The organism is Streptomyces sp. NPDC093018, assembly GCF_040684035.1.
In the GTDB taxonomy this organism is placed as follows: domain Bacteria; phylum Actinomycetota; class Actinomycetes; order Streptomycetales; family Streptomycetaceae; genus Streptomyces; species Streptomyces murinus.
On the sequence record NZ_JBFBFF010000025.1, the window covers coordinates 56,199 to 109,793 of the forward strand.

Here is a 53,595-nt window from a genome sequence, read left to right on the forward strand (position 1 = left end):
CAACTGCTCGATGAAGGGCAGCGAGATCGCGCACGCCGCCCGCAACTTCAAGGACAAGGGCGTCGCCCGGCACTCGCTCGCCCCCACCGGCTGGGGCGACGGGGGCGGCGGCACCACCCGCGAGATGGTCGCCAAGGCCGCCCGGCTGCGTGATCTGGAGGGTTCGGCGCGGGTGGTGTGGGAGACGCCGCGGGCCTTCTTCGACAAGGCGGAGGCCGAGTACCCCGAGCCGCCCGTGTGGGTCGGCGAGCTGTACCTGGAGCTGCACCGCGCCACCCTCACCAGCCAGGCAGGGACCAAGCAGGGCAACCGGCGCAGCGAACACCTGTTGCGCGAGGCCGAGTTGTGGGCGGCGACGGCGGCCGTACGGAACGGACTCCCCTATCCGTACGAGGAGTTCGACCGGATCTGGAAGACGGTGCTGCTCCACCAGTTCCATGACATCCTGCCCGGCTCCTCCATCGCCTGGGTGCACCGCGAGGCACGGGCGACCTACCGGCGCATCGCCGGGGAACTGAACGGGATCATCGAGACCGCCCAGCGCGCGCTGGCCGGCGAGGGCGGCACGCCGCTGGTCTTCAACGCGGCCCCGCACGCCCGCGCGGGCGTACCGGCCGGCGCCGCCGCAACCCCTGCCACCGAAGGCCGTACCCGCGTGGCGCCCCGCGAGGGCGGCGGGCACATCCTGGACAACGGTCTGCTGCGCATCGAGATCGACGGCCGCGGCCTGGTCGTCTCGGCGTACGACATCGAGGCCGACCGGGAGACGATCGCACCCGGCCGGGTCGCGAACCTCCTCCAACTGCACCCCGATTTCCCGAACATGTGGGACGCCTGGGACGTGGACGAGTTCTACCGCAACACCGTCACCGATCTCACCGACGCCGAGTCCGTCGCGCCCGGCGAGGACGGCGAGGACGGCGCATCGGTGCGGATCGTCCGGGCCTTCGGTTCCTCCCGGGTCACCCAGGTGCTGTCGCTGGCGGCGGGTGAGCGGCGGCTGGTGCTGGACACCGAGGTGGACTGGCACGAGACCGAGAAGTTCCTGAAGCTCGCCTTCCCGCTGGACGTGCACGCCGAACGGTACGCGTCCGAGACCCAGTTCGGGCACTTCCACCGGCCCACCCACACCAACACCTCCTGGGAGGCGGCCCGGTTCGAGGCGTGCAACCACCGCTTCGTCCATCTGGAGGAGCCGGGCTGGGGCGTGGCGATCGTCAACGACTCGACGTACGGCCATGATGTGACCCGGGCCGTCCGGGGCGACGGCGACCGGGGCACCACCACGACGGTCCGGGTGTCGCTGCTGCGCGCCCCGCGCTTCCCCGACCCGGAGACGGACCAGGGCGTGCACCGCTTCCGGCACGCGCTGGTGCCGGGCGCGGACATCGGCGACGCGGTGCGCGAGGGCTGGCGGATCAATGTGCCCGAGCGGCGGGTGACCGGCGCCGGGGAGGTCGCGCCGCTGGTGTCGGTGGACGAGGACGCGGTGGTCCTGACGGCGGTGAAGCTGGCCGACGACGGCAGCGGCGATGTGGTGGTGCGCTTCCACGAGGCTCATGGCGGCCGGGCCCGGGCCACGCTGACCGCCGGGTTCGAGGTCGCCGGGGTCACGGTGACCGATCTGCTGGAGCGGCCCCTGCCCGAGGCGGCGGCACCGCGGCGGGACGGCGACCGGATCGCGGTGCGGCTGCGGCCCTTCGAGCTGATGACGTTGCGGCTGCGGCGCCGTCCCAGGTGAACCACCCGCCCCGGATCCTCGTCTTCCTCTGCGACCTTCACCAGCCGCGAACCGGAGAACCACGGTGCCAGACAGAGACGTTGAGCGGAGCGACGACCAGGGTCACGGCCCGGTGCCCTGGTGGGCGGACCTCGGGGTGTGGGGGGCCGTCGCGCTGATCGCCTTCGGCGGTCTCGCGGCGGTATGGGTCTCGTTTCGTCTCCCCGGCACCCCGGAGGCGCCCGCGGCCGGCTACTACGGGGCGGCCCGGGTCGTCGCCATCGGTCTGGTGATCGTGGGCAGCGGCCTGCTGAATCGCCGACGCGCCCGGTCCACGGCTGCCGGGGAGACGACCGGGGCGGACTGAGGTCCGTGTTCGAGTCGGGCGGGCCGGGCGGGTCGCATACGGACGCCGTGGTTCAGGTTCAGCGTTTCCATTGAGCGCTCAACTCCCTTGATCTAGCCTCTTGTTCATCGAACGGCTGCTCTAGCCGGGAGTGCACCATCGGAGCCCGGTCGCCCTTCCAGCGGCCTGAAAAAAGGGAGATCCATCATGGTCAAGCACTACATCAAGTACGCCTTCAGCACGCTCACCGCGGCGATGTTCGCCAGCATGGCCTGACGAACGGTCCCGGCCTGGACCGGGAGTCGGATTCCCGGTCCAGGAACCAGGAGGCGTACTTGTTCGGCACGGCTTTCAGACAGCTGCGTTACAGCACGGCGATCCTGCGCAACCGGCGGATCCGTCCGGGGGACCTCGAACGGATCGCCCGCGATCTGATCGAGACCCTGGCCGAGTTCGGCGAGCCGGGAGAGGACTCGGTCCTGCTGCCCGGGCAGTCCGGGGCCGTCGATCCCGACGTACGCCGCACCGTCACCGCACGCAGTCTGCGGGCCACCGCCCGCGCCGCCGTCCGGCACACCCCCTACTATCGCCGGGCCTTCGAGGAACTGTCCCTCGACCCGGACACGCTCACGCCGGAGACCTGGGAACAGGTGCCGGTCACACCCAAGTCCGCCCTGCGCGGACTGCCCGCAGCCTTCGTCTCCGCCGCGTCGGTCCCCTCGCTGATGGCGCTCACCACGGGGACCAGCGGGACCCCGACCAGCGTCTGGTTCTCGCGGGCCGAGGTGGAGATCATGGTCGCGATGAGCACCGTGTCCGCCGTGCTCGGCATGGGGCTCCGGCCCCGGCACAGCATGGCCTACGCGGGCTGCTCCCGAGCGACGCTGCCGCTGCTCAATGTGGAGGAGTCGGTCACCCGGATCGGCGCGGCGTTCGTGCCGATCGGCACCGTGGAGCCGGCGGTGACGCTCGACCGGCTCGCGGCGCCGCTCGGGCTGCGCGGCAAGGCCCCGCAGATCACCCACCTCACGGTCGCGGCGTCCTATCTGGCCGCCCTGGTCGAGGAGGCGGAGCGGCACGACTGGCAGGCGCCCGACTTCGGTCTGGAGTCGGTGGGCGTCGGCGGCGAGGTGCTCTCCGAACCGCTGCGCAAACGGGCGGAGGCGGTCTTCGGCGCCCGGATCACCAGCTCGTACATGATGACGGAGACGGTGCCGTCCGGCGGCACCGTCTGCGGCGCGGGACATCTGCACCACACCACCGAGTTCGGGCATCTGGAGGTGCTCGACCCCGAGACGTGGGAGCCGACACCGCCGGGCGGGGTGGGCGTCATCGTCCAGACGCCGTACGTCCCGTACCGGGAGTGCACTCTGCTGCTGCGCTACGACACGGGCGACCTGGTCCGGCGGCCCGAGGCCGCGCCGGAGTGCGAACTGGCCCATATGCCGGCGACCTCGCTCATTCTCGGCCGCTGGTCGGGGCCGTCCAGCCGGGCGGTGACCACCCGGTCGCTGCTGGAACTGCTGGAGGCGGAGCCCGACATCCCGCTGCCCGCCCGCTACGCCCTGACGGAGGCGTCCGGGGGCCCGCTGCTCCACGTCCGCACCCGCCGCCGGACCGGTACCGGGCTGCTCGGGAGGCTGGAGGACCGGGCCACCGCCGCGGGCCTCGCGCTGGGCGGCATCGTGCTCCATGACGACCCGGCCGGAATGCCGGCCACCGGCCCGGTCCGCGCCGATCTGCGCGAGCACACCTTCGAATCGGTCCGTCCGGCCGCCGCGACGCTCGGGAGCCCGGCATGAGCACCCCCGCTTTGCTCGGCCTCAACGGCTGTGTCCTGGTGGCCATGGTGGCGAGCGCCGCCTACTTCCACCGGGTGCGGATGCCCCGGCCCCCGGTGGGGCGGTACGAGCTGCCCGACATCGCCGTGATGTGCCTCGTGGTGGCGGCGGCTCCGCTGCTCTATCTGTACCTGCCGCGCGCCGCGGTGGCCACCGTCTTCGGCCTGGTGCTCTGTACGGCGCTGCAGTTCACCCTCGCGCCGCTGACCGGCGCGGGGCGGGCCTGGCTGATCGCGGTGGCCGCGGTCGCCGCCAACGGCGTACTGGCCCTGCTCGGCCGCCCGCTCGCCGTGATGGTGCTCACCGATGTGCTGCTCGTCGTGGCGGTGGCGGGGGTCGCCACCATGTGGGCGCAGAGCGGGATGCGGTCCGCGCAGGCGGCGTGGTTCGCGGGCGCGCTCGCCTGCTACGACCTGGTGGCCACCGGGCTCACCTCGGTCATGGACCGGTTCGCGGCCCAGGTCATGGGACTGCCGTTCGCCCCGCTGCTCGCGGTGACGCGTGGGGAGCCGCCGGTGGCGCTGGGCCTGGGCGACCTGCTGCTCCTGGTGCTCTTCCCGCTGACCGCGGTCAAGGCGTTCGGACGGGCCGCCGGAATCCTCGCGGCCGCAGTCGGACTCGCGGTGTCCTCCGCGGTCAGCGTGCTGTTCGCGCGGGGCGTGCTGACCGACGCCTTCCCGCTCCTGACGGTGCTGGGACCGCTGATCGTGGTGCAGCACCTGGTGTGGCGGCGGGTCCGGGGCGGCGAGCGCACCACCGCCGAATGGCGGGCGGGCCGGCCCCGGCCGACACCGTCCGCGACGGCCGCGGAACCCGACCCCGCGATCCTCAGGGCGCTCCGGCCCTCCGGTGCGACGGAGCCCGCCCAGGGCGAGTGGCTGGCCGTCGCCGACGGCCGGGTGGTGGGCGCCGGAGCGTCCCCGGGCCGGGCCCGCAGGGACGCCCGGCTCCGCGGCTGCGACGCCGTGCCCGTGGTCCGGCGGGCGTGAGGCCCGGCACGGATCCCGTCGGACCGGTCCCGTGACCGGAGGCTCGGGACCGGCTCACCCGGCCGGCTCTCAGACGACCATGACCCGGCGTCCGCGGGTGTGGCCCGCTCGGCTGTCGATGTGCGCCGCCGCGGCCTCGGCGAGCGGGTACGACTTCTCGACCGGGATGTGGAGCTTCCCCCGGGAGATGAGGTCGGCGGCCGCGGCGAGCGCGTCCGGCACGCTCCCGGCCACGCCGGAGAACCGGACGCCGAACTCCGGCGCGCCGAGATCGGCGATGGAGACGACCTTGTGCGGGTCGCCGACCAGTTGGACGAGTTCGCGGAGCACGCCCGAGCCGGCCAGGTCAAGGGCCGCGTGGACGGGGCCGAGCCGCCGTACCCGCTCGACCCAGCCCTCGCCGTACGTCGTGGCGAGGGCGCCCAGGCCGCGCAGATAGTCCTGGTTCGCGGCCCCGGCGGTGCCGATCACCGTGATGCCGCGGTCGCGGGCGATCTGCAGCACCGCCGAGCCGACTCCCCCGGACGCGCCGCTGACCAGCAGCGTCTGTCCGGGCTGTACACCGACCTCGCGGACGATGCGCAGCGCGGTCTCCACCACGGAGGGGTAGCCGGCCGCCTCCTCGAATGTCAGGCCCTCGGGCATCCGGGCCCAGGCCGACAGCACCGCGAACTCGGCGTAGGTACTGGAGCCTTCGCCGAACACACGGTCGCCGATCTCGATCCCCTCGACGCCCTCGCCGATCTCGTCCACCACCCCGGCGGCGTCCAGCCCGACCCCCGAGGGCAACTCGGTGGGGTGGGCCCCCAGTTTCTGGCCCTCGCGGATCCTCCAGTCGACGGGGTTCACACCCGCCGCCCGTACCGCGATACGTATCCGGCCGGGGCCCGCGTGGGGCTCCTCGGCATCCGTGAGGCGCAGGACGTCTGGACCGCCGAACTCGGCGAAGCTCACTTTCTTCATGGATGGACCGTAACACTAACGGTTAGCGTTTTGGCATTGGTTGTGTTTTGGAGTTGATTCGGATTCGCACCTGGTAGTGTCACGGCATGACCGTGCCGCTCGGACGCCGTGAACGCAAGAAGGCCGCGACCCGCCAGAAGATCGCCGACACCGCTCTCCGGCTCTTCCTGGAGCACGGGTACGAGGCGGTGGGCATCCGAGATGTGGCCGCCGAGGCCGATGTGGCCGTCACCACGCTCTTCTCCCACTTCGCCTCGAAAGAGGCCCTGGTGTTCGAGCGGGACGACGACTTCGAGCAGCGCCTCACGCGCGCGGTCACCGACCGGGCGCCGGGCGAGCCGCTCGTCCCCGCGCTGCGCCGCGAGGTCCGGTCGATGGTCCGGCATTGCACGGCGGACGGCGCCGCCCCGATCTGGCACATGATCGACGGCTCCCCCGCCCTGCGGGAGTACGAGGAGTCGATGCGGCTGCGGCACGCGGAGTCGCTGGCGACGGCCATCGGCGCCGATCCCGGCGTCTCCCGGGGAACGACCGCGGACCGGGCGATCGCGAGGTTCGTGATCGACGCCTACGCACTGGCCCGCGCGGCGTCCGAGCCGGACGCCGCGCTGGACGAGATCTTCCGGATGATCGAAGCGGCCTGGGCCGTCACCCGCCCCTCCGGCGGCGCCACGGGCGAGGCGGGACTCTAAGTCAGGGCTCGGCCCTGCCCGACGCTCAACCGTCCGGGAGGCCGGTGCCAGGGGTGTGGCTCGCCCGTCCGGGAGGTCGTCGCCGGGGGCCGTACGGCTTCAGCGCAGTCGTCGCACGCGCAGCACCAGGTCGTCGGTGTGGTGGGCGCCGGCGCCGCCGTCGGGTGCCACGCGGGGGCGCTGCTCGTCCACCTCCACCTCCCAGTCGTCGTCGAGCAGTTCGGTGACCGTCGAGGGCCAGACGTAGTCGGCCGGGTCGAAGCCGCTCTCGTGCGCCTGCTTGGCGTCCACCCCCGCGTGGTGCACGAACAGCAGCACACCTCCGGGCGCGACGGCCGCGAGCAGTGCCCGCTCGGCCGCGGCGTCGGGGGTGCGCAGCAGGGCCGGGTACTGCGCGGAGACCAGGTCGAAGGAGGCCGGCGGGAGCGCGGCCTCGGTGAGTGCGGCGTGCACCCAGCGGACGGTGAGGCCCGCGTCGCGTGCGTGCCCGGCCGCTCGTTCCAGCGCCACGCCGGAGACCTCCAGCGCGGTCACGTCCCAGCCGGTGCGCGCGAGCCAGACGGCGTCGGCGCCCTCGCCGCACCCGACGTCGAGCGCCCGCCCCGGGGTGAGCCCGGCGGCCTCGGCCACGAGCGCGCCATTGGGCCGGCCGCTCCACAGCCGGGGCCGGTCGGCGTACCGCTGGTCCCACTCCGCCCGCAGCGCGGGGTCTCCGAGGTACTCACCGGCGGGCGAGGGAGCGTCGGACATGGGCGAGTCTGCTGCGATGTCATTGGTCACGGGCCCACCGTCGCCCACGCCGTGGCGGTCACACCACTTCTGTTGCCGGTCCGGCAAAACGGCGTCCCGAGACCTTCCCAATGGAAGGGCCCCCGCGAGCGATGTGCTCGCGAGGGCCCTTCGTTGTGCGCCTGCCCGGTGAAGGGTGAGAAGACGATCACGAGCAGGACATCCGTGTGACTACGGCGTCACGGGTTGAGCAGCAGGCTGTCGCCGCGCTCCTTGGCGGCGGCGTAACGCTTGGCCACGTCCTGCCAGTTGACGACGGCCCACATGGCGTCGATGAAGTCGACCTTCTGGTTCTTGTACTGGAGGTAGAAGGCGTGCTCCCAGGCGTCGAAGACCAGGATCGGGGTGGCGCCCTGGCCGACGTTGCCCTGGTGGTCGTAGACCTGCTCCACGATCAGGCGGCCACTCAGCGGCTCGTACGCCAACACGCCCCAGCCCGAACCCTGGGTGGTGGCCGCGGCCTTGGTCAGCTGGGCCTTGAAACCGGCGAAGGAACCGAAGGACTCGGTGATCGCGTCGGCCAGGTCACCGACACCGTCCTGGGCGAGGGGCTCGCCGCCGCCGTCCTTCGGGCCGGTCATGTTCTGCCAGTAGATGCTGTGCAGGATGTGCCCGGAGAGGTGGAAGGCCAGGTTCTTCTCCAGGCCGTTGATCGACCCCCACGTCTCCTTGTCCCGCGCCTCGGCCAGCTGCTCCAGCGTGTCGTTCGCACCCTTCACGTACGCCGCGTGGTGCTTGTCGTGGTGCAGCTCGATGATCTCCGGGCTGATGACCGGGGCCAGCGCCGAGTAGTCGTACGGAAGTTCCGGAAGCGTGTAAAGCGCCATGTCCAACGTCCTCCGACGTTATTGCGAATCGTATGCAGGTGCACGCTAACAGCAAGAACGGTACCTTGCGATCAGGCGTTGGACCTAGGACCCTCTCCCCATGTCGCGCCGCGAGAAAGGCAGGCACGTGACCATGACCCCGCCGTCGGCACACCATGGCGCGGCGGCGGCCCCGGACGAATCGGTGCTGCTGCGACGCCATGGCCTGCGCTGCACGGCCAGCAGACTGTGCACTTTGAGGCTGCTGGCCGGATCCGGGCAGCATCTCTCCTCCGCCGAAGTCTGCGCCGCGCTTCAGGAACGCGGTCTGCCGTTCGATCAGGCGACCGTCTACCGGACTCTGGAGACCTTCACGGACGTGGGCCTGGCGCACGCCGTGCACGGCCCCGGCCCCAAGCGCTACGGCGTCAGTTCCGAACCGCACCACCATGCCGTGTGCGAGGGGTGCGGTCGGGTGGAGGACCTGGCGATCGCCGACATGAGGGAGGCCGTGGAACGGATCACCCGCCTGACGGGGCTGCGCGCCGGCGCGAGAGGCTCACTGCTGCTTTACGGCCGATGTGCCCGGTGCAGCGCGTAGGCGAGTGCCAGGGAATGCTGGTGCCCCGCACGCGCCCGGGCGGACGCGTCACTCATCGCCCTCCAGGTTGCCCTCGGTCTCCAGGTACACCTGCCGCAGCTCCGCCAGCAGCGCCGGATCCGGCTTCACCCACATTCCCCGCGACTCCGCCTCCAGCAGCCGCTCGGCGATGCCGTGCAGCGCCCAGGGATTGGCCTGCTGGAGAAACGCGCGATTCGTGGGGTCCAGGACGTACGTCTCCGTGAGCTTGTCGTACATCCAGTCGGCGACCACGCCGGTCGTGGCGTCGTAGCCGAACAAGTAGTCCACGGTGGCGGCGAGTTCGAAGGCCCCCTTGTAGCCGTGGCGGCGCATCGCCTCGATCCACTTGGGATTGACCACACGCGCCCGGAAGACACGGGAGGTCTCCTCGACGAGGGTGCGGGTGCGGACGGTCTCCGGGCGGGTGGAGTCGCCGATGTAGGCCTCGGGCGCGGTGCCGCGCAGCGCGCGGACGGTCGCGACCATGCCGCCGTGGTACTGGAAGTAGTCGTCGGAGTCGGCGATGTCGTGCTCTCGGGTGTCGGTGTTCTTCGCCGCGACCGCGATCCGCTGGTACGCCGTCTCCATCTCCTCGCGGGCCGGGCGGCCGTCGAGTTCGCGACCGTAGGCATAGCCGCCCCACACCGTGTAGACCTCGGCGAGGTCGGCGTCGGTGCGCCAGTCGCGGGAGTCGATGAGCTGGAGCAGCCCGGCGCCGTACGTTCCGGGGCGGGAGCCGAAGATGCGGGTGGTGGCGCGGCGTTCGTCGCCGTGCGCCGCTACGTCCGCCTGCACGTGGGCGCGTACGTGATTGCTCCCGACCGGTTCGTCCAGGGAGGCGGCCAGGCGTACGGCGTCGTCGAGCAGGCCGATGGTGTGCGGGAAGGCATCGCGGAAGAAGCCCGAGATGCGCAGGGTGACGTCGATGCGGGGACGGCCCAGCTCCTCGTACGGGACGGGCTCCAAGCCGGTCACGCGGCGCGAGGCGTCGTCCCAGACGGGGCGGATGCCGAGCAGGGCGAGGGCTTCGGCCACGTCGTCGCCGGCGGTGCGCATGGCGCTGGTGCCCCACAGGGACAGGCCGACGGAGACGGGCCAGTCGCCGTTGTCGGCGCGGTAGCGCTCCAGGAGGGATTCGGCGAGGGCCTGGCCGGTTTCCCAGGCGAGGCGGGAGGGCACCGCCTTGGGGTCGACGGAGTAGAAGTTGCGGCCGGTCGGCAGGACGTTGACGAGGCCGCGCAGCGGGGATCCGGAGGGGCCTGCGGGGACGAAGCCGCCGGCCAGCGCGTGGACCGTGTGATCGAGTTCGGCGGTGGTCGCCGCGAGGCGCGGGACCACCTCGCGGGCGGCGAACTCCAGGATGGCCCGGACCTGTTCGCCGTGCCCGGTGGGGGCAGCGGCCGGGTCCCAGTCCGCGTCGTCCATCGCCTGGACCAGGGCGCGGGCCTGTTCCTCGGCGGTGTCAGCCGTTGTACGGGTGGCGGCGGACTCGTCCAGGCCGAGGGCTTCGCGCAGGCCGGGCAGTGCCTTGGCGCCGCCCCAGATCTGGCGGGCGCGGAGGATGGCGAGGACGAGGTTGACACGGTCGGCGCCGGTGGGCGGGTTACCGAGGACGTGCAGGCCGTCGCGGATCTGGGCGTCCTTGATCTCGCAGAGCCAGCCGTCGACATGGAGGAGGAAATCGTCGAAGCCGTCGTCGTCGGGCCGGTCCGCCATGCCGAGGTCGTGGTCCAGCTTCGCCGCCTGGATCAGGGTCCAGATCTGGGCGCGGATGGCGGGCAGCTTGGCCGGGTCCATGGAGGCGATCTGGGCGTACTCGTCGAGGAGTTGCTCCAGGCGCGCGATGTCGCCGTAGGAGTCGGCGCGGGCCATGGGCGGGACGAGGTGGTCGACGAGGGTGGCGTGCACACGGCGCTTGGCCTGGGTGCCCTCGCCGGGGTCGTTGACCAGGAAGGGGTAGACCAGTGGGAGGTCGCCGAGGGCGGCGTCGGGGCCGCAGGCGGCGGACAGGCCGGCGTTCTTGCCCGGCAGCCACTCCAGGTTGCCGTGCTTGCCGAGGTGGATCATCGCGTCCGCCCCGAAGCCGCCCTCCGACTGGGGGGCGGCGATCCAGCGGTAGGCGGCCAGGTAGTGGTGGGAGGGCGGCAGGTCCGGGTCGTGGTAGATGGCGATCGGGTTCTCGCCGAACCCACGCGGGGGCTGGATGAGGACGAGCAGGTTGCCGAAGCGCAGGGCCGCGAGGACGATGTCGCCCTCCTTGTCGCGGCTGTGGTCGACGAACATCTCGCCGGGCGCCGGGCCCCAGTGGTCCTCCACCGCCACGCGCAGTTCCTTCGGCAGCGTGGCGAACCAGCGTCGGTAGTCGGCCGCGGGGACCCGTACCGGATTGCGGGCGAGCTGTTCCTCGGTGAGCCAGTCCTGGTCGTGGCCGCCCGCCTCGATGAGCGCGCGGATCAGTTCGTCACCGTCACCGGAGGCGAGGCCGGGGACGTCCGTGTCGGAGCCGAAGTCGTAGCCCTCCTCGCGCAGACGCCTGAGCAGGGCGACGGCGCTGGCGGGGGTGTCCAGACCGACGGCGTTGCCGATCCGGGAATGCTTGGTGGGGTACGCCGACAGGACGAGAGCCAGCCGCTTGTGCGCCGGCGGGATGTGGCGAAGGCGGGCGTGGCGTACGGCGATTCCGGCGACCCGGGCCGCACGCTCGGGGTCGGCGACGTAGGCCGGGAGGCCGTCGGCGTCGATCTCCTTGAAGGAGAACGGCACCGTGATCAGACGGCCGTCGAACTCGGGCACCGCGATCTGGCCGGCCGCGTCCAGCGGCGAGACGCCCTCGTCGCTCGCCGCCCAGGCCGTGCGGGAGCCGGTCAGGCACAGGGCCTGGAGGATGGGGACGTCGAGGCCGGTGAGCGCGCCCGCGTCCCAGGACTCGTCGTCACCGCCGGCCGATGCCTCGGCGGGCTTGGTGCCTCCGGCCGCCAGGACCGTGGTGACGATGGCGTCGGCGGCTCCGAGTTCGGCGATCAGTTCCGGCTCGGGCGCCCGCAGAGAGGCGACGTACAGGGGCAGCGGGCGGCCACCGGCCTCCTCGATGGCGTCGCACAGTACGTGGACGAAAGCCGTGTTGCCGCTCATGTGGTGGGCGCGGTAGTAGAGCACGGCGATGGTCGGGCCGCCGGTCGGCCGGTCCGGGCGCTCCAGCGGGCCCCAGGTGGGAGCGGGGGCCGGCGCGTCGAAGCCGTGACCGGTGAGCAGGACGGTGTCCGAGAGGAACCGCGCGAGCTGTCCGAGGTTGGCGGGGCCGCCATGGGCGAGGTAGGCGTGCGCCTCCGCGGCGATGCCGACGGGGACGGTGGAGGCCGCCATCAGCTGGGCGTCGGGAGCCTGTTCACCGGTCAGGACGACCACCGGTCGCCCGTCCGCCAGCAGCAGGTCGATGCCGTCCTGCCAGGCGCGGATGCCGCCCAGCAGGCGTACCACCACCAGGGCGACGCCGTCGAGGAGGGCCGGGAGGTCGGCCGGGGTGAGACGGGCGGGGTTGGCGAAGCGGTAGCCGACCGGGCCGTCGGCCGCGCGGGCGCTGAGCAGATCGGTGTCGGATGTCGACAGGAGCAGGATCTCGTGGGCGGGCGGGACTCGCTCCCCGGACGGAGTGGGCATGCGTCGCCTGGCCTTCCTCGGGGTCCGCGCCCCGGGCGGTGTCGGATTGGGTCTCGCCCCCGGAGGAATCCGAGGACGAGGGAGGGGAGTTCCTGGCTCACCCGGCCTGGTGAGGCCGAATTCACAGTGGCGGGACCGCGCCGGATTCGCACCGGCTTCCTCTCTTGTCGCCGTGATGGCGGTTCGCGGATCAGGTGATCCACTGTGGAGCATAGTAAGGGTCACCGTAGGAGCGCGGGGCGTACATCCCTCATGATCGTGGGTATGCTCACCGCCATGCCCACGGCAGACCTTCCTCCCTCCCCATCGCCCCAGGCCACCCCGGCCGCGGGGGACCGCGGTGATGCCTGCCCCGGAGCGCTGCGCCTGCACACGGCGGACGACGGCGCCCTTGCCCGTATCCGGCTTCCCGGTGGAATCCTGACCATCGGACAGGCGGAGGCGCTCGGCCGGGCCGCCCTCCGGCTGGGCGACGGCGACCTGCACCTGACGTCGCGCGGCAATGTACAGTTGCGCGGCCTGGCGGCCGGGTGCGGCGGGGAGTTGGCGGCGGCGTTGGACGCGGTCGGCCTGCTGCCCTCGCGCGAGCACGAGCGGGTGCGCAACATCGTCGCCTCACCTCTGTCCGGCCTCGACGGTGGGGGCGCACAGGATGTGCGTCCTTGGCTGACGGCTCTGGACGCCGCGTTGTGCGCGAGCGAAGCCGCGAGGGGGCTGTCGGGCCGGTTCCTGTTCGCGTTGGACGACGGGCGCGGCGATGTGGCCGGCCTCGGTGCCGACGTCACGGTGCGTGCGACCGGCGACGGCCGAGCATGGCTGGGCCCCGGGTCGGTCCGGGTGTCCGCCGTCGACGCGCCGCGCGCGGCTCTGGTGGCCGCCGAGACCTTCCTGGAGGCCGCGCGGTCCCACGGGGCGCGAACCTGGCGGGTGTCCGAACTCCCTTTGCCGCAGGGCGAGCTGGACCATCTGGTGCGTGACCGGCTGACGGCCGAGGGCATCGCGCAAGAGGTCCGTCCCGAGCCGGTCGGTTCGGCCGACGGACCGCCCCCGGGGATTGTCGGTGAAGCCCTGTCCGCGCACGTTCCCCTGGGGCGGCTCTCGGCCCTCCAGTGGGAGGCGTTGACGGTCGCCGCGGACACCGAGCTGCGGCTGACCCCTTGGCGTGGCGTGGTCGTCCCCACCGTGGGCGCCACCGCCGCGCGGCGCGTCGAGTCGCTCGAACGCCTCCGTGGCGCCGGACTGGTCACCGACCCCGTGTCCTCCTGGCTCCGCGTGGGCGCCTGCATCGGCCGCCCCGGATGCGCCAAGGCACACGGCGACGTACGGGCGGACGCGGCGCGGGCGTTGGAGTCGACGGGCCGCCCCGCTCTCCCCCTGTACTGGTCCGGTTGCGAACGGCGCTGCGGCCACCCCCGTGGTGACCATGTCGATGTGCTCGCGACCCCGGACGGCGGGTACCGTCTGTCGGCCGCCACGACGGCCGGAACCACACGCACCGTGTCCGCGGCAGGTCCCTTCCAGATGGGCGCCGCCCTCGCGGCGATCACCTCATGATCCCCAAGACGACCGAGAGCAGTGAGAAGAGCACCGTGACCACCCACGTCTACGAGAAGGACGGGGCGGCGATCTACCGCCAGTCCTTCGCCACCATCCGCGCCGAAGCGGACCTCACCGGTCTGCCCGCCGACGTCAGCCAGGTCGCGGTGCGCATGATCCACGCCTGCGGGATGGTCGACCTCGTCAAGGACCTGGCACACACACCCGCCGTGGTCGCCCGGGCCCGCGAGGCCCTGCGGGCCGGCGCACCGATCTTCTGCGACGTACAGATGGTGGCCAGCGGCGTGACCCGCAAGCGGCTGCCCGCCGCCAACGACGTGCTCTGCACGTTGTCCGACCCGGCCGTCCCGGAACTGGCCGCCACGATGGGCACCACGCGCAGCGCCGCCGCGCTGGAGCTGTGGCGCGACCGGCTGGAGGGTGCGGTCGTCGCCGTCGGCAACGCTCCCACCGCGCTCTTCCGCCTGCTGGAGATGATCGAGGAGGGCGCTCCGCGACCCGCCGCCGTCATCGGCGTCCCCGTCGGTTTCGTCGGCGCGGCCGAGTCCAAGGACGCCCTGGCCACGCATCCGTCCGGCCTGGAGCACCTGGTGGTGCGTGGCCGCCGCGGTGGCAGTGCCATCGCCGCCGCCGCGCTCAACGCGATCGCGAGTGAGGAAGAGTGAGCGGCAAGCTGTACGGGGTCGGCCTCGGCCCCGGTGATCCTGCCCTGATGACCGTACGGGCCGTCGAGGTCATCGCCGAGGCCGACGTGGTCGCGTATCACAGCGCCCGGCACGGCCGGTCCATCGCGCGCTCGATCGCCGCGAAGCACATCCGCGCCGACCATGTCGAGGAGCCGCTGGTCTACCCGGTCACGACGGAGACCACCGACCACCCGGGCGGCTACAAGGGCGCGATGGAGGAGTTCTACGCCGAGGCGGCCGCCCGGCTGGCGGCCCATCTCGACGCCGGCCGTACGGTGGCCGTGCTCGCCGAGGGGGATCCGCTCTTCTACGGCTCCTACATGCATATGCACAAGCGGCTCGTCGACCGCTACGACACCGAGGTCGTCCCCGGGGTCACCTCCGTGTCGGCCGCCGCGGCCCGCCTGGGCGCACCGCTCGCCGAGGGTGAGGAGGTGCTGACGATCCTGCCGGGCACCCTGCCGGAGGAGGAGCTGACCGCCCGGCTGGCCGCCACGGACGTGGCGGTGGTGATGAAGCTCGGGCGCACCTTCCCCAAGGTCCGGCGCGCGCTGGAGAGTTCGGGTCGGCTGGGTGCGGCCCGGTACGTGGAGCGGGCCACCATGAGCGGGGAGCGCGTCGCCGAACTGGCCGATGTGGACGCCGAGTCGGTGCCGTACTTCGCGGTGGCGGTGCTGCCGAGCCAGGTGGACGCCGAACGGCCCGTGCGCGAGCGCGGCGAGGTGGTCGTGGTCGGAACGGGTCCCGCCGGTCCGCTGTGGCTGACGCCCGAGACGCGGGGCGCGCTGGCCGCCGCGGACGATCTGGTCGGCTACACCACCTACCTCGACCGGGTCCCCCGGCGGCCGGGCCAGATCCGGCACGGCTCGGACAACCGGGTCGAGGCCGAGCGCGCCGAGTTCGCCCTGCAACTGGCGCAGCGGGGGCGCCGGGTGGCCGTGGTCTCGGGCGGTGACCCGGGCGTCTTCGCGATGGCCACGGCCGTCCTGGAGGTGGCCTCGCAGGTGGAGTACAAGGACGTGCCGGTGCGTGTGCTGCCCGGCGTGACCGCCGCTAACGCCGCCGCGGCGAGAGCGGGGGCTCCCCTCGGCCATGATTACGCGGCCATCTCCCTCTCCGACCGGCTCAAGCCGTGGGAGGTCATCGCGGAGCGGTTGCGGGCGGCGGCCTCGGCGGATCTGGTGCTGGCCCTGTACAACCCCGGTTCACGCAGCCGGACCTGGCAGGTGGGCAAGGCGCGCGAGCTGTTGCTGGAGCACCGGGCACCGGCTACGCCGGTGGTGGTCGCCCGGGACGTGGGCGGCCCCGGAGAGCGGGTGCGGATCGTACGGCTGGGCGAGCTGGACCCCGCCGAGGTCGACATGCGCACGATCCTGCTGGTCGGTTCCTCGCAGACACAGGTGGTACGGCGGGGTGCGGGCGAGGAGATCGTCTGGACGCCGCGCCGGTACCCGGAGGCCTGAGGGTGAGCGGTGCCGCGGGCTGCCCGCGGCACCGCCTCCTGTGCTACTCGTCGTGTTCCGCGGCCGTGGCCGGGCGGGCCAGACCCGCCGTCCACTTCTCCTCGATGCGGCCGAACTTCCACACCAGCAGGGCGACGGCCCAGGTGGCGAAGAACAGACCGACGATGACATAGCCGATGATGTTGAGGTCGAGGCCGGAGACCCAGTCCCAGAACGCGCCGTGCAGGTCCGCCTTCTCGGCGACCAGGCCGAGGAGTTCGACGGAGCCGATGATCAGGGCGACGGCGACGGACAGGCCGGTGATGGTGAGGTTGTAGTACACCTTGCGGACCGGCTTGGAGAACGCCCAGCCGTAGGCGAAGTTCATGAACGAGCCGTCGATGGTGTCCAGCAGCGACATCCCGGCCGCGAACAGCACCGGCAGGGTGAGGATCGCGTACCAGGGCAGTCCGGAGGCGGCGCCGGAACCGGCGAGGACCAGCAGGGCGATCTCGGTCGCGGTGTCGAAGCCGAGGCCGAAGAGGACGCCCAGGGGGTACATCTGCCAGGGCTTGGTGATCGACTTCATCAGGCGGCCCAGCAGGCGGTTCATGAAGCCGCGGTTGTTGAGCTGCTCCTCCAGGGCGGCCTCGTCGAAGTGGCCGGAGCGCATCTGCCGGAAGACCTTCCAGATGCCCACCATGATCAGCAGATTGATGGTCGCGATGACGTAGAGGAAGGTCCCGGAGACGGTGGTGCCGATCCAGCCGGTGACGTTGTGCAGGGACGAGTTGTCGTTCTCGACGGGGCCGGCCAGCGCCTTCATGCCCAGGGAGAGCAGGAAGGCGAGGGCGAAGACGATGGTGGAGTGGCCGAGGGAGAACCAGAAGCCGACCGACAGCGGGCGCCGGCCTTCGTTCATCAGTTTGCGGGTGGTGTTGTCGATGGCGGCGATGTGGTCGGCGTCGAAGGCGTGACGCATGCCGAGGGTGTACGCGGTGACTCCGATGCCTATGCCGAAGGTCTTGGTGCCGAGGCTGTAGTGCTGGGGAGCGACGATGGCGACCAGCGTGAACCAGCCGATGATGTGCAGGGCCAGGATGAAAGCGGCCATGCCGCCGACGCCGGCCCATTCCTTGCGGGTCATCGAGGTGCGGATGCGGTGCCACGAGATGCCGCGGCCGGCGGCCGGAGGGGTCGGCCGTGCGGAGGCGGAATCTGGAGCGGTGGTCATGGGGCGTGACCCTTACTTCTCGGCGAGCGGCTGTTTTCAGCCGCGTCTACCAGGTTTCTGCGAATGGGTTGCAGCTACAAGGCGACCGCAGCAAAGCCCGCATCAGGTTTCAGTCAACGACCGGAAAAGCTCCCTGGTCAAGGCGTCCGCGAACCCACTGGGCCGCTTTCTCCGGATCCGGCATCACAGGCACCCCCGCGGGGACCGGTGGTCTGCGGACCACGACGACGGGAAGCCCCGCCTCCCGGGCCGCGGTCAGTTTCGGCGCGGTGGCCGCCCCGCCGCTGTCCTTGGTGACGACGACGTCGATCCGGTGGCGGCGCAGCAGCTCGCGCTCATGGTCGAGGGTGAAGGGGCCGCGGTCGAGCAGTACCTCCATACGGGCCGGATGCGGTGGCTCGGGTGCGTCGACGGACCGTACGAGGAACCACAGGTCGTTCGAGCCCGCGAAGACCGCCAGGCCCATGCGGCCGGTGGTCAGGAAGACGCGCCGGCCGAGCGCGGGCAGCGCCCGGGCGGCTTCCTCCAGCGAGCCCACTTCGTGCCACCGGTCGCCCTCGACGGGGACCCAGCCGGGCCGGCGCAGCGCGAGCAGGGGAACATGGGTGGCGGCAGCGGCCCGTGCCGCGTTGAAGCTGATCGTCCCCGCGAAGGGGTGGGTGGCGTCGACGACCGCGTCGACGCCGTGCTCGCGCAGCCACGCCGCCAGTCCTTCCGCCCCGCCGAAGCCGCCGACACGGGTCTCGCCGGGAGGCAGCCGGGGGCTGGCGACGCGGCCGGCGAGGGAGCTGGTCAGTCTCAGGCCGGGGGTGCCGTGGAGGAGTTCGGCGAGGCGGCGGGCCTCCGTGGTGCCGCCGAGGATCAGTACGTGCATGAGAGTGTGGTTTCCGTTCATGGGGAGCAGTGAGGGCAGGGGCGTGGGGCAGGCGAGCGGTACGGGCGGGTCCCGGGGCACGGGTGAGGTGAAGGGCGGTCGCCGCGCCCAGCTGGAGCACACGGGGCTGCGCCACGGCTGGACCACGGGGGCCTGCGCGACGGCGGCCACGACGGCGGCGTACACCGCCCTGCTGACCGGTGAGTTTCCCGACCCGGTGACGATCACACTGCCCAAGGGGCAGACCCCGTCGTTCGCGCTGGCCGCCGAGGAGCTGACGTCCGGCTCCGCCATGGCGGGGATCGTGAAGGACGCGGGCGACGACCCGGACGTCACGCACGGCGCGCTGATCCGGGCCACGGTACGGCGGCTGCCCGCGGGCAGCGGAGTCGTCTTCAGGGCGGGCCCCGGTGTGGGCACCGTCACCCGGCCCGGCCTTCCGCTGCCCGTCGGCGAGGCGGCCGTCAACCCCGTCCCCCGGCGGATGATGAGTGAGCACGTCGCCGAGGTGGCCGCCCGGCACGGCGGCAGCGGCGACGTGGAGATCACCGTCTCCGTCGACCACGGCGAGGAGATCGCCCGCTCCACCTGGAACCCCCGGCTCGGCATCCTGGGCGGCCTGTCCATCCTCGGCACCACAGGCATCGTCGTGCCGTACTCCTGCTCGGCCTGGATCGACTCCATCCGGCGGGGCGTGGACGTGGCCCGCGCGGCCGGGCGGACCCATGTCGCCGGCTGCACCGGGTCGACGTCCGAGAAGACGGTCGTCGCCGAGCACGGCCTGCCCGAGGACGCCCTGCTCGACATGGGCGACTTCGCGGGCGCCGTACTGAAGTACATCCGCCGCCACCCGGTGGACCGCCTCACGATCTGCGGTGGCTTCGCCAAGCTCTCCAAGCTCGCGGCGGGCCATCTGGACCTGCACTCCGGCCGCTCCCAGGTCGACAAGGGTTTCCTGGCCGAACTGGCCCGCGGTGGCGGCGCGGACGAGTCACTCACTGCCCGAGTGGCGGCCGCCAACACCGGTCTCGCCGCACTGCAACTGTGCCAGGCGGCCGGAGTACCGCTCGGCGACCTGGTGGCGCGGGCCGCCCGGGACGAGGCCCTGGCCGTGCTGCGCGGGGCACCGGTCGCCGTGGACGTCATCTGCATCGACCGGGCCGGCACGGTGGTGGGGCGCAGTACGGTCCGCTGAGCCGCCGCGTCACCGGCCGGCCGGCACGGTCCGCAGATAGGCGCCGAGCCGTGCGATCGCCGACGGGTTACGAGGGCTTTCCACCAGGTCGGCGTAGTCCAGGGAGATGATCCGACGGTGTGCGACGGCGGCGACATTCCGCAGCGGGGGGTAGGACAGCAGGAACTTCTTCTTCTGCTCGGCGCTGACGTCGCCGTAGTCGCAGATGACGATGACGTCCGGGTTCCGCTGTACGACGCTCTCCCAGCCGACCGTGGTCCAGGAGTCCGCCAGGTCGTGCATGACATTGACGCCGCCGGCCTCGGTGATGATCTGCTCCGGGGCGGCGTAGCGGCCCGAGGTGAAGGGCGTGCTCTGACCGCTGTCGTAGAGGAAGACCGAGGGACGGCCGGAGCCCTGGGGCGCCTTGGCCCGCACGTCCGCGATCTGCTTCTTGAAACCGGCGATCAGCGCCGCCGCGCGCTTCTGGACCCCGAAGAGCCTGCCGAGGTTGGTGAGGTCGGCGTACAGGGCGTCCAGGGGCGGCATGATGCCCCGGGCGGACTTCCCCCGGCCGTTGTGGCAGGACTCGGTGAGGATGTACGAGGGAATGCCGAGCTTCTTCAGGCCGTCGGGGGTGAAGCCGCCGTCCTCCCGGAAGCCGTAGTTCCAGCCGGCGAAGACGAGGTCGGCGCGGGCGTCGAGCACGTTCTCCTTGGTGAGCTGGTCCTTGGACAGCCACTTGACCTTGTCGTAGCCGTCCTTCCAGGGCACATCGCGCAGATCGCCCTTGTCGTCGGGCATGGCGAAACCGGCCATGCGGTCCTCCAGGCCCAGGGCGAACATCAGCTCCGTGATGCCGACGTCGTTGGTGACGACCCTCTCGGGAACCTTGTCGTAGGTCACCTGACGACCGCAGTTGGTGAGGGTGACCGAGGACGAGGGTTTTGCGTCCTTGGCCCGTTCCACCGTCGCGCCGCATCCCGTGGCGGTCGCGGCGAGACAGAGGGCGGTGGCGAGAAGCTGCTTGCGCATGGTCGTCCTTCAGATGGTGGGCGGGAGCAGGTCGAACAGGAGCTGCACGGCATCCGTCTCGGGGTGCCGGACGGCGTGGGCCCGGACGCCGAACACCTTCGCCAGCAGCGGGGGTTCGAGGACGTCACGGGGCGGTCCGCAGGCAACGATCCGGCCGCCGTCGAGGACGTAGAGGACATCGCAGTGAGCCGCCGCCAGGTTGAGGTCGTGGAGGGCGGCCAGCACAGTCAGGCCGCTGGCTCGGACCAGGGACAGGATGTCCAACTGGTGGGCGATGTCGAGGTGGTTGGTGGGTTCGTCGAGGACCAGAATCCTCGGTTGCTGGGCCAGGGCCCGGGCGATGAGGACCCGCTGCTTCTCACCGCCGGACAGGCTGAGGAACCCGCGGTCGGCGAGGTGGGCGACGCCGGTGCGCTCCATCGCCCCGGCGCAGATCTCCCGGTCCGAGGCGGCCGTACGGCCCTGGTGCGGCAGCCGTCCCATGGCGACGACCTCGGCGACGGTGAAGTCGAACTCGGCGGAGGACTCCTGCGGCAGCGCGGCCAGGGCCCGGGCGGCGGCCCGCGCGTCCATGGCGTGCAGATCGCGGCCGTCCAGCCGCACCACTCCCCCGGCCGGGCGCAGCGCCCGGTACAGGGAGCGCAGCAAGGTCGACTTGCCGCTGCCGTTCGGGCCCACGAGTCCGACGAACGCCCCGCTGTCCACGGTGAGGGCGATGTGCTCGACCAGGCGGGTCCCGGCCGCCTCGATCGTCACGTCATCGATGTCGAGTCGCATGCTCAGCGGCCTCCGAACGCATAGCCGGCCCGCCGCATCAGGAGCAGGAACGCGGGCACACCGACCATCGCGGTGATCACTCCGACCGGTAGTTCGGCGGGCGCGAACAGCAGCCGGGACAGCAGGTCCGCCCACACCAGCAGTACGGCTCCCGCGAGCGGGGCGACCGCCAGCACACGGCGGTGGTCGGCGCCGACCAGCATCCGTACGACGTGCGGCACCATCAGTCCGACGAACCCGATGGCCCCGCTGACCGCCACCACCGTCCCCGTCACGGCGGCGGTGACGACGAACAGCTCCCGGCGCAGCCGAGCCGGTCCGACGCCGAGCGCGGCCGCGGTCTCGTCCCCCATGGCGAGCGCGTTGAGCGGTTCGGCCCGCCACCGCAGCCAGGCCCATCCCGCCGCGACGGTCACCGCGGCGAGCGGCAGTTGGGCCCAGGTGGCGCCGCCCAGGCTACCCAGCAGCCACATCATCGCCGACCGGGCCGCCTCGCCCCGGGCCGCGCCGAACACCATGACCGTGGTGACGGCCTCGAATCCGTACGCCAGCGCCGTGCCGGTGAGGATCAGGCGCAGCGGCGTCAGGCCCCGCGGTGAACGGGCCACGGCGTACACCAGCGCCATGGCGGCGAGTGCCGAGGCGAACGCCGACGCGGACAGCGCCCACACCCCGAGACCGGCGAACGCTCCGAGGAGGATCACGGCGTTGGCGCCCACCGCCGCGCCGGAGGAGATGCCGAGCACGAAGGGGTCGGCCAGCGCGTTGCGGACCATCGCCTGCACAGCCACTCCGACGGCCGCGAGCCCGGCTCCGACCACGGCGCCGAGCAGCACCCGGGGCAGCCGGAGCTCCCAGACGATGGTGTACGCGGCTTCGTCACGCGCGTGCACGGTGCTGCCGGTGAGTCCGGCCCACAGGAAGCGCAGCGCCTCGGTCCAGCCGACCCCGGCGGCGCCGAGCCCGACACCGCCGACGAGGGACAGCAGGAGCAGCAGCGCCAGGGCCATGCTGAGCGGCGGCACGGGTATGCGGCTGGGGGCCGTACTTCGGCTCACGGGAGAGTCGTCCTTCACACGGGCCGCCTGCTGGACGTCGAGCAGGAGCGGCCCGGGCGGCCGATCAGGCGGCCCGGCCCCCTTCTCGCAGTCCGCGGCGAGCAGTCAACGGGTCGATCCGCCCCCGCAGGCGATCGGGCTCGCACGACGGCCGTCGGACCGGCCGTCGTGCACACCGTTGCGGGTCAGCGCCGGACTCTCACCGGACTTCCCCCGCGGGAGGCGAGGGGAGCCTAACAAACGGCTCCCGCGGCTCTGTTCAGCACAGATGCCGCTCGCGTTCGGGCGAGTACAGGTGGCTGTCGCGGAACTGCTCCGCCCCCAGCGTCCGCCCTACCATGATCACCGCGGTGCGCAGGACGTCCGCGTCCTTCATCTTCTGGGCGATCTCGTCCAGGGTGCCCCGGATGATCAGCTCGTTCGGGCGGGAGGCGTAGGCGACGACCGCGGCGGGGCAGTCGGCGCCGTAGTGCGGGCGGAGTTCCTCCACCACACGGTCCACGTACTTGGCGGCCAGGTGCAGCACGATCAGCGCGCCGCTGCGGCCGAGCGTGGCCAGGTCCTCGCCCTCCGGCATGGCGGTGGCGCGGTTGGCGACGCGGGTGAGGATGACGGTCTGGCCGACGGTGGGCACGGTCAGTTCCCGCTTGAGGGAGGCGGCCGCGGCGGCGAAGGCGGGGACACCGGGGACGACCTCGTAGGGGACCCCGGCCGCGTCCAGCCGCCGCATCTGTTCGGCGACCGCGCTGAACACGGAAGGATCGCCGGAATGGAGGCGGGCCACGTCGTGCCCCTCCTCGTGGGCGCGGAGCAACTCGGCGGTGATCTCGTCCAGGTCGAGCCGGGCGGTGTCCACCAGGCGGGCGTCCGGCGGGCATTCGGCCAGCAGTTCGCGGGGGACGAGGCTGCCCGCGTACAGGCAGACCTGGCAGGCGGCGAGCGTCCGGGCGCCGCGCACCGTGATCAGGTCGGCGGCGCCGGGGCCGGCGCCGATGAAGTACACGGTCATCTGTCAGCTCCTGGTGAGGGGTTGTCGGTCTTCTGTACGGCCCACTGGGTGACCGGCATGGCCTGCCGCCAGCCGGTGAAGCCGCCCACGGGCACGGCGTGCGCCACCGCGAGCCGCACCAGCTCGCCTCCGTGACGGCGGTAGGCGTCGGCGAGCAGTGCCTCGGATTCCAGGGTGACGGTGTTCGCGACGAGTCTTCCGCCGCGGGGCAGGGCCGTCCAGCAGGTGTCGAGGAGGCCAGGGGCGGTGAGCCCGCCGCCGACGAACACGGCGTCGGGCCGTGGGAGTTCGGCCAGCGCCGCGGGGGCGGCACCGCCCACGACCCGGAGTCCGGGCACGCCGAGTCGCTCCGCGTTGCGGAGGATGCGCTCGGCTCGTACCGGGTCGCGTTCCACGGTGACGGCCCGGCACGACGGGTGGGTACGCATCCACTCGATGGCGATCGAGCCCGACCCGCCGCCGATGTCCCACAGGAGTTCTCCCGGAGCGGGGGCGAGCGCGCCGAGTGTGGCGGCACGGACGTGCTTCTTGGTGAGCTGCCCGTCGTGCTCGTACGCCTCGTCCGGCAGCCCCGGCCCCGCGCCCAGTCGCACGGCGTCCGGTGCCCGCCGGCATTCGACGGCCACGATGTTGAGCGGGTCACACGGCCGCTTCGTCCGCGCCCAGTCGTCGGCCGTCAGCTCGGCGGTCGTACGCTCCCGGTCCCCGCCGAGTTGTTCAAGCACCCGCATCCGGCTCGGTCCGTAGCCGCGGTCACCGAGCAGCGCGGCGACCTCGTCGGGAGTGGTGGCGCCGGCACTGAGGACAAGGAGGCGCCGGCCGTCGTGGAGGGCTGCGGCGAGGCGGGCGAGGGGACGGCCCACCAGTGTGACGACCTCGACGTCCTCCAGCGGCCAGCCCAGCCGGGCGGCGGCGTGGGACACGGATGAGGGGTGCGGCAGAACGCGCAGTGCGTCGGTCTCCTCGGCGAGCGCGCGCCCGATTCCGTAGAACATCGGATCGCCGCTGGCCAGAACGGCGATACGGCGGCCCGCATGAGCGGCGAGCAGCCGGGGGACGGCGGGGCGCAGTGGAGACGGCCACCCGACGCGCTCACCGGCGCACTCGGGGGGCAGCAGATCCAGCTGGCGCGGGCCCCCGACGAGGACCTCGGCCCGGCGCAGTTCCACGCGGGAGGGCTCGGCCAGGCCCCGCCAGCCATCGGCTCCGATCCCGACGACGGTGATGACGGAAGGCGGGCCTTGTCGGGCGGGGGTCACTGCTGGCTACCTCGGAGTTCAGGGGAGTGTCAGGGGCGCACTCTACTAAGTGATCAGCCATGCGGCCGAGCCCGGGTTCACATCCGGAGGGATCTTATTGCACACTGTTCGCAATAACTCATTCATCGCAGGAAGGGGAGAGCATGGGCTCTCCGATCGTGCTCGGGATCGAGTCGTCGTGTGACGAGACCGGTGCGGGGATCGTCCGGGACGGGCGGCTGCTCGGGCACGCCGTGGCGTCGAGCATGGACGAGCACGCCCGTTTCGGCGGAGTGGTGCCCGAGATCGCGTCCCGCGCCCATCTGCATGCGCTGCGCCCGGTGGTGCGTGAGGCACTGGAGCGGGCCGGGCTTCGGCTCTCCGACATCGGGGCGGTCGCCGTGACGACGGGTCCGGGCCTGTCCGGCGCGCTTCAAGTGGGCCTCGCGGGCGCGAAGGGCATCGCCTACGCACTGGGCGTCCCGCTCTACGGCGTACATCACCTGGCCGGTCATGTCGCCGCCGACACCCTTGAGCACGGCCCGCTGCCCGACCCGTGCATGGTGCTGATCGTCTCCGGCGGCCACACCTCGCTGCTCCTCGTGCGCGACCTGGCCCGCGACCCGATCGCCCACCTCGGCGACACCCTCGACGACGCCGCCGGGGAGTGCTTCGACAAGGTGGCGCGGGTTTTCGGGCTGCCGTATCCCGGTGGCCCGGCCATCGACCGTGCCGCGCGGGAGGGCGATCCCCGTGCCGTTCCCTTCCCTCGCCCGTTCCCGGGCTCGTACGACTTCTCCTTCTCGGGGCTGAAGACGGCGGCGGCGCGCTGGGCCGAGTCCCACACCGGGCGCGAGCTGCCCGTGCACGACGGGGCCGCGTCCCTCCAGGAGGCGGTCGCCGACGTCCTGACCCGCAAAGCCGTGGCCGCCTGCCGGGAGCATGGGGTCGGCACGCTGGTCGTCGTCGGCGGGGTCGCCGCGAACTCGCGGGTGCGGTCACTGGCCGAGGAGCGCTGCCGGGCGGCCGGTATCGCCCTGCGGGTACCGCCGCTGAGGCTGTGCACGGACAACGGCGCGATGATCGCCGCCGTCGGCGATCTCCTCGTACGAGCTGGGGCCGAGCCGGCTCCGCTGGACGTGTCGATCGACCCCTCGGCCCCGCTGGAGTACGCGGCCCTGCACCCGGTCGCGGCCGGAGCGGTGGCGGCGTGATGGACATCCGTCCCGCCGCACCCGACGAGCTCCGGTCCCACGGCGCGGACCTGCGCTCCGTCTACGCCGACGCGTTCTGCGCACCACCCTGGAACGAGGACGGGGGAAGGGCGGACGCGTTCGCCGCACGGCTCGGTTCGGACGTACGGCGGCCGGGGTTCACCGCGGCACTCGCCTTCCAGGGCGAGGAGGTCGTGGGCTTCGCCACCGCCTGGGTCACGCCCACCCCCTTCCCTGCCGACCGTTGCCATCCACAGGCGGCCTCGGGTCTCGGACCGGGCCGTACCGAGGCGTGGTTGTGCGGTGCCCGCGAGGTGGACGAGCTAGCGGTCCGTCCCACCGCCCGCGGCACCGGGATCGCGGCCGGCCTCCTGCGCGCCGTGACCGAGGACGCCCCCGGCGGCCGCGCCTGGCTGCTCACCTCCCTCCGGTCGGCCGAGGCCATGGCCTTCTACCGCCACCAGGGCTGGACCCAGGCCACCCATCCCTCCCCCGACGGGCACGGCATCGCGGTCTTCCTCGGCCCCCGCCATCCCGCCCGAACTCTGGCTGCCCAGCCCCTGTAGCCACCCGGAGACCCCTGTGCGTACCGCCGAGATCCGCCGCCGATTCCTCGACTTCTTCGCCGAGCGCGGTCACACCGTCGTACCCAGCGCCCCGCTGCCCACACCGGACCCGACGCTGCTCTTCGTCAACGCGGGCATGGTCCCCTTCAAGCCCTACCTGACGGGAGAGGCAGCGGCCCCGTGGCCGCGGGCGACGAGCGTGCAGAAGTGCGTGCGCACCCTGGACATCGAGGAGGTCGGCCGCACCACCCGGCACGGATCCTTCTTCCAGATGAACGGCAACTTCTCCTTCGGGGACTACTTCAAGGAGGAGGCCATCGCCTTCGCCTGGGAGTTGTCCGTCTCGGCGGTGGCGGAGGGGGGTTACGGCCTGGACCCGGACCGCATCTGGGTGACCGTGCACCATACCGACGCCGAGTCCCGCGCTCTTTGGCGGCGGATCGCCGGCCTGCCCGACGAGAGGATCGTTACGCGGGGCGACGAGGACAACTTCTGGTCCATGGGCGTACCGGGTCCGTGCGGTCCCTGCTCGGAGCTGTACTACGACCGCGGTCCGGCACTCGGCCCCGAGGGCGGCCCGGCCGTCGACGAGGACCGGTACATGGAATTCTGGAACCTCGTCTTCATGCAGTACGAGCGCGGCGAAGGCTCCGGCAAGTCGGGCTACCCCATCCTCGGCGAGCTCCCCCGCCGCAACATCGACACCGGCATGGGCCTGGAGCGCATGGCCACCCTGCTCCAGGGCGTCGACAACCTCTACGAGATCGACGAGACCCGCCCGGTACTCGACCGCGCCGCCGCGCTGGCCGGTGTCCGATACGGCGCGGACGCCGAGGCAGACGTACGCCTGCGGGTGATCGCGGACCACGTCCGCACCGCCCTGATGCTCCTTTCCGACGACACCTCCCCCGGCAACGAGGGCCGCGGCTACGTCCTGCGCCGCATACTCCGCCGAGCCGTACGCTCGATGCGCCAACTCGGCTACGAAAAGCCCGTCCTGCCCGAGCTGCTGTCCGTGGCCCGCGACTGCATGGCACCCAGCTACCCGGAGGTCGCCGACGCCTACGCCCGGATCGTGGACCGGGCGGCCGGCGAGGAGGACGCCTTCCGCACGACCCTGCGCCAGGGAACGGCCGTCCTGGACACGGCCGTGGCCGAGGTCAAGGCGGGCGGCGGGCGGCGGCTTCCCGGCGCACAAGCATTCCTGCTGCACGACACGTACGGCTTCCCCATCGACCTCACGCTGGAGATGGCGGCCGAACAGGGCGTGGAGGTCGACCGCGAGGGCTTCACCGCGCTGATGCGCCGGCAGCGCGAACGCGCCCGAGCCGACGCCCGAACCCGCAAAACGGGCGGCACGACGGACACCGCCGTCCTGCGTGGGGTCCTGGACGAACACGGTCCGACCGACTGGCGCGCGTGGGACACCCTGACCAGCCGGTCCCGTGTTCTCGCCCTGCTGACCGACTCCGGCCGCGCCCCGGTGGCGGGCGCGGGGGAGATCGTGACCGTGGTCCTGGACCGCACCCCGTTCTACGCCGAGTCCGGCGGCCAGGACAGCGACGCCGGCCACCTCTCCGGCGCGTCGGTGGAGGCCGAGGTCCTGGACGTACAGCGCCCGCTGCCCGGGCTGGTGGCGCACCAGGTGCGTGTCACGGCGGGTGAGCTCGCCGTCGGTGACGAGGTCACGGCGGCCGTGGATCCCGAGTGGCGGCTCGGCGCCCGCCAAGCGCATTCCGGCACCCACGTCCTGCACGCGGCCCTGCGTCAGGTGCTCGGCCCCACTGCACTTCAGTCCGGCTCGTACAACCGTCCTGGCCACCTTCGCCTGGACTTCCCCTGGCGGGGCACGCTGTCCTCGTCCGTCCGAAGCGAGATCGAGGAAGCCGCCAATCAGGCCCTGCGCCAGGATCTGCCGGTCGGCGTCCGCTGGATGACCTTGCCGGAGGCAAAGGATCTGGGCGCTCTCGCACTTTTCAACGAGACCTACGGAGAGAAGGTCCGTGTCGTCGAGATCGGCGGCGCGTGGTCACGGGAACTGTGCGGCGGCACGCATGTCGAACACGCCTCGCAGATCGGCGTCGTGGCGCTCACCTCGGAGTCCTCGGTCGGTGCGGGCATGCGCCGCCTGGAGGCCGCCGTCGGCGTCGAGGGCTTCGGCTACCTGGCCCGCGAGCGCGACCTGGTCGCGCGCATCGCCGAGCAGATACAGGCGCCGCGTGCCGAACTCCCCGACCGCATCGCCGGGCTGCTGGAGCGGCTGAAGTCGGCCGACCGGGAGAATCAGCGGCTGCGGCAGGCCGCCACGCGCATACGCGCCGCCGAACTGGCGGGCACGGCCCGGGACTCGGGCGGAGCCCTGGTGGTCACCGCGACCACGGACGACGGCATGGACGGCGCCAGGACCCTGGCCACCACCGTCCGCGACCTGCTTCCCGCGGAGCGCCCGGCAGTCGTGGTCATCGGCACGGCCTCCGGCGGCAGGGCGAACCTGGTGGCCGCGCTCAACACGTCCGCCGAAACGTCGGGGCTGCACGCCGCGCGGCTGGTCAAGCGGCTCATGAACGGCAAGGGCGGCGGATCGGCCCAACTGGCCCAGGGCGGCGGTATGTCCGCGGACCGTCTGCAAGGCGCCCTGGAGGCTGTGCCGACAACTCTCGCCGGGCACTGATGACTTGCGGCCGGACTCCGTTCGGGCGAAAGAGCGGTCGAACGTGACAACCCCGCCTCACGTAAGGGGAGTTATCATCACATGACTGTTACCGTTCAGGTCGACACGACCCGGCCCGTGGCCACCCTCATCAACGTCTTCACGGTCTCCCCCGACCGGCAGTACGAGCTGATCGAGCTGCTCGCCCGCGCCACGGAGGAGACCATGAAACGCCAACCCGGCTTCGTCTGCGCCAACTTCCACGCCTCCCTCGACGGCGAACGCGTGATCAACTACGCCCAGTGGGAGACCGAGGAGCACTACCGGGCGATGCTCGAGAACATCGAGGCCCGCGTCCACATGGACCAGGCGGCGAAGATCGCGACAGACGTGCAACCACGGCTCTTCTCGGTCGAGTCGGTCCATCCGCGCGACTGAACTCACGGGCCGGCCCCTTCCTGATCTGGAGCCAGGCCCGTGCCGTCAGTTCGGGCCACCCGGCAGGCCGGGGAAACAGCTCGTGACGTACCGGGCCGGCTCAGCTTCCCTGCAGCGGCTGGAGGAGGATCAGTGACGCCAGCTTGGGGAAGATCTCCGCGAGGTTGCTCTTCGCCTCGCCGGAAAGGGCGTTGAACTGCGCCACGATCTCCTGGACGGCTTCTCGGAGCTGGGCCGGGTCGGGTTCTTCGCTCCCCAGGGGCTTGAGGCTCCTGACCTTCTCGATGATCGACTGTACGAACACCTTCGCCTCCGGATTGAGGGAATCGATCTTGTTCTTGATGAGGGTCCGGAGCTCCACGGCCTTCTCGTACAGTTTGGGCGACTTCTCCTTGAGCGCGGTGAGCAGGTCGTCCTCGGTGTTGAATTGCTGAATCTTGGAAGCCAGTTCCTTGAGAACGGTCTTGTCCTCGTCGGTCAGCTCCAGGAAGAAGGCGGTCACTTCCGAGGGGAGGACGTTGGCGAGCGCGGCCGGGAGGCTCCCCTCGGTTCCCTCCAGCGATACAAGGCTCAGGATCGGTTCGTTCAGCGCTTCCACATCGCCCAGCACCGGGGGCAGGGAAGCCTCTGTCAGGGCGGCCTGGACACTCGACGGGCGGGGCGCCGCGTGGGCGACGGCCACGGGTCCGACGGCGGAAAGCGCCACGGCGGTCAGAGCTCCCAGCGTGAGAGAGTTTCTGACCGTAAAAGCGACGGGAGTCCTGCGCATGCCGTGCTCCATTCCGTATTGCCAAGAATTCACACCCCCGTGAGGGGAGAATTGCACAGGAGAAGCGACGGCGCAGGGAGAGGGGGCCAAATGGAGGGGAGCGGGGTTTATCTCGACCGGATCGGCCGGAGCGGCTCGGGGGTGCGTTTGACGGCGCGGCTGACGATGGCCGTCTCGACATGGGTGATGCCGAGGCCGGCCAGGTCCCGGGAGAGGAAGCCGTAGAGGGCGGTCAGGTCCGGGAAGTACGCGGCCGCGTGCAGGTTCGAGGGTCCCGAGGTCGCGAACGCGCCGTGCACCGCGGGGTGGTCGGCCAGGGCCTGGCCGGCGGTGGCCAGATGATCGGGGGTCACATGCAGCAGGAGCTTGGCCTCGATGGGCAGCCCGAGGCGGCCCGGGTCGACCAGGACCTGGGTGATCAGACGGCCCTGGGCGGTCAGTCGGGTGAGGCGGCGGCGCACCGTGCTCTCCGGGTGGCCGGTGCGCGCGGCCAGGGTCGCCGAGGTCAGGCGTGCGTCGGGAGTGAGGGCGTCGAGGAGCGACTGTTCCAGGGCGTCGGTGTCGACACCGTACGGGCCCGAGGCGCCCGAAGCGCTCGCTCCGGGGACCGGTTCGGGCGGGGTCAGCGCGGCGCGTTCCGCCTCGGTCAGCACATGGTGGCGCCATTCGGAGGTGAGCCGGAAGACATGCAGGATCGTGGCGCTCTCCAGGGACGTCACCGCCTGGGTGGAGGGCAGTTGGCGGAAGACCAGCGGGTCGCGTGAACCCGGCTCGGTGCGGGCGACGGCGAAGATCTCGTCGCCCGCGGTGGTGACGTCGATGAACGGGATGTCCTCGCGCGCCGCGAGCGCGGCCACGATGGTGTCGAGTTTCCCCCGCAGGACCCGGATGCGCAGGAACAGGGCCCCGGCCGAGCCGCCGTCGCGCGGTCGGGCGACCGGCGAGATCACCACGCGCACGGTGCCGTCGGCGCCGAGTGCGTGCAGGCGGCGGCGCACGGTGACGGGGCTGAGCCCCAGCACGCGGGCCGCCCGCTCCGAGGTGAGGCGGCCGTCCCACTGAAGGGCGGCCACCAGCCGCTGATCGGTGAGGCTCAGTACGGAATCCGCCGACGCGCGTGCCATGGCGCCAAGTTTCGCCCATTGCGTCGCCGTGCGGAGCCCGATTCGGGGAATTCACGACGAGCATGGACGGCATCTCCCGAGATCGGCGAATTCACCCACGGAGGTCCATGTGCCCGTATTCGAGCAACGGAGAGAAGTACGTTTCGCCAGCGGCGGCACCTCGTGTTCCGCCTGGCACTATCCGGGGTCCAACGGCGGCTGCGTGATCATGGCCGGTGGAACCTCGGTGACGAAGGAACCCGCCACGGATCAGTTCGCGGCGAGGTTCCACGAGGCCGGTTTCGCGGTCCTGGCCTTCGACCACAGACGGTTCGGGGCGAGCGGCGGCACACCGCGCCAGATCGTCCGCTTCGACGAGCAGATCGCCGACTGGCACGCCGCGATCGAGTGCGCGGCCACGCTGCCCGGCGTCGACCCGGACCGGATCGCGCTCTGGGGTTTCTCGCTCGCGGGCGGCCATGTCTTCCGGGTCGCGGCCGACCACCCGCGACTGGCCTGCGCGATCGCGCAGACCCCGCTGGTCGACGGCCGCGCGGTCGCTCCCCACGCGCTGCGCTCCATGACACCCGGCGCGGCGCTACGGCTGTTCGGCCGAGGTGTCGCGGACGTGCTCGGAAGCCTGGCCGGACGGCCGCCGCTGCTGGTCCCGACCGCCGGGGCCCGCGGCTCGGTCGCCTCGCTCACCACGCCCGACGCCCTGGACGGTGACCGGGCGCTGGATCCCGGCCGTCGCCACACCGGCTGGGAGCAGACGGTCGCCGCCCGGATCGTGCTGCGGCTCGGCGGGTACCGGCCCGGCCGCCATGCCTCCCGGATTCGTTGCCCGCTGCTGGTGGTCGTCTGCGATCAGGACCGGAGCGCGCTTCCCGGCCCCGCCGTCCGGGCGGCCGGGGAGGCGCCGGCGGCCGAGGTGGTCCATCTGACGGGCCGCCATTACGCCCCGTTCCTGGAGTCGCACGAACAGGCCGTCGCCGCGGAGCTCTCGTTCCTGGAGAAGCATCTGGCGCCGCGGGTTCCCTGACACGCCGGTGCCGCCGCGCCCGTGGGGTGCGGCGGTACCGGCATGCCTCGGGGCGGGCCTACGGGGCCATTTCGTACGACCCGGACAGCGCCTCCACCTGCTGCCAGACCCGGGCCGTGCGGTCCTGGTCGGTGACGGGGCGGCGGATCGCGTCGAGGGCCCAGGCGCGCTGTTCCTCGGTTGCCGAATCCTTGCCGTGCAGTTCGACGGCCTGTGCGGAGAAGTCCCGTACGAGGACGGCGAAGAGTTCGTCCAGCACGTCCGTGTCCAGCCCGGTCAGCGCGGCCTGTTCCAGGACGAGCTGGCCGTGCACGACGAGGGCGAAGAGCTGGCCGACCGCGAGGACGAGGTCGAGGTCGCGGCTCTGCTCCGCGTCGGGAGCGGCCGTGGCGACGAACGTGCAGAGCGCGTCGGCCTGTTCGCGGAAGCGGCGCACGTTGGGCAGGTGCGCGTACGTGTCGAAGGCGGCCCGCCAGTCGTGGAAGCGCACCGAGCCCAGGCCGCGGGCGGGGCCCTGCCGGAACAGGAAGTCGTCGTCCTTCGCGTCATGGCGGGTCGGTACGGCGGGGTAGTCGGCGGGGTCGAGGAGGTGGCTGCGCAGGAACTTGAGGATCAGCGCCAGGTTGACGTGGACCGTGCCCTCCAGCTTCGGCAGGCTGCGGATCTCCACGGCCGCCTGGGCGAAGTAGTTGTCCTTCTCGAAGCCCTTGGCGGCGATGACGTCCCACATCAGGTCGATGACCTTCTCGCCCTCCGTGGTCACCTTCATCTTCGTCATCGGGTTGAAGAGCAGGTAGCGGCGGTCGTCGGGGCCCGCGGTACGGAAGTAGTCGACCGCGCGGTCGCTGAACGCCTTCATGCCGACCAGCCGGACGTACGCGTCGGTCAACTCGCGCCGTACGTGCGGGAAGTCGGTGACGGGGCGGCCGTAGAGGACCCGGTTGTGGGCGTGGGTGACGGCCTCGTACATCGCGTGCTCGCAGATGCCGATCGAGGCGGTGCACAGGTTGAACTTGCCGACGTTGACGGTGTTGAGGGCGGCGTCGAAGGCGGCGCGGCCCGTGTGCAGGACGTCCTCGGCCGCGACCGGGTAGTCCTCCAGGCGGAACTCGCTGACGAACTTCGAGGAGTCGACGACGTTCTTGACCAGGTGGTAGGCGGGGTGGCGGCTGTCGGCGGCGAAGAAGACGTAGCCGTCGGGTCCTTCGACGTCGGTGCGGCGGCCGAAGACGGAGACGAGTCCGGCGGCGTTGCCGTTGCCGATGTAGTACTTGGAGCCGGTGGCCCGGAAGCCGCCGTCGGCCGCGGGTTCGAGCAGCATGTCGGTGGAGTAGATGTCGGCGCCGTGGGTCTTCTCGGAGAGGCCGAACGCGAACACCTCGCCCTCGTCGAGGAGTTCGGCGGCGCGGGCGCGGGCGTCGGCGTTCTCGCTCTGCCAGACCGGGCCGAGGCCGAGGATCGTGACCTGCCAGGCGTACCAGTAGTCCAGGCCGTAGAAGCCGAGGATCTCGTTGAGCGCCGCGATCCGGGCGGTGTCCCAGCGCTTGTCCGGCTCGCTCTCACCGGCGACGGACGACGGGGTGAGGAAGGTGGCGAACAGGTTCTCCTTCGCCGCGAAGGCGAGGAAGTCGCCGAGCCATGCGCGGCTGCGGTAGTCCTCGATCAGCCGCCGCTTCCCGCGCTCCTCGAACCAGTCGACGGTGGCCCGCAGCAGGCGGCGCGTCTCGGGGTCGAAGTGCGCGGGGTCGTAGGTGCGCGGGTTGAGCAGCAGCTGGTCAGCCATGGGTGAGGGCGCCTTTCGGCTGGTGGGCGGGTGGGATTCGGGTGGCCTGACGGCGAGAGGGGGCGGGCCGGCGGGGATCAGCGGTCCGGACCGAACCGGGCCAGTGTGGCGAGCACGTCGTCCAGCCAGCCGATCATCATCCGCTCGTAGGCGATACCGCCGCGCAGTACGGCGTGCTGCAGCTCGCGCTCCGCGTCGGGCGGCGGCTGCGGACCGGCCGGGTGGGCTGCGGGCTGAGGCTCCGGATCCGGCTTCGGCTCGGGCTCCGTGAAGTCCCGTGCCTGGCCCGCGAGATAGTGCGTCAGCCGGTCGCGGTGCGCCTGGCGGTGCCGCTCCACCTCGCGGATCAGGGCGGCCGGATCGTCGAAGGCGGCGCCCCGGATCTTGACGGCCAGGTCGTGGCGGACGCTCTCCGGCTCGATCGGGTCGTGCAGCCAGGAGGACAGCGCGGCGCGGCCGAGGTCGGCGACGCTGTACTCCTTCTTGTCCGGCCGGCCCTGTTGCGGGACGTCCCGGGCGTCGACCCAGCCGTCGTTCTCCATGCGTTTGAGCACGCGGTAGATCTGCTGGTGGGTCGCGGTCCAGAAGTAGCCGATGGAGCGCTCGAAGCGCCGGGCCAGCTCATAGCCGGAGCCCGGCTTCTCCAAGAGCGACACCAGGATCGCGTGTTCGAGCGCCATGCCGTCGATCCTTCTATGCAACTCGTTGCATAGCAAGCCCTGCCCGCTCGGATGCGACGCGGGTCACCCCGGCCGTCCTCAGGGCCGGACGGGCGCCTCCAGCCGGGCGGTGATGAGGCGGATGATCTCCGGCTGGTGTTCGGCGAGGAAGAAGTGGCCGCCGGGGAACACCTTCAGGGCGAAGGGTCCTTCGGTGTGCTCGGACCAGGCGGCGGCCTCGGCCACCGTGACCTTCGGGTCGTCGTCGCCGACGAGGCAGGTCACCGGGCAGCGCAGGGGCGGTCCGGGTTCCCAGACGTACGTCTCGGCCGCGCGATAGTCCGCCCGGACGGCCGGGAGGATCATGCGCAGGATCTCCTCGTCGCCCAGCAGTTGGGGGTTGGTGCCGCTGAGGGCGCGCATCTCGGTGACCAGGCCGTCGTCGTCGCGCAGGTGCACCGTCTCGGCGCGGTGCCTGGAGGGGGCGCGGCGGCCGGAGGCGATGAGGGCGGCGGGCACGATGTCCCGGTCCCGTTCCAGGCGGCGGGCGACCTCGTAGGCGAGGGAGGCGCCCATGCTGTGCCCGAACAGGGCGAGGGGCCGGTCGGTCCAGGGCAGCAGTGCCTGGTGCACCTGGTCGGCGAGCGCCGGCAGGGAGTCCACGAGCGGTTCGCCGCGGCGGTCCTGGCGGCCGGGGTACTGCACGCACAGCACCTCCACGTCCTCGGGCATGGCCCGGGAGACGGGGAAGTAGAAGCTGGCGGAGCCGCCCGCGTGGGGCAGGCAGACCAGCCGCACACGGGCGTCGGGGCGCGGGTGGAACCTGCGGATCCAGGGCCCGACGGCCCCGGTGAGCGGGGAGTTCACTGAAGCGTTCCTTTTCGGTCGGGTTCGGCCGCCCACCGCGCGGGGCGTGCGTCGCGGGGCGGGGAGGGTGAGGCGGGGCGGGGCGTGCGGGCGCCCCGCCCCGTCGCTCGTCAGGAACCCGCGATGTCCTCCTTGATGACGCGCTCGACGTTCCGCTCCGCCAGCGCCGTGATGGTCACGAACGGGTTGACGCCGATGCTGCCGGGGATCAGCGAGCCGTCGGTGACGTAGAGGTTCTTGTAACCGGACACCCGGCCGTAGTTGTCGGTGGCCTCGCCGAGGACGCAGCCGCCGAGCGGGTGGTAGCAGAAGTCGTCGGCGAAGGCCTTGATCTGCTTGCCGAAGAGGTCGTAGCGGTAGATGGTGGTGTTGGCCTTGTTGATGCGGTCGAACAGCGACTTGGCGGCGGCGACCGCGGGCGCGTTCTGCTCCCGGGTCCAGCGCAGGTCCGCGCGGTCCTTGGCGGCGTCGTAGACGAAGGTGCCGCGCTGCGGGTTCTTGGTGATGGCCAGGTAGAGGCTGACCCAGGTCTCCAGGCCCGCCGGCATGGGGGCGATCTCGGCGAAGACGGGGTTGTCGGCGTTGTCCCAGTCGTCGATGCCGAGGGCGGGTATGGAGGACTGCTTGCTGCCCGTGGGGTTCCACACATGGTTGGCGCGGGCGGTCATGATGTTGCCGTTGGGGCCCCAGCCACCGCCGATCGCGGAGCTGAGGGCGGGCAGGGTGCCGGTCTCCCGAGCACGCAGCAGCAGTTCGGTGGAGCCGAGGCTGCCGGCGCCCAGGAAGAGGTGGCGGCAGGAGATCTCCTTGGTCGCGAGCAGCTTGCCGTCGGGGTCCTTCTGCTCGACGGTCAGCAGATAGGTGCCGTCGTTCTGCTGACGGATCGTCTTGACCTGGTGCAGGGTCTCGATGGTGACCTTGCCGGTGCCCAGGGCGGCCGCCAGATAGCTCTTGTCCAGGGAGACCTTGCCGTGGTTGTTGCCGTAGATGACCTCGGCGGCCAGCGCGGACTTGGGCACGGTGCCGTCCGCCTCACCGCGCATGTAGTCCCAGTCGTAGACGTTGGGCACGAAGGTGGTCTTCAGGCCGGCGCTCTCGGCCTGCTGGCGGGCGACGCGGGCGAACTGGTACCACTCGGTCTGCTCGAACCAGTCCTTGTCGATGTTGTTGACCCGCAGACCGGAGTTCGCGCGCGGGAAGTAGGTGCCGTACATCTCGTCGGCGTCGACCTGGGGCAGCACCTCCTGGAAGTAGGAGCGCCGGGGGGTGACGGCCATACCGCCGTTGACGAGCGAGCCGCCGCCGACCCCGCGGCCGACGTACACGGACATCTGGTCGAAGTTGACCCGGTCCAGTACGCCCGCGTAGGGGTCGATGTCCCGGTTGGCCAGGTCGAGCCAGAGGAAGGAGCCGAGCGGGGCCTCGGTGCGGGTCTTGAACCAGCTGGAGCGCTTGTCGGGCTTGAGCATCCCGCAGAAGACGTTGCCGTCGGGGCCGGGCTGGTTCCACAGCTGGCCCATCTCCAGCATCAGGGTGGAGACCCCGGCCTCGCCGAGCCGCAGGGCGGAGACGGCCGCGCCGTACCCGGTGCCGACCACCACGGCGGGCACGAACGTGCTGCCGGAACCGTCGGTTGCGGTGGCGGCGGCCGCGCGGGGGGCCGCGCTGATCGTGGTCTGCCCGGTGAGTGCGGCGGCGCCCAAGGCGGCCAGGCCGAGTATGCGGCGGCGCGACAGAGGCTGGTGTGCGTTCACGCTGTTGCTCCTGAGCTTCGAGGGGGATGGAGAGGTATCGGGGGCCGGTCGGTCGGGCACGGCCCTGGGGACTGTCGGGGAGTTCGGCGGACGTCGGGGGCCCGAGGGGGCGGGTCACCCGGTGTGCGGAAGCGGACATGCGGGGCGGGCACGGGCGGGGAACCCGCTCACTTCGTGAAGCCCGCGGGCGGGGAGCCCGCTCACTTCACGAAGTCCTCCACGACCTCGGGTGGCCAGGCACCGACCTTGAGCACGCCCATGGAGTAGGCGCGGGAGACCAGTGCGGCGCGGTTGGGGACCTTCAACTTCCGCAGCAGGCAGGTCACGTGGTACTCGACGCCCTGCCGGCTGAGGTAGAGGCTCGCCGCGAGGGGGATGGTGGAGACGCCGGCGGCGATGCCCTCCAGGATGCGGGCGTCCATCGCGGAGAGGATCTTCTTGCGCCTGGTCACCACGCGTGCCCCCTCGCCGTCCCCGGCGGTGGGCATCATGACCAGGATCGCGGTCGTGTCGGGCACTCCCCCGCGCACCGCGACCGCTGTGAGGGGAACGGTGAAGGCGGCGTCCTCGCCGGGGCCCACGGCGATGACGGGCGTGACGAATCGCTGGTGTCTGCCTTCCAACAAATTGGAGAATTGGCGCACCAACGGCTGCTGCACGCTCGGGTGGACCACGTCGCGAAAATTGCGGCCGCATATGTCCTCGGACGAGCCGTTGAACTGCCGGAAGAACTCCTGGTTCGCCTGCTGGATGGCCAGTGTTTTATCGAGGCTTGCCACGCACAGGCCCGGAGCTGCAGGTGCTGGACTCAGCAAGAATGGGCTCCCTGTCGAAGACTTGAGCGCGAAATCAATTCGGAGGCTGGTGGGCGGCCGTGGGGACCGTCGGCAGGGGCGTCATCGGCCCTGGACCAGCAGTATCTCCAGACCCGGACATCCTGCGTCACCGACCTTGCGGGGTCCTGGTCGAGTCGCTGACGACCCCTTGCCGTCGGCTGCCGTCGTTTTCAGGACCCCTTGTCGAAATCCTTGCCCAACACCTTCCGCTTTCTTGCCAATCGACGGATCGCCAGCTCAGCGGGTGCTTTCCCTATGCCATGATCGGTAGTGGACACCCCGCGGTCAGCCCGCGCGCGAAGCCGTCCGTCGAACAGCCGTGCCCGAAAGAGAACGGGGACCGTCATGTCCACGCCTGAGACCGTGAACACGTCGCCCATGACCAGCGGACGGGCCGCGCCCTTCCTGAGCGTGCTGGGGCCCATGTCGGCGCGGCGCGGCGGGCGCGACCTGCCACTCGGGCCGCCGCGTCGGCGCACCCTGCTCGCCCTGCTGCTCATCCGGCTCGGCCGGGTGGTACCCACCGAACTGCTCGTGGAGGAACTGTGGGGTGACGGAGCGCCCCGGCATGCCGTCGCCACCCTTCAGAGTCATGTGTCCCATCTGCGCCGGGTCCTGGACACGGCGGAAACGGGCCAACTTTCGGTGCTTCGCCATCGATCGCCCGGGTACGTCCTCGAACTCGATCCCGATTACGTGGACGCCTGCCGCTTCGAGCGTCTGGTCACCGACGGGCGGCGGCTGCTGGAGCAGCACGATGCGCGCACCGCGCGCACCCGGTTCACCGAGGCCCTCGGGCTGTGGCGCGACTCACCGTACGCGGAGTTCGACGGCCATCCGCCGCTCAGCGACGAGTGCGCCCGGCTGGAGCAGATCCGGCTCACCGCGGTGGAGTCCTGCGCGGAGGCGCGGCTGGCCCTCGGCGCGGCCGAGGAGGTCGCCGCGGATCTGGACGGGGAGGCGCGCCGTCATCCCACGCGGGAGCGGCTGGTCGGCCATCTCATGACGGCTCTGTCCCGGCTCGGGCGGCAGGCCGAGGCACTTGAGGTGTACGAGCGCACGCGCAGTCATCTCGTGGAGGAGTTCGGGGTGGACACCGCGGCCGAGCTGCGCGAGGTCAGGAACGCGATCCTGCGCCAGGAGCCGGGGGCGAGCACCCCGTCCGGGAAGATGTCCCCGGAGCAGGTCGCGCCGACCGTGGTGTCCGTTGTCGCGCCCGTGCCGGAGGAGGCCGGTGTGCGCGGCGCGTCATCGGACGGTGCCGGTTTAGCGGGGTTACCGGGTTTGTCGGGTGCGGAGCGCGCGGGTGGCGGGACGACCACCACGCTGGCGCACGAGGAAACGGCGGCGGCCGAGGGCACCGGCGGAACGGGTGAGCCGGGCAGGGCCGCCGCGTACGAGGAGAGTACGGCGGCCGGGCGGGCCGATATGCCGCCGGGCGCGCGGACGGACGCCGTCGAGCCGCGGGCCGGGACCGCGCGGCGCCCCCTGCCCCGGCCGGCGGACGGACCGTCAGCCGCCCAGGAGGCGGGCGGGTTCCCGGAGTTCGCGTCGGGGTGGGCGGCCGCCGCCCCGTCGCCGTTCACCGGTCGCGGCCAGGAACTGGACCGGTTGACGACCGGCGCCGCGAGCGCGGTCGTGGGGCATGGCCATGTGGCCGGTGTCCTCGGGTCCCCGGGCGTCGGCAAGACCCGGCTGCTGCTCGAACTCGCCGCGCGTCTGGAGAGCATGGACGCGCGGGAGGGTGGCTCCCGCCTCGAAGTGGTCTGGAGTCACTGCTTCCCCGGTGAGGGCGTCCCCGCCTACTGGCTGTGGACCCAGATCCTGCGGCGGCTGGCCGCGACCCGGCCGGACGCCTTCCGGGAGGCGACGCAGCCGTACGGCGCCCTGCTCGCCCCGCTGATGCCCGAGCGCTCCGCGCTGCGGTCCGACGGCCCGGAACCGGCCGCCGACTGGTGCCAGGCCCGCTTCCTCGCCCATGACGCGGTGTGCGAGGTGCTGCTCGCCCTCGCCGCGCGCCATCCCCTCGTACTGCTCCTCGAAGACCTCCAGTGGGCGGACACCGCCTCCCTCGATCTGCTCAGGCTGCTGAGCACCCGCTGCCAGGGCCATTCGCTCGGCATCGTGCTCACGGCCCGGGAGTTCGAGGCCGAATCGGACGCGACGCTGCGCCGGGTGGTCTCCGACGTGCTGCGCGGGCCCCGGACGGACACGCTGCGGCTGCGCGGGCTGTCCCCGGGGGCCGTCGGCGCGCTGGTCGAGGCGCACGCGGGGCCCGGTGTGGACCCGGAGGTGGTCGAGGTGCTGCACCGGCGCAGCGAGGGCAACCCGTACTTCGTGATGCAGTTGCTGTCCCTCGTGAGCAATGCCCGCGATCTCCAGCGCCCGGACGCGGTCGATGTGTTGCTGGCCCACATTCCCACCGGCGTCCGCGAGGCGCTGCGCCAGCGGTTCGCCGCGTTGCCCGAGCCGGTGCTGCGGGTGCTCCGGCTGTGCGCCGTCATCGGTGCCGAGGTGGACACGGATCTGCTGCACCGGACCGCCGCACCCGACGAACCGGTCATCGCCGGCCTGGAGTCGGCCATCCGCGCCGGTCTGCTCGCGGAGGACCCGCACCATCCGGGGCGGCTGCACTTCGCGCACGCCCTGGTCCGGGAGGCGCTCGTCGAGGAACTCCCGCGCGCGGACCGCCATCGGCTGCACGCCGGCATCGCCGAGGCGCTGCACGCCCGCCACCGGGGGCAGATGGGCGACGAGGAGATCGAACGGGTGGCCCACCACAGCTGGCACGCCAAGAGCGCGCTGCCCGCCGCGGAGGTACTGCCCCGGCTGCTGCTCGCCACGGAGCACGCCGAGCGGTCCATGGCGTACGAGCAGGCGGAGGTCTGGCTGCGCCGCGCGGTGCATCTGATCGGCTTCCTGCCGCCGGACGAGGCCGCGACGGCAGCACTGGAGCAGCGGCTGCACATCCAGCTCGGCCAGATCCTCGCCACCACGCGCGGCTACGGACACCGGGAGGCCGAGACGGCACTGGCCCGCGGGCGCGCCCTCAACGCGGCCACGCAGGCCCCCGAGGATCCGTCGGTGCTGTGGGCGCTGTGCGCGTCGCGGCTGGTCACCGGACGCTACGACGCCTCGCGGCAGTTGTCCGGTCTGCTGCGGGACATCGCGCGCCGGACCCGGGAGCCCGTGGCGGCGCTCGGCGCGGCGTACGGCGAGGGCATCGTGCTGCATGTGCGCGGGATGCTGCCGCAGGCGCTCGCCGAGCTGGAGCGGGGCGTCGGCCTGGCGGACCGGCTGGCCGACGAGGGGTACGCGCTGGCGCGCACCTTCCAGCACGACCCGCGGGTCTCCTGCCGCTCCTACGACACCTTCACCCACTGGCTGCTCGGGAACCGGGAGACCGCCGGGCAGCGCCGCCGTGAGCTGCTGCGCCTCACGGAGTTCGAGAGCAGGCCGTCCGACCGCTCGTTCGCGCTGTACGTGGACGGGGTGGTGGCGGCCTGGGAGGGTGACACCCGCACCGCGCTCGCGTCGAGCGACGAGGGCGTGCGGGTCGCGGGCGAGCACGGACTGCTCTACTGGAAGGCGATGCTCGGCGTCGTCAAGGGCTGGGGCCTGGCCCACTCCGGGGGCCGGGACGACGGTCTGGCCCTGATGCACGCCTCGCTGGCGGAGCTGGGCCGGTCCAGGACGTGCCTGCGCCACCCGCTGCATCTGGGTCTGCTGGGGCAGGCCCAGCGGCACGGCGGGCGGACCGAGGAGGCGCGGGGCACCTTCCGGGCGCTGCTGGCCGCGGTGGAGCAGCGCCGTGAGCACGTGTATCTCCACCCGGCCCTGCCGGCGACCCCGCTGCTGCGCGAACTGCTGGACCTCGGTGACGACGGCGTGCACGGCTCCTGCGGTCGGACAGCCCCGTAGTCCCCCGCACGCCGCCGCCGCTCAGTCCTCGGTGATCGCGATCGCCTGGACAGGACAGGCCATGGGGACCTCACGGACGCGGGGGTCCCCCGCGCCGTCCTCCTGGCCCGGGATCAGGGCGACCAGTGCCTCGTCGTCCTGGGTGAAGACGCCGGGTGCGGTCATGACGCACTGGCCGGAGCCGATGCACCGGTCGCGGTCGACGGTGATGCGCAAGGCGTGGCCCGCCCCCCTTCGTTCGGTTCCTGCCGCCCGTGCCGTCACCAGGTGACGGGCAGTTCGATCGGGCCCTGGGCGTCGTGGCCGGCCTTGAGCGGCACCTCGTCCAGGGGTACGGCAAGGCGCAGGCCGGGGATGCGGGTGAAGAGCGTGCCGAGGGCGATCTCCAGTTCGGCGCGGGCGAGGTTCTGCCCCAGGCACTGGTGGATGCCGTGGCCGAAGCCGACGTGGTGCCGTGCGTTGCGGCGGGCGTCGAAGACGTCGGGGTCGTCGTACGCCTGGGCGTCGCGGTTCATCAGTGTGATGGAGACCAGTACGGCCTCCCCGGCCTTGACGGTCGTGCCGCCGACCTCGATGTCCTCCTTGGCCATCCGGACCATGTAGTCGGAGACGGAGGTGAATCGCAGCAGTTCCTCGACCACGCCCGGCACCGCGGCGGGGTCGTCCAGCAGCACCTGGATCTGCTCGGGGTGCTGCATGAGGGTGAGGGCGCCGAGGGCGATGGCGTTGACGGTGGTCTCGTGGCCGGCCACCAGCAGGACCAGAGCGATCATGACCACCTCGTTGTGGTCCAGTCCGCCCTCCTCCAGCTGGCGTGCGATCAGCTCGTCCAGGAGGCCGTCACCGGGCTCGGCCTGCTTCTTGGCGACCAGGCCGTGCAGGTACTGGTACAGCTTGGCGAAGGCCGCGTCGGCCTCCCCGGAGGTGGCGGCGCCCACGAAATCGCGGGAGCACTCCTCGAAGAAGTCGTGGTCGCCGTAGGGGACGCCGAGGAGTTCGCAGATCGCCATGGAGGGCACGGGCAGGGCGAAGGCCGACACCAGGTCCGCGACCGGCCCCTTGGCCAGCATGTCGTCCAGCAGCCGGTCGACCAGGCTCTGCAGGCTGGGCCGGATGGCGTTCATCCGCTTGACGCCGAAGCTGGGGATCAGCATGCGGCGCTGCCGGGCGTGCAGCGGGTCGTCCACGCCGATCAGCGGGAAGGCGAGTCCGCCGCGGTCCTCGGTGCGCTGGACGACGACGGGGAAGACCGGGTGGCCCCAGTCGGAGGACAGCCGGGGGTCGGCGAGCAGCGCCCGTCCCTCGGCGTGCCCGGTGATCAGCCATGCCGGTCGGCCGTCGAACAGGGTGACCCGGGTCAGCGGGCTCTCGCCCCGCCATTCCGTGTAGGCCTTCGGCGGCTGGTACGGGCAGGTCCGGTCCTGGGGGAAGGCCGGGGCCTCGGACCCGGTGTGGCGGATGTCGGTCTCGGTCATGTGGTGCCTTTCGGGCGATCGGCGGTGCGGTGGTTCGGCGATGCGGGTACGGCCCCGGGGGGCGGGGGCGTCACCAGGTGACGGGCAGCTCGTGCACGCCGTAGAAGACCATGTCGTCGCGGAAGCGGAGTTCCTCGGCGGGCTTGGCCAGGCGCAGGGTCGGGAAGCGGCGGAACAGCGACTCGAAGGCGATCTGCAGCTCGATCCGGGCGAGTTGCTGGCCGATGCACTGGTGTGCGCCGAAGCCGAAGGCCAGGTGCGGGGCGGGGCGGCGGGTGATGTCGAAGCGCTCCGGCTCCTGGACGAAGGCGGGGTCGAAGTCGGCGGCGAGGACGTGCGCGACGACCTGCTCGCCCTCGGCGATGCGTACGCCGCCCAGCTCCACGTCCCGGGTGGCGACGCGTTCGCCGCCGAACTGGCCGATGGTGAGGTAGCGCAGCAGTTCCTCGACCGCGTTGCCGATCAGCGACGGGTCCTCGCGCAGCAGGGCCAGCTGGTCGGGGCGGTCCAGGAGCAGGGCCGCGCCGAGGCCGATCATGCAGGCGGTGGTGTCGTGGGCGGCGATCAGCAGGGTGCCGGCCGCGTTCATGAGGAACATGTCGTCGAGGACGCCGTCGGGGTCCTCGGTGGTGGTCAGCGCCGAGATCAGGTCGTCGCCGGGGCTGGTCCGGCGTTCCTGGACGAGCTGGTAGAGCAGACCGCCCAGGCGCATCCCTGCGGCCTCGGTGGCGGCGGCGTCCTGGTCGACCCGCATCATCGCCTCGGCGATCTCCTGGAACTCGGGCCGGCGTTCGACCGGGACGCCGAACAGGTCGGAGATCACCATGGCGGGCACCGGGTTGGCGAAGGCCTTCACCAGGTCGACGGTGCCGCCCTGGGCCGCGATCGCGTCGAGGCGTTCGTCGACGATGCGCTGGATGTTCGGGCGCAGCGCCTGCATGCGCCGGACGGTGAACTCCTTGGCGAGCAGCTTGCGGTCGGCGGTGTGCTCCGGCTCGTCCTGCCACAGCAGGCTGCCGCGGCCGGGCTTCTGGGTGACGACGCCGTCCTGGGTGTGCAGGGCGTGCGGCACCTGGACGCTGAAGGAGGGGTCGCGCAGCAGGGCGCGCACCTCCTCGTAGCCGGTCACCAGCCAGGCCTCGTGGCCGCTGGTGAAGGTGGCCCGGGTCACCGGGGCGGCCGCCCGGACCTCGGCGATGCCGTCCGGCGGCAGGAACGGGCAGCTGCGGGCCTTGGGGACGGCGGGTGCGGCGCCGGTGGGCTCGGACATGACTCTCCTTGCGCTGGGGTGAGGGGTGGGCCGTACGACGGCTGGTCAGGCGGCGGGGAGTTCGAGGGTGCTCTCGCCGCGCCGGGGGGCGTTCACGAGGACGGCCATGTTCCCGGAGGGGTGCACGTTGTCGTGCATCATCTGGTGCATGCGCCCGATGTCCTGGAAGGTCTCGCAGGCGGACAGGCAGGGGTCGAGCTTGCCGGTGCCGACGAGTTCGATGACCTCGCGGCACTCGCGGGTGCCGGCGTAGTGCGAGCCCTGGAGGCGCTTGGAGCGCATCCACAGGTGGCGCAGGTCGACGTCCCCGTTGTAGCCGGAGGTACCGCCGCAGATCACCACCATGCCGGCGTTGTCGCACAGGTACATCGAGGTGGGCAGGGTGTCCTGGCCGCTGTGTTCCAGGACGATCCGCGGGGACCTGCGCTCGCCGAGGATCTCCCAGATCTTCTTGCCGATCCCGCGGGCGCCGCGCAGGAACCGTGCCGAGGCCTCGGCGTCGCCGACGTCGGGCAGCCGGCCCCAGTGGTCGAAGTCGCGGCGGTTGATGGTGCCCGCGGCGCCGAGGCGGCGGCAGTACGCGGAGCGGTCCTCGCTGGAGACCATGGCGATCGGGACGCCGCCGGCCATCCGGACGAGCTGGATGGCCATGGAGCCGAGGCCACCCGCGCCGCCCCAGATCAGCACGGGGTCGCCGGGGCGGACCGTGTTGCCCTGCCAGCCGAACAGCTGCCGGTAGGCGGTGGGCCCGGTGAGCAGGAAGGCCGCCGACTCCTCCCAGGTCAGCCGGGCGGGCTTGGGGTGGCACTGGTACTCGTCGACGCGGCAGAACTGGGCGAAGGAGCCGTAGTTGGTCTCGTACCCCCAGGCCTTGATGCTCTCCGAGACCAGCGGGTCGGTGCCGAGCCGGATGTCCTTGGCGGCCTCGTCCCACTGGCCGCTGGTGAGCAGGACGTGGTCGCCGACCTTGACATGGCGGACGCCCTCGCCGACGGCCCAGACCACGCCGGAGGCCTCCGAGCCGCCGATGTGGAAGTCCTCGGGCTGGCCCAGGCGCTGCCGCATCCCGATGACGTCGACGGGCTTGCCCAGCGAGGACCACACGTTGTTGTAGTTGATGCCGGCGGCCATCACATAGACCAGCACCTGTCCCCGGCCCACCGCCGGGGTGTCGACGACCTCGGTGCGGAACGCCTGCTTCGGCTCGCCGAAGCGGCTCTGGCGGATCACCGAGGCGTACATCTGCTCCGGTACCTCACCGAGCGGCGGGGTCTCGCCGATCTCGTAAAGAGCCTTGGTCATGGTTCGTCTCCCACGTCTGCGCGGTTGGTGTTCGAAGGCTCGCGGTGGCCGCGGGCCGGTCATGCGGTGGTCGGGTCCTCGGATGCGGCGCGGCGGCTCGCCTCGGTGAGGGCGTCCGCCAGCCAGGAGTGCACCGCAGCGGCGGTGGTGCCGGCGTGGTCCTCCAGCATCGAGTAGTGGTTTCCGGTGACCTCGACGGTCGTGTCCACGTGCTCGGGCGGTGCCGCCCGGCCGCCGCCGTCCGCGGCGGCGGCCGGTACGGGCTCGCTCGCCCGCACCAGTAGGGTCGGCGCGGTGATCTCCGGCGCGGCCCAGTCGTCGAACAGGCGCATGTAGCGGCCCATCGCGGTGAGTTGCTCGCCGCCGGACCTCATGAAGTCCAGGCGCTCCGACTGCGCCTGGGCCATCGCGTTGAGCACCTGGCGGTCGAAGGGGATCGCGCGGCTGAAGCTGTCGACCATGACCACGGCCGCGGGCCGCTCCCCCATGGCCTCCAGGTGTGCGGCGACGCCGTGGGCGATCCAGCCGCCCGAGGAGTAGCCGAGCAGGACGACGGGCTTGCCGCCCGCGCGCTCGCGTACGGTCCGGGCGTGCAGCCGGAGCACGGCGTCCGGGTCGGCGGGGACCGGTTCGTCCTGCTCGTAGCCGGGGTTGACCAGCGCCCACATGTCCAGCCGGTCGCGGAAGGGCGCGGCGAACCGCGCGTACTGGTGTGCCCCGGCCGGTACGACGTACGGCGAGAAGCACATCACCGTGTACGGGAGGTCGTCGCCCTGGGACAGCCGTACGGGGGCGGGGAGTTGGGCCAGGTCCTCGGGGTTGTCGAAGGAGGGCCGGAAGCGGGCCGCCTCCATCAGCATCCCCATGGCCTCGGCGGCCGTACCGGTCCTACTGGCGTGCCGGTAGAGCTGGACCAGCATATCGGTGGGCCGCTCCTGCGCGGCACCGGCGGCGCCCTGCAGGAGTGTCAGCAGGTGCCGGGCGAGCCGGGTGGGCGTGGGGTGGTCGAAGGCCAGTCCGGCGGGCAGCCGCAGACCGGTCGCGGCGGACAGGCGGCGGCGCAGGTCGATCGCGGTGAGCGAGTCGAAGCCGAGTTCCAGGAAGTGCGCGGTGGGCAGGACGTCCTCGGCGGAGGCGTGTCCGAGGACCACGGCGCTCTGGGAGCGGATGTGCTCCAGCAGCCGCTCCTCCCGTTCGGCCGGATCGAGCCGGGCGAGTTCGGTGGCCAGTGCCGCTGTGGCGCCGGTCTCCTCGCTCGCGTCCCCCTCGGCCCGCTCCGCCGCCAGGAGCCTTTGTACGTCGGGCAGTTCGGCCAGCAGCGGGCTGGGCCGTCCCACGGTGAAGGCGGGCAGGAACTTCTCCCAGTCGATCGGGGCGACGGTGAGGGCGGCCTCGCCGTGGTCGACGGCCTGGCGCAGCGCGGAGATCGCGAGTTCGGGGGGCATGACGCCCAGGCCCCGCCGCTCGCCGCGTTCCCGCACCGCGTCGTCGACCATGCCGCCGTCCGCCCAGCCGCCCCAGGCGACCGAGGTCGCGGTCAGGCCGCGGGCCCGCCGTCGCAGGGCGAGGGCGTCGAGGAAGGCGTTGGCGCTGGCGTAGGAGGCCTGGCCGCCGCTGCCCCAGACGCCCGCGCCGGAGGCGAAGAGGACGAACGCGTCCAGTGCGCGGCCGTCGAGCAGTTCGTCCAGGTTCTCGGCGCCGGTGACCTTGGCGGCGGCGGCTTCGGCGAACTCCTGGAGGTCGGCGTCGGCCAGCAGGGACGACCGTGCCGTACCGGCGGCGTGCAGCACCGCGGTGAGCGGGTGCCGGGACTCGATGCCGGCGAGCAGCCGGGCGAGCGCGGCACGGTCGGCGATGTCGCAGGCGGCGATGGTCACTTCGACGCCCAGGGCGGTCAGCTCCGCGCGCAGTTCCGGTGCGCCGGGGGCGTCGGGTCCGCGCCTGCTGGTGAGCACCAGGTGCCGGGCGCCCGCACCGGCGAGCCAGCGGGCGAGGTGGCGGCCCACACCGCCGGTGCCGCCGGTGACGAGGACGGTGCCGCGCGGCTGCCACGGTGCGGTCGGCTCCGGGTCGGCGGGCCGCGCCCGGAGCAGGCGCCTGCCGTACACGCCGTCGGCGCGTACGGCGAGCTGGTCCTCGTCGTGCTGGGCCAGTACTCCGGCCAGTCGGCGCAGTGTGTGCTTGTCCACGGTGTCGGGCAGGTCGACCAGACCGCCCCAGCGCCGGGGCAGTTCGAGTGCGGCCACGATGCCCAGGCCCCACAGCTGTGCCTGGCCGACGTCGTGCAGCGGGTCGGTGGCGCCGGTGGACACGGCGCCCCGGGTGGCGCACCACAGGGGTGCCTGGACGTCCAGGTCACCCAGCGCCTGGATCAGGGTGAGGGTCATGGCGAGGCTCGCGGACAGCGCCGGGTGGTCCGGGTGGGCGCCGGGGGCGAGGCCGAGCAGGGAGAGGACACCGGCGGGCTGTTCGCCGCCGAGTTCCTCGGCGAGCAGCTGTGCCGTCCGCGCGCGATCGCTGTCGGTGGGGATCTCCACGACGCGCACCTTGGCGCCGTGGGCGCCGAGCACGCCGACGACGCAGGGCGGCCACTGTCCGTCCGCGAGACCTGCGGGCAGGACGGCGAGCCACAGGCCGTCCAGGCCGGGCGCCGGGTCGTCGGTCAGCCGCCGGAAGGAGACGCGGTAACGCCAGCCGTCCACCGTGGACTTCTCACGGTTGCGACGACGCCACGTGGCGAGCACCGGCAGCGCCGGGCCGACGAGGGCGGCGTCCTCCGCCCCGAACCGTTCGGTGAGTCCGGCGAGGTCCGTGTTCTCCACCAGCTCCCAGAACCCGGCCTCGACCGGGTCGACACCCGCGGGTGCCGGGTCGGCGCTCTCCAGCCAGTACCGGCGCCGCTGGAACGCGTACGTCGGCAGGTCCACGCGTCGTACCGGATGCCCGGCGAAGGGGACCGCCAGGTCCACGGGCACGCCGCTGACGTGCAGTTCGGACAGGGAGCGCAGGAAGCGTTCTATGCCGCCCTGGTCCCGGCGCAGCGAGGCGCCGGTCACGGCCTCGGCCTCGGTGTCCTCCGCGATCTGCTGCACCGCGTCGGCGAGCAGCGGGTGCGGGCTGCATTCGACGAACACCCCGTGCCCGTCGGCCAGCAGCGCGCGTACGGTCCGTTCGAACTCCACCGTATGGCGCGCGTTGCGGTACCAGTACTCGGCGTCCAGGGCGGCGGTGTCCTGCGCGGCGCAGGTCACCGTGGAGTAGAAGGGGATGTCCGCGGTGGCCGGGGTGACCGGGGCCAGCAGGTCGAGCATCTCCGCGCGCAGGCTCTCGACCTGGGCGGAGTGTCCGGCGCCGGTGGCGCCGCGGACCTTGCGCACGCGGGCGCCCTCGGCTTCGAGTTCCGTCAGGAGGGCGTCGACGGCGTCGGGCTCTCCGGAGACGGTCAGGGCGGCGGGCCCGTTCACGGCGGCGACCGACAGCCGGTCGCCGTACTTCTCCAGGCGTGCGCGCACCTGGTCGGCGGGCAGGGCGACAGCGAGCATCGCGCCCTTGCCGATGAGTTTGGTCAGGCAGCGGCTGCGCAGGGCCACGATCCGGGCGGCGTCGTCCAGGGTGAGAGCGCCCGCGACGTACGCGGCGGCGACCTCGCCCTGGGAGTGGCCGACGACGGCGGCGGGTGTCACCCCGTGCGCGCGCCACAGCGCGGCCAGCGACACCATCACGGTGAACAGCGCGGGCTGGGCGACCTCGACCTCGGCCAGGTCCGGTGCGTCCGGTGCGGCGCGCAGCACGTCGAGCAGGGACCAGTCGAGGTAGGGGGCGAACGCCTCGGCGCAGGCCGTGGCCTGTGCGGCGAACTCGGGTGAGGTGTCGATGAGTTCGCGGGCCATCTCCGTCCACTGCGAGCCGTGGCCGGGGAAGACGAAGGCGACCTTTCCACAGGCCGCGGCGGTGCCCTGGATCACATGGTCCGCGGGGGTGCCGGCGGCGAGCGCGGCGAGCCCGGCCCGCATGGCGTGCCGGTCGCGGCCGACGATCACGGCCCGCTGCTCCAGCCGGGTCCGGGTGGTGACGAGGGCGCGGCCGACGTCGGGCAGGGAGAGCTCTTCGTCGCGGTCGAGGTGGGTAAGGAGCCGGCGGGCCTGCTCGCGCAGGGACCCGGCGGTCTTGGCGGACAGCGGCCAGGGGCAGACGTCCGCGGATGCTGCGGGGGGCTGCTCGTCCGGTACGGGGGGTGTGGGCCGGGGGGCCTGTTCGATGATGGTGTGGACGTTGGTGCCGCTCATCCCGAAGGAGGAGACGGCCGCGCGCCGGGGCCGGCCCCGCTCGGGCCAGGCCAGCTGTTCGGTGAGCAGGCGTACGTGCCCGTCGGACCAGTCGGCGTCCGGGGTCGGTTCGTCGATGTGCAGCGTCCGCGGGAGGACGCCGTTGCGGATCGCCATCACCATCTTGATGACTCCGCCGACGCCCGCGGCCGCCTGTGCGTGGCCGATGTTGGACTTCAGCGAGCCCAGCCACAGCGGCCGGCCCTCGTCGCGCTCCTTGCCGTACGTGGCGAGCAGCGCCTGTGCCTCGATCGGGTCGCCGAGCCGGGTGCCGGTGCCGTGGCCCTCCACGGCGTCCACCTCGTCCGGGGTGAGCCGGGCGTTGGCCAGTGCCTGCCGGATGACCTGCCGCTGGGCCCTGCCGCTGGGCGCGGTCAGGCCGTTGGACGCGCCGTCCTGGTTGATGGCGCTGCCGCGTACGACGGCCAGCACCTCGTGTCCGTTGCGGCGGGCGTCGGACAGCCGCTCCACCAGGACCAGGCCCACGCCCTCGGCGAAACCGGTGCCGTCGGCGGACGCGGCGAACGCCTTGCAGCGGCCGTCGGCGGACAGTGCGCGCTGCCGGCTCGACATCGTGAACGCGGACGGTCCGGCCATCACCATCACACCGCCGGCCAGTGCCATGCCGCATTCGCCGCCCCGCAGTGCCTGTACGGCGAGGTGGAGGGCGGTCAGCGAGGACGAGCAGGCGGTGTCGACGGTGACCGACGGGCCCTGGAGTCCGAAGGTGTAGGAGAGCCGTCCGGAGATCACGCTGGCCGCGTTGCCGCTGGGCAGGTAGCCCTCGACGCCCTCGGGGACCTTGAGCGGGCGGCCGGTGTAGTCCTGGTAGCCGGAGCCGACGAAGACGCCCGTGGCGGTGGCGCGCATCGTGTCGGGGGCGATCCCGGCGCGTTCGAAGACCTCCCAGGCGGTCTCCAGCAGTAGGCGCTGCTGGGGGTCCATGGCGATGGCCTCGCGGGGGCTGATCCCGAACAGCGCGGGGTCGAACTCGTCCGCGTCGTGCAGGAATCCGCCCTGGGTGGTGTACGTCGTACCGGAGTGGTCGGGGTCCGGGTGGTAGAGGGCCTCGATGTCCCAGCCGCGGTTGCCGGGGAAGCGGGTGATCGCGTCGCGGCCGTCGGCGACCAGCTCCCACAGGTCCTCGGGCGAGCGGACGCCGCCGGGGTAGCGGCAGGCCATGCCGATGATGGCGATCGGCTCGTCCAGTACGGCGGCGGCCGCCGCGGTGGTGGTCATGTCGTCCTGGTCGCCGGTGAGTTCGGCGAGCAGGCGGGCGCCGAGGTCCGCGGCCGTGGGGTGGTCGAAGACCAGGGTGGTGGGCAGGGTGAGGCCGGTGGCCTCGTTGATCCGGTTGCGCAGTTCCACCGCGGTCAGGGAGTCGAAGCCGAGGTCCCGGAAGGGCCGGTCGGCCTCGACGGCGCCCGCCGTGCGGTGGCCGAGGACGGCGGCGGCGTGGGTGCGCACGAGGTCCACGACGGCGCGGGCGCGGTCCTCCGCCGACAGCCCGGCCAGGCTCTCGGCGAGCGCTCCGGTGCCGGGGCCCGTCTCGGGGGTCTCCTCGGTGAGTGCCGCGCGGACCTCGGGGAGGTCGCCGAGCAGCGGGCTGGGCCGGCCGAGGGTGAACGGCACGATGAAGCGCGCCCAGTCCACGTCGGCCACGGTCAGCCGGGTCTCGTCCCGGTCGAGCGCGTGCTGAAGGGCGCCGATCGCCGTGGCGGGGGGCAGCGCGCACAGGCCGCGGCGGCGCAGCCGCTCCTCGTCGTCGCCGTCCTCGACCATGCCGCCGTCGGCCCACGGGCCCCAGGACACGGCGGTCGCGGCGCGGCCCCGGGCCCGGCGGCGCTGCGCCAGGGCGTCGAGGAAGGCGTTCCCGGCGGCGTAGGCGGCCTGGCCGCCGCTGCCCCAGACGCCGGAGATGGAGGAGAACAGCACGAAGGCGTCCAGCTCCTGGTCGCCGAGCAGTTCGTCCAGGTGGGCCGCGCCGTCGGCCTTGGCGGCGAGCGCGGCGGCGAAGGCGTCGGCGGTGGTGGCGTCCACCATGCCGGGGTCGGCGACTCCGGCGGTGTGCACGACGGCGGTGAAGGTGTGCTCGGCGAGCAGGGCCGCGACGGCGTCCCGGTCGGCCATGTCGCAGGCGGTGACGGTGACGTGGGCGCCAAGCGCCGTCAGCTCGTCGCACAGCGCTGCGGCGCCCGGCGCGTCCGCGCCCCGGCGGCTGGTGAGGACGAGATGTTCGGCGCCGCCGCGGGCCAGCCAGCGGGCGACGTGGCCGCCCAGCGCGCCGGTGCCGCCGGTGACGAGGACGGTGCCGCGCGGCTGCCAGCGGCGGGCGGCGGCGCGTGCCGGTGCGTGGACGAGCCGCCGGGCGAAGACTCCGGTGGCGCGGATCGCGAGCTGGTCCTCCGCCGACCGGCCCGTCAGCGCCTGGCCCAGTACGTCGGCGAGGCGTGCGGCGGTCCGGTCGTCGAGGGTCTCCGGCAGGTCGATCAGGCCGCCCCAGCGGCGGGGCAGTTCGAGGGCGGCGGTGCGGCCAAGACCCCACACCTGGGCGTGCCGGGCGTTGTGTACCGCATCGGTGCCGCTCACGGCCACCGCGCCCGAGGTGAGGCACCACAGGGGGGCGTCGAGGCCCGCGTCGCCCAGGGCCTGGAGGAGCCGCAGGGTGGGAAGCACCGGGTCGCCGGTGAGGAGCAGGGAGAGCACGCCGTCGACCGGACCGGCGGCGGCCAGTTCTCCGGCCAGCGCGGCGCGGTCGCTCGCCGCTCCGACGACCAGCGTCCGCAGGGTGGCGCCACGAGCGGCGAACGCGGCACGGACCACGCCGGTCCGCCCGTCCTCGTCCTCGTCCTCGTCCTCGGGGACGGCCAGCAGCCAGGTGCCGCCGGTTCCGTTCGGGGCGGGGTCGCTCAGGCGCTGCCACGTCTCGCGGTAGCGCCAACTGTCCACGCTGGACTGTTCTTTGCGCTGCCGCCGCCATGCCGAGAGCCTCGGTAACACGTCGCCGAAGGTGTCGTCCGCGCCGATGTCCAGGGTCTCGGCGAGGGCTTGCAGATCCTCGCGCTCCACCGTGTCCCAGAACTCGGCGTCCACCGCGTCCACCACCGTCGCG

39 protein-coding genes and 2 riboswitches (1 of these 41 cut by a window edge) are annotated in these 53,595 nt (G+C 72.3%); of the genes, 16 read left to right on the forward strand and 23 right to left on the reverse strand.

The features are described 5' to 3' along the window. The 4 genes from AB0N90_RS35275 to AB0N90_RS35290 all read left to right on the forward strand — a co-directional run. A protein-coding gene (locus tag AB0N90_RS35275) for a glycoside hydrolase family 38 C-terminal domain-containing protein (RefSeq protein WP_365203330.1) crosses the window boundary here: on the forward strand, positions 1–1,741 show its 3' portion. The gene continues 1,295 nt to the left of window position 1, outside the view; the window shows 1,741 of its 3,036 coding nt (coding positions 1,296–3,036); its start codon lies beyond the left edge, outside the window; the stop codon is at positions 1,739–1,741. A 64-nt stretch (positions 1,742–1,805) separates the two neighbouring features. Further along, complete coding sequence (locus AB0N90_RS35280) at positions 1,806–2,087, forward strand: hypothetical protein (protein WP_365203332.1); 282 nt, start codon at positions 1,806–1,808, stop codon at positions 2,085–2,087. Positions 2,088–2,401: 314 nt separating this feature from the next. Continuing rightward, positions 2,402–3,868: an AMP-binding protein gene (locus tag AB0N90_RS35285; protein WP_365203333.1), complete on the forward strand. Its 1,467-nt coding sequence runs from the start codon at positions 2,402–2,404 to the stop codon at positions 3,866–3,868. Then, the gene (locus AB0N90_RS35290; protein ID WP_365203335.1) at positions 3,865–4,896 is read left to right on the forward strand and encodes a hypothetical protein; all 1,032 of its coding nucleotides are present in this window, start codon (positions 3,865–3,867) and stop codon (positions 4,894–4,896) included. Before AB0N90_RS35285 ends, AB0N90_RS35290 begins: the two co-directional genes overlap by 4 nt. A 69-nt stretch (positions 4,897–4,965) precedes the next feature. On the opposite strand, the gene AB0N90_RS35295 is transcribed toward AB0N90_RS35290, so the two are convergent. Continuing rightward, on the reverse strand, positions 4,966–5,859 hold the full coding sequence (locus AB0N90_RS35295) for an NADP-dependent oxidoreductase (protein WP_365203336.1): 894 nt from the start codon (positions 5,857–5,859) through the stop codon (positions 4,966–4,968). A gap of 86 nt (positions 5,860–5,945) precedes the next feature. Here AB0N90_RS35295 and AB0N90_RS35300 point away from each other — a divergent pair, with 86 nt between their 5' ends. Then, complete coding sequence (locus tag AB0N90_RS35300) at positions 5,946–6,551, forward strand: helix-turn-helix domain-containing protein (RefSeq protein ID WP_365203338.1); 606 nt, start codon at positions 5,946–5,948, stop codon at positions 6,549–6,551. A gap of 99 nt (positions 6,552–6,650) precedes the next feature. Here AB0N90_RS35300 and AB0N90_RS35305 read toward each other — a convergent pair whose 3' ends face one another. Continuing rightward, complete coding sequence (locus tag AB0N90_RS35305; RefSeq protein ID WP_365203340.1) at positions 6,651–7,331, reverse strand: class I SAM-dependent methyltransferase; 681 nt, start codon at positions 7,329–7,331, stop codon at positions 6,651–6,653. A gap of 188 nt (positions 7,332–7,519) precedes the next feature. Then, a complete protein-coding gene (locus AB0N90_RS35310) occupies positions 7,520–8,167 on the reverse strand; it encodes a superoxide dismutase (RefSeq protein WP_365203342.1) in 648 nt (215 codons plus the stop codon). A 100-nt stretch (positions 8,168–8,267) separates the two neighbouring features. On the opposite strand from AB0N90_RS35310, the gene AB0N90_RS35315 reads away from it, so the two are divergent. After that, positions 8,268–8,747, forward strand: a complete 480-nt coding sequence (locus AB0N90_RS35315; RefSeq protein WP_365203344.1) for a Fur family transcriptional regulator — start codon at positions 8,268–8,270, stop codon at positions 8,745–8,747. Between the two features lie 48 nt (positions 8,748–8,795). Here the strand turns inward: AB0N90_RS35315 and cobN are convergent, their stop codons facing one another. Further along, entirely contained in the window at positions 8,796–12,425 is a 3,630-nt protein-coding gene (cobN, locus tag AB0N90_RS35320; RefSeq protein ID WP_365203346.1) for a cobaltochelatase subunit CobN, read from the reverse strand. Positions 12,426–12,490: 65 nt separating this feature from the next. Beyond that, a riboswitch (cobalamin riboswitch) is annotated at positions 12,491–12,644 on the reverse strand. A gap of 33 nt (positions 12,645–12,677) precedes the next feature. Between cobN and AB0N90_RS35325 the strand changes: the two genes are divergently transcribed. Genes AB0N90_RS35325 through AB0N90_RS35335 form a run of 3 tightly spaced genes read left to right on the forward strand, consistent with a single transcriptional unit; the run spans position 12,678 to position 16,131 of the window. Beyond that, positions 12,678–13,979, forward strand: coding sequence for a cobalamin biosynthesis protein CobG (locus AB0N90_RS35325; RefSeq protein ID WP_365203348.1), 1,302 nt, complete (start codon positions 12,678–12,680; stop codon positions 13,977–13,979). After that, the gene (locus AB0N90_RS35330) at positions 13,976–14,647 is read left to right on the forward strand and encodes a precorrin-8X methylmutase (protein ID WP_365203349.1); all 672 of its coding nucleotides are present in this window, start codon (positions 13,976–13,978) and stop codon (positions 14,645–14,647) included. Before AB0N90_RS35325 ends, AB0N90_RS35330 begins: the two co-directional genes overlap by 4 nt. Next, complete coding sequence (locus tag AB0N90_RS35335) at positions 14,644–16,131, forward strand: precorrin-2 C(20)-methyltransferase (RefSeq protein ID WP_365203351.1); 1,488 nt, start codon at positions 14,644–14,646, stop codon at positions 16,129–16,131. The genes AB0N90_RS35330 and AB0N90_RS35335 overlap by 4 nt, the downstream gene beginning before the upstream one ends. 43 nt (positions 16,132–16,174) lie before the next feature. Here the strand turns inward: AB0N90_RS35335 and AB0N90_RS35340 are convergent, their stop codons facing one another. Further along, positions 16,175–17,344, reverse strand: a complete 1,170-nt coding sequence (locus AB0N90_RS35340) for a HoxN/HupN/NixA family nickel/cobalt transporter (protein ID WP_365203353.1) — start codon at positions 17,342–17,344, stop codon at positions 16,175–16,177. Between the two features lie 109 nt (positions 17,345–17,453). Beyond that, positions 17,454–18,218 (reverse strand): cobalt-precorrin-6A reductase, encoded by a 765-nt coding sequence (locus tag AB0N90_RS35345; RefSeq protein ID WP_365203355.1) that lies wholly within the window; start codon positions 18,216–18,218, stop codon positions 17,454–17,456. A 19-nt stretch (positions 18,219–18,237) separates the two neighbouring features. Between AB0N90_RS35345 and AB0N90_RS35350 the strand changes: the two genes are divergently transcribed. Further along, positions 18,238–19,413 (forward strand): cobalt-precorrin-5B (C(1))-methyltransferase, encoded by a 1,176-nt coding sequence (locus AB0N90_RS35350; protein ID WP_365203356.1) that lies wholly within the window; start codon positions 18,238–18,240, stop codon positions 19,411–19,413. Between the two features lie 9 nt (positions 19,414–19,422). Here AB0N90_RS35350 and AB0N90_RS35355 read toward each other — a convergent pair whose 3' ends face one another. The 5 genes from AB0N90_RS35355 to cbiE all read right to left on the reverse strand — a co-directional run bounded on the left by AB0N90_RS35355 (position 19,423) and on the right by cbiE (position 24,530). Continuing rightward, the gene (locus AB0N90_RS35355; protein WP_365203358.1) at positions 19,423–20,427 is read right to left on the reverse strand and encodes an ABC transporter substrate-binding protein; all 1,005 of its coding nucleotides are present in this window, start codon (positions 20,425–20,427) and stop codon (positions 19,423–19,425) included. Positions 20,428–20,436: 9 nt separating this feature from the next. Next, entirely contained in the window at positions 20,437–21,204 is a 768-nt protein-coding gene (locus AB0N90_RS35360; RefSeq protein WP_365203360.1) for an ABC transporter ATP-binding protein, read from the reverse strand. A 2-nt stretch (positions 21,205–21,206) separates the two neighbouring features. Next, positions 21,207–22,214 carry an iron ABC transporter permease gene (locus AB0N90_RS35365; protein ID WP_365203398.1) on the reverse strand — a complete coding sequence of 336 codons (1,008 nt, stop codon included), beginning with the start codon at positions 22,212–22,214 and terminating at the stop codon, positions 21,207–21,209. Between the two features lie 155 nt (positions 22,215–22,369). Next, positions 22,370–22,505, reverse strand: a riboswitch (cobalamin riboswitch). Positions 22,506–22,521: 16 nt separating this feature from the next. Next, entirely contained in the window at positions 22,522–23,271 is a 750-nt protein-coding gene (gene cobM, locus AB0N90_RS35370; RefSeq protein WP_365203362.1) for a precorrin-4 C(11)-methyltransferase, read from the reverse strand. Further along, on the reverse strand, positions 23,268–24,530 hold the full coding sequence (cbiE, locus tag AB0N90_RS35375) for a precorrin-6y C5,15-methyltransferase (decarboxylating) subunit CbiE (RefSeq protein ID WP_365203363.1): 1,263 nt from the start codon (positions 24,528–24,530) through the stop codon (positions 23,268–23,270). Before cbiE ends, cobM begins: the two co-directional genes overlap by 4 nt. A gap of 143 nt (positions 24,531–24,673) precedes the next feature. Here cbiE and tsaD point away from each other — a divergent pair, with 143 nt between their 5' ends. The 4 genes from tsaD (at position 24,674) to AB0N90_RS35395 (ending at position 29,377) form a co-directional block, all read left to right on the forward strand. After that, the gene (tsaD, locus tag AB0N90_RS35380) at positions 24,674–25,723 is read left to right on the forward strand and encodes a tRNA (adenosine(37)-N6)-threonylcarbamoyltransferase complex transferase subunit TsaD (protein ID WP_365203365.1); all 1,050 of its coding nucleotides are present in this window, start codon (positions 24,674–24,676) and stop codon (positions 25,721–25,723) included. Beyond that, positions 25,723–26,289 (forward strand): GNAT family N-acetyltransferase, encoded by a 567-nt coding sequence (locus tag AB0N90_RS35385; protein ID WP_365203367.1) that lies wholly within the window; start codon positions 25,723–25,725, stop codon positions 26,287–26,289. The genes tsaD and AB0N90_RS35385 overlap by 1 nt, the downstream gene beginning before the upstream one ends. Positions 26,290–26,305: 16 nt before the next feature. After that, the gene (gene alaS, locus AB0N90_RS35390) at positions 26,306–28,960 is read left to right on the forward strand and encodes an alanine--tRNA ligase (protein ID WP_365203369.1); all 2,655 of its coding nucleotides are present in this window, start codon (positions 26,306–26,308) and stop codon (positions 28,958–28,960) included. A gap of 81 nt (positions 28,961–29,041) precedes the next feature. Further along, a complete protein-coding gene (locus tag AB0N90_RS35395) occupies positions 29,042–29,377 on the forward strand; it encodes an antibiotic biosynthesis monooxygenase family protein (RefSeq protein WP_086810863.1) in 336 nt (111 codons plus the stop codon). Between the two features lie 100 nt (positions 29,378–29,477). On the opposite strand, the gene AB0N90_RS35400 is transcribed toward AB0N90_RS35395, so the two are convergent. Further along, positions 29,478–30,146, reverse strand: a complete 669-nt coding sequence (locus AB0N90_RS35400; RefSeq protein ID WP_365203371.1) for a hypothetical protein — start codon at positions 30,144–30,146, stop codon at positions 29,478–29,480. Between the two features lie 107 nt (positions 30,147–30,253). Continuing rightward, positions 30,254–31,270, reverse strand: a complete 1,017-nt coding sequence (locus AB0N90_RS35405; RefSeq protein ID WP_365203373.1) for an Lrp/AsnC family transcriptional regulator — start codon at positions 31,268–31,270, stop codon at positions 30,254–30,256. A gap of 226 nt (positions 31,271–31,496) precedes the next feature. Here AB0N90_RS35405 and AB0N90_RS35410 point away from each other — a divergent pair, with 226 nt between their 5' ends. Next, positions 31,497–32,291 (forward strand): alpha/beta fold hydrolase, encoded by a 795-nt coding sequence (locus AB0N90_RS35410; RefSeq protein ID WP_365203375.1) that lies wholly within the window; start codon positions 31,497–31,499, stop codon positions 32,289–32,291. 58 nt (positions 32,292–32,349) lie between these two features. Here the strand turns inward: AB0N90_RS35410 and AB0N90_RS35415 are convergent, their stop codons facing one another. The 5 genes from AB0N90_RS35415 to AB0N90_RS35435 all read right to left on the reverse strand — a co-directional run bounded on the left by AB0N90_RS35415 (position 32,350) and on the right by AB0N90_RS35435 (position 38,133). Next, positions 32,350–34,074: an acyl-CoA dehydrogenase family protein gene (locus AB0N90_RS35415; protein ID WP_365203377.1), complete on the reverse strand. Its 1,725-nt coding sequence runs from the start codon at positions 34,072–34,074 to the stop codon at positions 32,350–32,352. A gap of 77 nt (positions 34,075–34,151) precedes the next feature. After that, positions 34,152–34,754: a PadR family transcriptional regulator gene (locus AB0N90_RS35420; RefSeq protein ID WP_365203379.1), complete on the reverse strand. Its 603-nt coding sequence runs from the start codon at positions 34,752–34,754 to the stop codon at positions 34,152–34,154. A 78-nt stretch (positions 34,755–34,832) separates the two neighbouring features. Next, positions 34,833–35,600, reverse strand: coding sequence for an alpha/beta fold hydrolase (locus AB0N90_RS35425; RefSeq protein WP_365203381.1), 768 nt, complete (start codon positions 35,598–35,600; stop codon positions 34,833–34,835). Positions 35,601–35,710: 110 nt separating this feature from the next. Continuing rightward, positions 35,711–37,354 (reverse strand): GMC oxidoreductase, encoded by a 1,644-nt coding sequence (locus tag AB0N90_RS35430; protein WP_365203383.1) that lies wholly within the window; start codon positions 37,352–37,354, stop codon positions 35,711–35,713. A gap of 200 nt (positions 37,355–37,554) precedes the next feature. Next, complete coding sequence (locus AB0N90_RS35435) at positions 37,555–38,133, reverse strand: LuxR C-terminal-related transcriptional regulator (RefSeq protein WP_361680371.1); 579 nt, start codon at positions 38,131–38,133, stop codon at positions 37,555–37,557. A 402-nt stretch (positions 38,134–38,535) separates the two neighbouring features. Here AB0N90_RS35435 and AB0N90_RS35440 point away from each other — a divergent pair, with 402 nt between their 5' ends. After that, positions 38,536–42,111: a BTAD domain-containing putative transcriptional regulator gene (locus AB0N90_RS35440; protein WP_365203385.1), complete on the forward strand. Its 3,576-nt coding sequence runs from the start codon at positions 38,536–38,538 to the stop codon at positions 42,109–42,111. Between the two features lie 21 nt (positions 42,112–42,132). Here AB0N90_RS35440 and AB0N90_RS35445 read toward each other — a convergent pair whose 3' ends face one another. The 5 genes from AB0N90_RS35445 to AB0N90_RS35465 form a co-directional block, all read right to left on the reverse strand. Continuing rightward, on the reverse strand, positions 42,133–42,327 hold the full coding sequence (locus AB0N90_RS35445) for a ferredoxin (RefSeq protein WP_361680365.1): 195 nt from the start codon (positions 42,325–42,327) through the stop codon (positions 42,133–42,135). Positions 42,328–42,371: 44 nt separating this feature from the next. Continuing rightward, positions 42,372–43,586 (reverse strand): cytochrome P450, encoded by a 1,215-nt coding sequence (locus AB0N90_RS35450; protein ID WP_365203388.1) that lies wholly within the window; start codon positions 43,584–43,586, stop codon positions 42,372–42,374. A gap of 70 nt (positions 43,587–43,656) precedes the next feature. Beyond that, positions 43,657–44,856, reverse strand: coding sequence for a cytochrome P450 (locus AB0N90_RS35455; protein ID WP_365203390.1), 1,200 nt, complete (start codon positions 44,854–44,856; stop codon positions 43,657–43,659). Positions 44,857–44,901: 45 nt separating this feature from the next. Then, entirely contained in the window at positions 44,902–46,158 is a 1,257-nt protein-coding gene (ccrA, locus tag AB0N90_RS35460) for a crotonyl-CoA carboxylase/reductase (protein WP_365203393.1), read from the reverse strand. A gap of 59 nt (positions 46,159–46,217) precedes the next feature. Then, positions 46,218–53,576 carry a type I polyketide synthase gene (locus tag AB0N90_RS35465; RefSeq protein ID WP_365203396.1) on the reverse strand — a complete coding sequence of 2,453 codons (7,359 nt, stop codon included), beginning with the start codon at positions 53,574–53,576 and terminating at the stop codon, positions 46,218–46,220. Positions 53,577–53,595: the final 19 nt, after the last annotated feature.

Bases quoted from the DNA above. Each gene is read 5' to 3' on its own strand.
- AB0N90_RS35365 (WP_365203398.1), bottom strand. From the start codon at position 22,214: ATGGCCCTGGCGCTGCTGCTCCTGCTGTCCCTCGTCGGCGGTGTCGGG.
- AB0N90_RS35295 (WP_365203336.1), bottom strand. From the start codon at position 5,859: ATGAAGAAAGTGAGCTTCGCCGAGTTCGGCGGTCCAGACGTCCTGCGC.
- ccrA (WP_365203393.1), bottom strand. From the start codon at position 46,158: ATGACCAAGGCTCTTTACGAGATCGGCGAGACCCCGCCGCTCGGTGAG.
- AB0N90_RS35420 (WP_365203379.1), bottom strand. From the start codon at position 34,754: ATGGCGCTCGAACACGCGATCCTGGTGTCGCTCTTGGAGAAGCCGGGC.
- AB0N90_RS35310 (WP_365203342.1), bottom strand. From the start codon at position 8,167: ATGGCGCTTTACACGCTTCCGGAACTTCCGTACGACTACTCGGCGCTG.
- AB0N90_RS35455 (WP_365203390.1), bottom strand. From the start codon at position 44,856: ATGTCCGAGCCCACCGGCGCCGCACCCGCCGTCCCCAAGGCCCGCAGC.
- AB0N90_RS35360 (WP_365203360.1), bottom strand. From the start codon at position 21,204: ATGCGACTCGACATCGATGACGTGACGATCGAGGCGGCCGGGACCCGC.
- AB0N90_RS35415 (WP_365203377.1), bottom strand. From the start codon at position 34,074: ATGGCTGACCAGCTGCTGCTCAACCCGCGCACCTACGACCCCGCGCAC.
- AB0N90_RS35290 (WP_365203335.1), top strand. From the start codon at position 3,865: ATGAGCACCCCCGCTTTGCTCGGCCTCAACGGCTGTGTCCTGGTGGCC.
- AB0N90_RS35385 (WP_365203367.1), top strand. From the start codon at position 25,723: ATGGACATCCGTCCCGCCGCACCCGACGAGCTCCGGTCCCACGGCGCG.
- AB0N90_RS35395 (WP_086810863.1), top strand. From the start codon at position 29,042: ATGACTGTTACCGTTCAGGTCGACACGACCCGGCCCGTGGCCACCCTC.
- cobN (WP_365203346.1), bottom strand. From the start codon at position 12,425: ATGCCCACTCCGTCCGGGGAGCGAGTCCCGCCCGCCCACGAGATCCTG.
- AB0N90_RS35345 (WP_365203355.1), bottom strand. From the start codon at position 18,218: ATGCACGTACTGATCCTCGGCGGCACCACGGAGGCCCGCCGCCTCGCC.
- AB0N90_RS35330 (WP_365203349.1), top strand. From the start codon at position 13,976: ATGATCCCCAAGACGACCGAGAGCAGTGAGAAGAGCACCGTGACCACC.
- cobM (WP_365203362.1), bottom strand. From the start codon at position 23,271: ATGACCGTGTACTTCATCGGCGCCGGCCCCGGCGCCGCCGACCTGATC.
- AB0N90_RS35300 (WP_365203338.1), top strand. From the start codon at position 5,946: ATGACCGTGCCGCTCGGACGCCGTGAACGCAAGAAGGCCGCGACCCGC.
- AB0N90_RS35340 (WP_365203353.1), bottom strand. From the start codon at position 17,344: ATGACCACCGCTCCAGATTCCGCCTCCGCACGGCCGACCCCTCCGGCC.
- AB0N90_RS35350 (WP_365203356.1), top strand. From the start codon at position 18,238: ATGGGGAGCAGTGAGGGCAGGGGCGTGGGGCAGGCGAGCGGTACGGGC.
- AB0N90_RS35400 (WP_365203371.1), bottom strand. From the start codon at position 30,146: ATGCGCAGGACTCCCGTCGCTTTTACGGTCAGAAACTCTCTCACGCTG.
- AB0N90_RS35440 (WP_365203385.1), top strand. From the start codon at position 38,536: ATGTCCACGCCTGAGACCGTGAACACGTCGCCCATGACCAGCGGACGG.
- AB0N90_RS35450 (WP_365203388.1), bottom strand. From the start codon at position 43,586: ATGACCGAGACCGACATCCGCCACACCGGGTCCGAGGCCCCGGCCTTC.
- AB0N90_RS35355 (WP_365203358.1), bottom strand. From the start codon at position 20,427: ATGCGCAAGCAGCTTCTCGCCACCGCCCTCTGTCTCGCCGCGACCGCC.
- tsaD (WP_365203365.1), top strand. From the start codon at position 24,674: ATGGGCTCTCCGATCGTGCTCGGGATCGAGTCGTCGTGTGACGAGACC.
- AB0N90_RS35405 (WP_365203373.1), bottom strand. From the start codon at position 31,270: ATGGCACGCGCGTCGGCGGATTCCGTACTGAGCCTCACCGATCAGCGG.
- AB0N90_RS35325 (WP_365203348.1), top strand. From the start codon at position 12,678: ATGATCGTGGGTATGCTCACCGCCATGCCCACGGCAGACCTTCCTCCC.
- AB0N90_RS35315 (WP_365203344.1), top strand. From the start codon at position 8,268: ATGTCGCGCCGCGAGAAAGGCAGGCACGTGACCATGACCCCGCCGTCG.